The sequence below is a fragment of the Citrobacter sp. LST-B2 genome, from assembly GCF_057983045.1.
Genome location: NZ_CP192598.1, coordinates 2,474,959 through 2,532,629, shown reverse-complemented (window position 1 = coordinate 2,532,629; position 57,671 = coordinate 2,474,959). Strand labels below are relative to the sequence as shown.

The window sequence follows — 57,671 nt, the reverse complement described above, 5'->3', positions numbered from 1 at the left end:
ATTGGTCAACGTAAACCGCTGGTGACCACGCCGGGACCGCGTAGCCTGATCTTCCGCGGGGCGATCACCGGGGTGGATACCAGCAAAGAAGGGCTGCAGTTCTATGAAGTGGTGCCTGTGGCGTTGGTGGTTGCCGGTACCCAAATGGCAACCGGTCACCGCACGATGGACACCCATCTCTACTTTGAAGGCGAGTTAATTGATGCGGCGACCAATAAGCCGGTGATTAAAGTCGTGCGTCAGGGTGAAGGCAAAGATCTGAATAACCAGAATACGCCGATGGCATTTGAGACGCTGAAACAAGTGGTTGATGACATGGCGACGGATGCCACCATGTTTGATGTAAACCAGAAATAATCGTGACGCGCCATCGTTTGATGGCGCGTTTCTTTATGCTGTCCGGCGGCGCAACAGCGCCGGTGGACGGGCAAACATCACCAGGTTTCCCACCAGAATCAGAAGCAGTCCCGCTACCGCATTCACCTGCCAGCTATAACCTTCATAAACCGTAGAAAATGACAGCGCAACCAGCGGAAAGAGCAATGTGCTGTACGCGGCATTACTCGCGCCAATTCTTCCTACCAGCGTAAAGTAGGCACCGAAGGCGATGACCGATCCGAATACTGCCAGATACAGCAGGGCGCCGATGTAGCTGAAGGTCCATTGCGGAGTGAAGTTATCCCCGCGCAGAAGGGCAATCGTTGCAATCAGCAGCGTGCCGTACAGCATGGCCCAACTGTTAGTAGTCATCACTTCCAGACCTTTTTTCTGATGGCGCAGGCTGATCATATTTCCCAGAGAGAAACCAAATGTCCCCAGCGCGCTCAGACCAATCCCCAGCAGCAGCGATCCGCTAAATCCGCTGTTCATCAGATCCTGCCAGAAGAGGGTGACGATACCCGTCAGTCCCAGCGCGGCGGCGCAGTAAAACCGCAGCGGAGGTTTTTGCCCAAAGAAGAAGAAGCTATTCACCGCGTTAAACAGCACCGCCATGGAAAAGATAACTGATTCCAGTCCGGTATTGATCCAGGCGGCCGCCGTGTAAAAACACCAGAAGTTAAAGCAAAAAACGCAACTGCCTTGCAGCAGACAAAACAGATGGTCACGTAACGACAGCGTTCGTAACTTTCCACGAATCTGCATAATCAACATCATCAACGCCGTCGCCACCGCAAAACGCCAGAAAATCGAGACGGGTGCGGCAACCGGACCTTGCTGTAAATAAATGGCGATCCATGTGGTACCCCAGATCACCACGACCAGACAATATAATAGTGCGTTCATTATTTTCTCCCTTCATACCTAATAATTCACTGTCGCAGATTGCACGGGCGACGCGCTTTCATCGGCTTGCGGGATACTTGCAAAATCTTGCGCTTTTTTCCGTCGGACGGGTGGTAACCGCAATGACCTGCGATAGACTGAATGCCTGAATAACAGTGTTTATGTGGTGGTATGACCCGGTCCTACGATGCCTTTGAAAAGTTGAGTCAGCACAATGCCGTGTTACACGAGTCGGTCGAGCTGCGCTCGGGCGTTCAGTTAGCTGCATGGTCGAATAAGCGCGATACCATCACGCAGTATTGCGATCATCACACGCTCAGTCTGTATGTGGCAGATGGCTACGAGAGCTATCAAAAAACGGCCTCAGGCTGGAAAAATGGGGGCGGCCCGGACCGGTTTTGCCTGTTGCCAAAAGAGAGTGAATCTACCTGGGATATCCGCGACGACCTCTCGTTCGTGCATCTTTACTGCACTGACGCGCATTTGCGTGAAGTCGGGGAAAAAGTCTGGGATAAAAGCCCTTACCGTTTTACGCTGGATGAACGGACGTTTGGCAACGATCCAGGGATTACAGCGGTTTACCGCCAGTTTTTACTGGGCAACGACTGGCACCAGCCTGCGAATCACCTGACGCTCAGCGCCGCGTCGTCATTGCTGATGACCCATCTTATTCAGCACTACAGCAACGTGCAGTGGCGATTGCCGACGGTAACGGGTGGACTCGCGCCGGTGACGCTGCGTAATGTGCTGGCTTATATCGACGCCCATCTGGCAGAACCACTGACGCTAGCCGATCTGGCGCATGAAGCTGCGCTGAGCGAATTTCATTTCGCCAGAATGTTCCGCCAGTCGATGAAAATGGCACCGCATCAGTACGTGATGCAGCGCCGGATGGCAGTGGCAAAGCAACTGGTCTGTCACTCACAGCGTCCGTTAACGGAGATTGCGCTGGCCTGCGGATTCAGTTCGCCAAGTCACTTCAGTAACCGTTTCAAGCAGGTGACCGGGAAGACGCCATCGCAGCTACGCGCGTCGCGCCAGCCTTAAGACGGTGTAACAGATCCCGCCCGCGATCAGCCCCCAGAACGCCGAACCAATTCCGTACAGCGTCAGCCCGCTGGCGGTGACCAGAAACGTCACCACGGCGGCATCACGTTCGTTTTCATGACTCAACGCCTGATACAGGCTACCCGAAATCGTCCCCAGCAGTGCCAGTCCTGCCAGCATCTGAATACCGCTCGTCGGCAGCGCCGCCATCACCCCGGTAATCGAACTGCCGAAAATACCGGCCAACAGATAGAACACGCCGGCGGCAGCGGCGGCCAGCCAGCGTTTTGCTGCATCTGGATGGGCCTCCGGACTCTGGCAAATCGCCGCGGTGATAGCGGCAATGCAGATGGAATAAACGCCGAAAGGAGATAACAGCAGCGCCAGTAATCCGGTGACAATGATCAGGGGCGAGACGGGGACATCGTAACCCGCAGCTTTCATGGTCGCCACACCGGGCGCATTCTGCGACGCCATCGTCACCAGAAAGAGCGGTACGGCAATCCCCAGACTGTGGGCCAGCGAAAACTGAGGGGCAATAAATGTGGGCAACACCGGGGTCATCGCTAACGAAGAGGTGGCAATGTCACCTTCAAATAACGCAATGGCCGCACCTGCAATCAGCGCCGCAATCACCGCATAGCGCGGTGTAATACGCTTCAGAATCAACCACGCCAACAACATGCCGCCACAAAGCAGAAACTGATCATTGAGACTGGCAAATGCCTGCAGGCCAAAGCGGAGCAAAATCCCGGCCAGCATGGCTGCCGCCAGCGAATGGGGGATGACCTGCATCAGGCGGGCGAATAATCCGGTCACGCCGCACAACACGATCAGCGCGTTGGCGATGATGAACACGCCAATCGCCTCCGGCAGCGTCAGTCCCTGGAGTCCAGTCACCAACAGCGCCGCACCGGGTGTTGACCATGCCGTCAATACAGGCGCACGATACCAGAGCGTCAGGATCAACGTACTGATCCCCATCGCGAGGCCCAGAGCGCTCATCCAGCCGGCAATTTGCGCGGTACTGGCACCCGCCGCCACGGCGGCCTGCCAGATGATGGCCGCTGAACTGGCATAGCCGACCAGTACGGCGACAAAGCCAGAAAGCAGCGTGGGTAAGGGGAGGGAAAATGAACGCATAGGCATTCCTTGTGCGTTATAACGGTCATTTAATCTAGCATCTGGGCGTTATAACGTACAAGTGGTAAGCTGATGTTTTGGGAGGATATCAATGGACAACCTGACACACTATCTGGCGAACACCTTGAAAACATTGCGCAAACAGCGTGAGTGGAGTTTATCGCGCCTGGCCGAGGCCACCGGTGTGTCAAAAGCGATGCTCGGGCAAATTGAGCGCAACGAGTCCAGTCCCACGGTGGCGACGTTATGGAAGATTGCTACCGGGCTGAATGTCCCGTTCTCTACTTTTATTTCGCCGCCGGAATCTGAGCCGTTGCCGACGTTTGATCCGCAAGAGCAGGCGATGGTCGTGACGCCGTTGTTCCCGTGGGATCCGGTGCTGTGTTTTGATCACTTTTCAATTTTGCTGGCACCCGGTGCGCTCAGCGAATCCACGCCGCACGAAGCGGGCGTGATTGAACATGTGGTGGTAATCGCAGGCGATCTGGAGATGTGCATTGACCAGCAATGGCGCGTCATCAGGGCCGGAGAAGGCATTCGTTTTGCCGGCGATAGCGCCCATGCTTATCGCAACAGCAGCGAACAGACCGTGCACTTTCATTCGCTCATCCATTACCCGCGCAGTTAAGCGGGAAAACTATTTCGCAAAGCGGCGCTTCTGACTACAATAGCCGCCATTTTGCTGCTACTGGATAAAAACAACGCTATGCGCCCGTCTCCACATCGCCTTGAATTGTTAAGCCCGGCACGTGATACCGCCATCGCCCGCGAAGCCATTTTACATGGTGCGGACGCCGTCTATATCGGTGGTCCCGGTTTTGGGGCGCGTCATAATGCCAGCAATAGCCTGCAAGATATCGCGGAGCTGGTGCCGTTCGCCCATCGCTATGGCGCAAAAATCTTTGTCACGCTGAACACGATCCTTCACGACGATGAACTGGAACCCGCACAGCGACTGATTACCGATCTCTACCAGACCGGCGTGGATGCGTTGATTGTGCAGGACATGGGGATTCTGGAACTCGACATTCCGCCGATCGAACTGCATGCCAGTACCCAATGCGATATTCGCAGCGTGGAGAAAGCCAAATTTCTCGCTGACGTGGGGTTCACGCAGATCGTGCTGGCGCGTGAACTGAGCCTTGAGCAGATTCAGGCCATTCATCAGGCGACCGATGCCACCATCGAATTTTTTGTCCACGGGGCGCTGTGCGTGGCGTATTCCGGGCAATGTTATATCTCGCATGCGCAAACGGGGCGTAGCGCCAACCGTGGCGACTGCTCACAGGCGTGCCGTCTGCCATATACCCTGAAGGACGATCAGGGGCGGGTGGTGTCGTATGAAAAACACCTGCTGTCGATGAAAGATAACGATCAGACCGCTAACCTTGGCGCGCTGATCGACGCCGGTGTGCGTTCCTTCAAGATTGAAGGGCGTTACAAAGACATGAGCTACGTGAAGAACATTACCGCGCACTATCGGCAGATGCTGGATGCCATCATTGAGGATCGCGGTGACCTGGCGCGGGCTTCAGCCGGACGCACGGAACATTTCTTTACCCCATCAACGGACAAAACCTTTCATCGCGGCAGCACCGACTACTTTGTGAATGCGCGCAAAGGGGATATCGGCGCCTTTGATTCGCCAAAGTTTATCGGCCTGCCGGTCGGTGAAGTGCTCAACGTGGCGAAAGATCACCTCGACGTTGAGGTCAGCGAGCCGCTGGCGAACGGCGATGGCCTTAATGTCCTGATCAAACGCGATGTTGTCGGCTTTCGTGCCAATACGGTGGAAAAAACCGGACAAAATCGCTATCGCGTCTGGCCGAACGAAATGCCTGCCGAACTGCATAAATTGCGTCCACACCATCCGCTGAACCGCAATCTTGACCATAACTGGCAGCAGGCGTTAACCAAAACCTCGAGCGAGCGTCGGGTGGCGGTGGATATTGAGTTGGGCGGTTGGCGGGAACAACTGATCCTGAAGCTGACCAGCGAAGAGGGCGTCAGTATCACCCATACGCTGGATGGACAGTTTGATGAGGCCAACAACGCGGAAAAAGCGCTGAACGGACTGAAGGACGGACTGGCAAAACTGGGGCAGACAATCTATTACGCCCGCGATATCGCAGTGAATTTGCCCGGCGCGCTGTTTGTGCCGAACAGCCTGCTTAATGCGTTCCGCCGGGAAGCGATAGAGATGCTGGATGCCGCGCGCCTTGCGAGCTACCAGCGCGGCGTTCGCAAGCCGGTGTCCGAGCCTGCGCCGGTTTATCCGCAATCACACCTGAGTTTTCTGGCCAACGTATACAACCATAAGGCGCGGGCGTTTTACCATCGTTATGGCGTGCAGTTGATTGATGCGGCCTATGAAGCGCATGAAGAAAAGGGCGAGGTGCCGGTGATGATCACCAAACACTGCCTGCGCTTTGCCTTTAATCTGTGTCCGAAGCAGGCGAAAGGCAATATCAAAAGCTGGAAGGCGACGCCGATGCAACTGGTGAACGGCGATGAGGTGCTAACGCTTAAATTTGACTGCCGTCCGTGCGAAATGCATGTGATTGGTAAAATCAAAAATCACATTCTGAAGATGCCGCTGCCTGGCAGCGTGGTGGCTTCCGTCAGCCCGGAAGAGCTGATGAAAACGCTGCCGAAGCGTAAAGGCTAACAAAGCTGCCGGATACGCATAGCGCTATCCGGCGCCCCATTAATGTGATTTAAATCCTGCCGCCGTCATGATCAGGCGAAAGAACATCCCTACGGCGGCCAGCGCCAGCACGCTGCCGCCCCACAAAATGACCAGCCACATCAGGCGTTTCCAGACAGAGTGTTGCATCAGTGATACCCCTCGCCATGTTGAACTTTGCCGCGAAACACGTAATAACTCCAGAAGGTGTAAACCAGAATAACAGGGATGATCAGTAACGCACCGACCAGCATGAAACCCTGACTCTGCGCGGGTGCGGCTGCCTGCCAGAGCGTAATGGATGGCGGAATGATATGCGGCCAGATGCTGATCCCGAGTCCGCTAAAGCCGAGGAAAATCAGCCCGAGAGTCAACACAAAGGGCAGCGCGTGGCGGTGCGGTTGATGAAGCGTTCGCCATAGCCAGATGCTAATCACCGCAACCAGTAGCGGAACCGGCAGCAGGAACCACAGATTCGGCAGGCCAAACCAGCGTTCCGCTATCACCGGGTGTGCCATCGGCGTCCACAGGCTGATCATCGCAATCACCAGCAGCATCAACAGCAGTAACTTTTTCGCCACGGCTCGCATTTTATCCTGCAACGGATTTTCACTTTTCATTACCAGCCAGGTGGCGCCCAACAGGGCGTAAGTGACCACCAGTCCCGCGCCGCAGAACAGGGTGAAAGGGGTGAGCCAGTCAAACGGCCCGCCGCTGAAACGACGCCCGGTGACGGCAAAACCATTGATCACCGCACCCACCACCACGCCCTGAGTGAACGTCGCGAGAATCGAACCGCAGAGAAAAGCTTTATCCCAGAACGGGCGATGCGCTGGCGTGGCTTTGAAGCGAAATTCAAAGGCGACACCGCGAAAAATCAGCCCGATAAGCATCAGCGTCAGCGGGATCGTCAGGGCGTCAATAATCACCGCATAGGCCAGCGGAAACGCGCCAAATAATCCCGCTCCGCCGAGGACCAGCCAGGTTTCATTACCGTCCCAGACCGGAGCGACGCTGTTAACCATCACATCGCGATCGTCAGCGTCGCGAATGGCAGGAAACAAAATGCCAATACCCAAATCGAATCCATCCATCACGATGTACATCAGCGTGGCGAAAACGATGATAACGAACCAGATTACCGATAAATCAATACCCATTAGCGGTGTGCCTCATGTTGAGAATCGAGGACGGCAGCAGACAGTGGTCTGGCAGGCGTGCCGGTAGGCGGCGTCGGGGAAATCGTGTCCAGCGGTCCTTTGCGGATGAGGCGGATCATGTAGCTGTAGCCCACGCCGAAGACGGCGCTATAGACGACAAAGAACGCCAGCAGAGAAATACTCATGTGCAGGTCGCCGTGAGCGGAGACCGCATCCGCCGTGCGTTGTAACCCGTAGACGACCCACGGCTGGCGGCCCACCTCCGTCGTGACCCAGCCGGCCAGAATGGCTATCAATCCTGACGGTCCCATCCATAAAGCAAAGCGCAGGAACGCTCGCGAGGTATAAAGACGCTGCCGGTAGCGTAACCACAGAGCGCAAACACCTAGCAGGATCATGAGCATACCCAGCCCCGCCATAATACGAAACGACCAGAAGACCATCGTCGAATTGGGGCGATCCTCTTTCGCAAACTCTTTAAGCGCCGGGACCTGTTTATCCAGGCTGTGAGTCAGGATCAGGCTACCCAGCGCCGGGATCGCCAGACCATAGCGGGTTCGTTCCTGTTCCATATCCGGCCAGCCGAACAGCAGCAGCGGCGTCGATTCTCCTGGCGGATTTTCCCAGTGGCCTTCAATGGCGGCAATTTTGGCTGGCTGGTGTTTGAGGGTATTCAGACCGTGCATGTCGCCAATGAGCGCCTGTAACGGTGCGACAATCAGCGTCATCCACAGCGCCATCGAAAACATGGCGCGAATAGCGGGCGTCGCGTTGCCACGCAGTAAATGCCAGGCCGCAGAGGCCCCAATAAATAACGCGCTACTGAGAAACGCCGCCACCGACATATGCAATAAGCGATAAGGGAACGACGGGTTGAAAATGACGGCGAACCAATCCACCGGCACGACCTGGCCGTTGACAATCTCATAGCCCTGCGGCGTCTGCATCCAGCTGTTGGAGGCGAGGATCCAGAAGGTGGAAATAATCGTGCCCAGAGCGACCATACAGGTGGAGAAAAAGTGTAATCCGGGGCCAACCTTGTTCCAGCCAAACAGCATCACACCGAGGAACCCGGCTTCGAGGAAGAAGGCGGTGAGCACCTCATAGGTCAGTAATGGCCCAGTGATACTGCCAGCGAACTCGGAAAACCCGCTCCAGTTGGTGCCAAACTGATAGGCCATCACCAGGCCAGACACCACGCCCATGCCAAAGTTAACGGCGAAAATTTTTGACCAGAACTGATATAGCGAGCGCCAGACAGGATTTTTGCTTTTCAGCCAAAGACCTTCCAGCACCGCAAGATAGCTGGCAAGACCAATAGTGATCGCCGGAAAAATAATGTGGAAGGAAACCGTAAAGGCGAACTGGATCCTTGCCAGATGAAACGCATCAAGACCAGACATGCATTGCTCCGCACTAAAAATTGATTCAGCGCAATTCTAGGCCGGTAAGGGTTTCAGTGGCAGAAACAGAACGGTTCTATTTAACCATAACAGTTGCGTGAATGTTACAAATTGCATCTGTTGATATAAATTTTGGAATCTGCCTTCCCGAATTGATATGAGCGGCTCTACACGACGGGCATTTTTCTGTATTTCCCTTTTATCAGGCGAGAAAAGTAAGCATAAATGTTTACTTTCCCGTTCGTCTCGTTCCTGCGCCAGAAGGTGGCTATGTGGTTTCGTTTCCGGATATTCCGGAAGCGCTCAATCAGGGTGAGACCCGCCAGCAATCCCTTGATACCGCTCTGGAAGCGTTAGTCACCGCTTTTGAATTCTATTTCGAAGATAGCCAGTCGGTCCCGTTACCTTCGCCGGTGAAGGAAGGTGACGACTTTGTTGAGGTCCCGCTCAGCGTCGCGTCAAAAGTCCTTTTGCTCAACGCTTTCCTGGCGTCAAAAATCAGCCAGCAGGAGCTGGCGAAACGCATTGGCAGACCGAAACAGGAAATTACCCGCCTGTTCGACTTACGACACGCAACAAAAATTGATGCGGTGCAGACGGCGGCGCGCGCGCTCGGCAAAGAACTGTCGCTTACGCTGTCGTAAACCATAACAGTTCTTAGGATGTTGAGTATTTAATTCACTGATATACACTGCAAGGATCACCTGCCACGGATCCACGAGTGAATAACAATGAAAAAGTACCAGCGTCTGGCTGAACAACTCTGCGAACAGATTGCCTCTGGCGTCTGGCAACCTGGCGATCGCCTGCCGTCGCTGCGTGAACAGGTGGTCAGCAGCGGGATGAGCTTTATGACCGTCGGGCATGCCTATCAACTGCTGGAAAGTCAGGGGCGGATCATTGCGCGCCCGCAGTCTGGCTATTATGTCGCGCCGCGCCCGGTTCACCAGCCAACGGTGCAACCGGCCCAGGTGATGCGCGACGAAGCGGTGGATATCAACACTTATATTTTCGAGATGCTACAGGCCAGCCGGGATGCGTCGGTGATGCCGTTTGCTTCTGCATTTCCCGATCCGCGTTTATTTCCCCTCCAGCAACTGAACCGTTCTCTGGCACAGGTGAGCAGAACCGCAACCGCGATGAGCGTAATTGAGAATCTGCCGCCGGGTAACGCGGAACTACGCCACGCCATTGCCCGTCGCTACGCCTTACAGGGCATTACCGTCTCGCCGGATGAAATCGTCATCACCGCCGGGGCGCTGGAGGCGCTCAACCTGAGCCTGCAAGCGGTGACTAAACCCGGTGACTGGGTGATTGTCGAAAACCCCTGTTTTTATGGCGCGTTACAGGCGCTGGAACGACTGCGTCTTAAAGCGCTGTCGGTTGCCACTGACGTGAAGGAGGGGATCGATCTCGCGGCGCTGGAGCAGGCGTTGCAGGCGTATCCGGTTAAAGCATGCTGGCTGATGACCAACAGCCAGAACCCGCTTGGCTTTACTCTCAGTCCGGAGAAAAAAGCGCGTCTGGTTGAGATACTCGATCGTCATAATGTGATGTTGATTGAAGATGACGTTTACAGCGAACTCTATTTTGGCCGGGAGAAACCGCTACCGGCCAAAGCGTGGGATCGGGCCGACAAGGTGCTGCATTGTTCGTCATTCTCCAAGTGTCTGGTACCGGGTTTTCGCATCGGTTGGGTCGCCGCAGGCAAACACGCCCGCCAAATCCAGCGTTTACAACTGATGAGCACACTTTCCACCAGTTCGCCGATGCAACTGGCGCTGGTCGATTATCTCTCAACGCGCCGTTATGACGCCCATTTGCGCCGCCTGCGTCGTCAACTGGCAGAACGTAAACAGCAGGCCTGGCAAACGCTGCTGCGCCATCTCCCTGCCGAAGTGAAAATACATCACAACAACAGCGGCTATTTTCTCTGGCTGGAACTGCCGGAATCACAGGATGCGGGCGAACTGACCGCACAGGCGTTGGCCCACCACATCAGCATCGCGCCGGGAAAAATGTTCTCGACCTCAGACACCTGGAAACGCTTTTTCCGCTTCAATACCGCATGGGGTTGGGGGGAACGTGAAGAAGCCGCGGTAAAACAACTGGGGCAACTCATTCGCGCGCAGATGAAATAAAACGTGCGCGCGATTCAATATAAAAGAATGGCGCGTTCTTATTTAGAAAATATCAGCAAAAACCGTACGACGTTATTTCCCGTAGACCATCATAGGAAATATCAATAGCTTTTGTTTTTCCTCCTCGTCAGCTAACCCCTTGTCTATACTCCAGAAGATAGCCACACAACGCCGCAGTCCGGGGCGTAATGCGCGTTATGTCACAACCTGATTAAATTTCCTCATGCCGGGAGGTGCGCTGACGGCGCGCCGACTATTTTTAGGAAAGGACATATATTTACGGCAAGGCTGCCGCTCAATATTTTGCGACAGGAGTAAGATCTTATGAGCAAGAAATTTGCCCGCAGCAGCCTGTGCGCGCTCAGTATGACGCTGATGACCGCGCACGCCGCCGAACCCCCCACCACGTTAGGTCAGACTGAAGGCCGCCTGGATATTATCGCCTGGCCGGGTTACATCGAACGCGGTCAGACCGATAAACAGTACGACTGGGTAACACAATTCGAAAAAGAGACCGGCTGTGCGGTTAACGTCAAAACGGCGGCGACATCGGATGAGATGGTCAGCCTGATGGCGAAAGGGGGCTACGATCTGGTCACGGCCTCAGGAGATGCCTCGCTGCGTCTGATCATGGGGAAACGCGTGCAGCCAATCAATACGGCGCTCATCCCGAACTGGAAAAACGTCGATCCTCGCGTGGTCAAAGGCGACTGGTTTAACGTGGCGGGCAAAGTCTACGGTACGCCGTATCAGTGGGGGCCGAACCTGCTGATGTACAACACGCAAACCTTCCCGACGCCACCAGATAGCTGGAGTGTGGTATTCGTCGAACAAAACCTTCCGGACGGAAAAACCAACAAAGGCCGCGTTCAGGCCTATGACGGACCGATTTACATTGCCGATGCGGCGCTGTTCGCGAAAGCCACCCAGCCACAACTGGGGATCTCGGACCCGTATCAACTCACCGAAGAACAGTACCAGGCGGTGCTGAAAGTGCTGCGCGCACAACAACCGTTGATTCACCGCTACTGGCACGACACCACGGTGCAAATGAGCGATTTCAAAAATGAGGGCGTCGTGGCCTCGAGCGCCTGGCCGTACCAAGCGAACGCGTTGAAAGGTGAAGGACAACACATTGGCACAGTGTTCCCGAAAGAGGGCGTCACCGGTTGGGCTGATACCACCATGTTGCACAGTGAAGCCAAACACCCGGTTTGCGCCTATAAGTGGATGAACTGGTCGCTGACGCCAAAAGTTCAGGGTGATGTAGCCGCCTGGTTTGGATCGCTGCCGGTGGTCACCGAAGGCTGTAAAGCCAGCACGTTGCTGGGCGATAAAGGCTGCGAAACCAATGGTTACCGCTATTTTGACAAAATCGCCTTCTGGAAAACGCCTGTTGCTGAAGGCGGTAAATTCGTGCCGTACAGTCGCTGGACGCAGGATTACATCGCCATCATGGGCGGTCGTTAACGTCACTGGGGTGATTTATGACGTACGCAGTGGAGTTTGACAACGTCACGCGCCTGTATGGTGACGTGCGGGCGGTCGATGGCGTCAGTATTGCGATTAAAGACGGGGAATTTTTCTCTATGCTGGGGCCATCTGGCTCCGGCAAAACCACCTGCCTGCGCCTGATTGCCGGTTTTGAGCAGCTTTCGGGCGGTTCGATTGCTATCTTTGGCAAGCCTGCCAGCGATTTGCCGCCCTGGGAGCGGGATGTGAACACCGTGTTCCAGGACTATGCGTTGTTTCCGCACATGTCGATTCTCGATAATGTCGCCTATGGGCTGATGGTCAAAGGCATTGATAAAAAACAGCGTCATGCCCAGGCTCGCGAGGCGCTGGAGAAGGTGGCGCTGGGGTTTGTCTTTGAGCGCAAGCCGTCACAGCTTTCCGGCGGTCAGCGTCAACGGGTGGCGATCGCCCGGGCGTTGGTCAACGAGCCGCGTGTGCTGTTGCTGGATGAACCGCTCGGTGCGCTGGATCTGAAACTGCGCGAGCAGATGCAACTGGAGCTGAAAAAACTCCAGCAGTCGCTGGGGATCACGTTTATCTTCGTCACGCACGATCAGGGCGAAGCGCTGTCGATGTCCGATCGTGTGGCGGTATTTAACAACGGACGCATTGAACAGGTGGATTCACCGCGTGAGTTATACATGCGACCACGCACGCCGTTTGTTGCGGGCTTCGTCGGGACAGCGAACGTTTTTGATCCGGCGATGGCCTCGAAGGTATGCGGGATGACGGGCAGCTTCTCGCTGCGCCCGGAGCATATCCGGCTCAATGTTCCTGGCGAGATCCAGGCGCAGGGGGTGATTCAGGCGGTGCAGTATCAGGGCGCCGCCACCCGTTTTGAGCTAAAGCTTACCGGCGGTGAAAAGCTGCTGGTCAGTCAGGCTAATCAGTCGGGAGAACCCTTTGCGACCACGCTTGCGCCCGGTCAGCCGGTGATGGTCTCCTGGCCGCGCGAGGTCATGGTACCGCTGGTCGAGGAGAGGTGAATGGCAATGAACGTGCTCTCCACGCCTTCACGGCCCGGCGGCTTGAGTAGACTCACCGGTTTTTTCTGGCGTTATCCCGGGTTGGGACTGTTTTTGCTGTTGCTTGGTCCGCTGATGTGGTTAGGTATTGTCTACTTCGGCTCGCTACTGACGCTGCTGTGGCAGGGGTTTTACACCTTTGACGACTTCACCATGTCGGTAACGCCGGACCTGACGCTTGCCAATCTTCGTGCGCTGTTTAATCCCGCCAATTACGACATCATTTTACGCACGCTGACGATGGCGATCGCGGTGACGATAGCCAGTGCGATTCTGGCGTTTCCGATGGCGTGGTACATGGCGCGCTACACCCGCGGCAAGATGAAAGCATTTTTCTATATCGCGGTCATGCTGCCGATGTGGGCGAGTTATATCGTCAAAGCCTATGCATGGACCCTGCTGCTGGCAAAAGATGGCGTGGCGCAATGGTTTCTGAACCATCTTGGTTTAGAACCTTTACTGACCAGTCTGCTGACGCTGCCAGCCGTGGGAGGAAACACGCTCTCAACGTCGGGATTAGGGCGCTTTATGGTGTTCGTCTACATCTGGCTGCCGTTCATGATCCTGCCGGTTCAGGCCGCGCTGGAGCGGTTGCCGCCGTCGCTGTTACAGGCGTCTGCCGATTTGGGCGCGCGTCCACGACAGACCTTCCGTTATGTGGTTCTGCCGCTGGCGATCCCCGGAATTGCCGCCGGTTCGATCTTCACCTTTTCCTTGACGCTGGGCGATTTCATCGTGCCGCAGTTGGTGGGACCGCCGGGGTATTTCATCGGCAACATGGTCTATTCGCAGCAGGGGGCGATTGGCAACATGCCAATGGCGGCGGCGTTTACGCTGGTACCGATCGTGCTGATAGCCCTTTATCTGGCGTTCGTGAAACGTCTGGGAGCGTTTGATGCACTCTGAGCGCGCACCGTTTTTCCTCAAACTGGCGGCCTGGGGCGGGGTTGTTTTCCTGCACTTTCCCATTCTGATCATCGCCGCCTATGCGTTTAATAGCGAGGACGCGGCCTTTAGCTTTCCCCCGCAAGGACTGACGCTGCGCTGGTTTAGCGTTGCGGCACAGCGGAGCGATATTCTGGATGCCGTGACGTTGTCACTAAAAATCGCCGCGTTATCGACGGCGATTGCGTTGGTGCTTGGCACACTGGCAGCGGCGGCGCTCTGGCGGCGTGATTTCTTCGGCAAAAACGCCATCTCGCTGTTGCTGCTGTTACCGATCGCCTTACCGGGGATTGTCACCGGTCTGGCGCTATTGACCGCGTTTAAGACGGTCAATCTCGATCCGGGTTTTTTCACCATTGTGGTCGGTCACGCGACGTTCTGCGTGGTGGTGGTGTTTAACAACGTGATAGCCCGCTTTCGTCGTACTTCATGGAGTCTGGTAGAGGCTTCTATGGATCTTGGCGCGAATGGCTGGCAAACCTTCCGCTATGTCGTGCTGCCGAATCTGGGTTCGGCGCTGCTGGCGGGGGGAATGCTGGCGTTCGCGCTGTCATTCGATGAAATCATCGTCACGACCTTTACTGCCGGTCATGAACGGACGCTGCCGCTGTGGTTGCTCAATCAGTTAGGGCGACCGCGTGACGTACCGGTGACAAACGTCGTGGCACTGCTGGTTATGCTGGTCACAACCATTCCGATTCTGGGGGCGTGGTGGCTCACGCGTGAAGGCGACAGCGTCGCCGGAAACGGTCAATAAACAACGATATGGGAAAATGCTATGCAACATCAATTACTGATTAACGGCGAGCTGGTCAAGGGTGAAGGTGAAAAGCAGCCCGTCTATAACCCTGCCACCGGCGAGGTGCTGCTGGAAATTGCAGAAGCGTCTCCCGCTCAGGTAGATGCGGCCGTCCTCGCCGCCGATCGTGCGTTTAGCGAATGGGGACAGACAACCCCGAAAGTGCGCAGTGAACTGCTGCTGAAGCTGGCGGATGTTATTGAGCAAAATGCGCATGAGTTTGCTGAACTGGAATCGCTCAACTGTGGTAAACCGCTGCATTGTGCGCTCAATGATGAGATCCCGGCGATTGTCGATGTGTTTCGCTTTTTCGCCGGTGCCGCCCGCTGTCTGAACGGTCTGGCGGCGGGGGAATATCTGGAGGGCCATACCTCGATGATTCGCCGCGACCCGGTTGGCGTGGTGGCCTCCATTGCGCCGTGGAACTATCCGCTGATGATGGCGGCATGGAAACTGGCCCCCGCGCTGGCTGCCGGTAATTGCGTGGTGATCAAACCTTCGGAAATCACGCCGCTGACCGCGCTGAAGCTGGCGGAATATGCCAAAGATATCTTCCCGCCGGGTGTGCTCAATGTGCTGTTTGGCAGAGGCAAAACGGTTGGCGATCCGCTGACCGGGCACAAGAAGGTGCGTATGGTCTCGTTAACCGGCTCCATCGCGACCGGTGAGCACATCATCAGCCATACTGCGCCGTCGATTAAGCGCACGCATATGGAACTGGGCGGTAAAGCGCCGGTGATTGTGTTTGATGATGCCGATGTGGATGCGGTGGTGGAAGGTGTGCGCACCTTCGGCTTTTACAATGCCGGTCAGGACTGTACCGCCGCCTGTCGCCTCTACGCGCAGAAGGGTATTTACGACGCGCTGGTGGAGAAACTGGGGGCCGCCGTAGCCAGCCTGAAAACCGGCGCACCGGAGGAGGAATCGACCGAACTGGGGCCGCTGAGTTCACTGGCGCATCTGGAGCGCGTCACTAAAGCCGTTGAAGAGGCCAAAGCGCTGGGACATATCAACGTGGTCACCGGTGGAAAAAAAGTAGAGGGGCCGGGCTATTACTTTGCCCCGACGCTTCTGGCAGGGGCTAAACAGGAAGATGCAATTGTCCAGCGAGAAGTGTTTGGTCCGGTGGTCAGTGTGACCGTCTTCGAGGATGAAGAGCAGGTGCTGGACTGGGCCAATGATTCGCAATATGGCCTCGCGTCGTCGGTCTGGACGCGCGACGTCGGACGCGCTCACCGGGTCAGCGCGCGTCTGCAGTACGGTTGTACGTGGGTTAACACCCATTTCATGCTGGTGAGCGAAATGCCGCACGGCGGGCAGAAACTGTCCGGTTATGGCAAAGATATGTCACTTTATGGGCTGGAGGATTACACCGTGATCCGCCACGTAATGGTTAAACATTAAGGGTAATTTACGCCCGAAAGGTGGCGTGGGAAGATGATCACTCGAAGGCAGAGAGAAATATTCTCTCTGCCTGTCTGCGCCGCAAGCTCTCAAAAATTACATAAACCAGCCAAATCTCAATGAGATAAGAGCAAAAAGCCCCACAGCAGCAAAGAGATTTATTAACACTACGGTTCTACTGGAAACATTCATATTTGCCACCTTGCGTTAGTGCCCCTTTGTGTATAGTCCGGCATCCTGTGATCCGCAATAGTACGAACCAGGGACTTAACGTAAGCGGTCATAAAAAATGGCAAATGGTTTGACCGAAGGGGATAAAACTTGATGTATGTCAAAAAATGGAGCATATTGCGCGCGATTTATTCTTCTGGCCGGATGCCCGTAAATGTCTTTGTACCAAAAAATGTTGATGTTCTATGCGGTGATGGCCGCGATTGCCTTTCTGATCACCTGGTTTCTCTCGCACGATAAAAAACGCATCCGCTTTCTGAGCGCCTTTCTGGTAGGGGCCACCTGGCCCATGAGTTTCCCGGTGGCACTGTTGTTTTCATTGTTTTGAGCAGACATCGCCGGCATCCATTCCGGCGGAACTCTCAAAGCGTTGCCAGCAGCGCGTTTAGCGCCTTTCGGTCGGCTTCAGTCACTTCCTGCGGATGTTGATATCCCTTGTTTTCCGTTGCCCGGGTATACAGCGCAACCAGCCAGTCATAAACATAGCGGCTGGCGGCGTGCACCGGTTGTTCTTCCAGATGCGTCAGACGCGCCATCGGCTGGCGTTTGACCGCGCTGAAAATTGCCGTTCCTTTAGCGATTCGGCTGGCGGGTCGCTCTGTTTCTGCCACTTCGGCATAGCCGAGCCAGGCAATAAAGTTGGCGATGCAGGCGTGCAACTGAGCGCCGCAAACCTCTTCACGCTGCAATATTTGTTGCAGTTGCTGCGGCAGTTGCAGGCGATAGCTGGTGATCGCCAGGATGTCGACGACCTGACGCAGCGTAGCGGGCGTCAACCCTAAACGCTGCGCCTGACTGTCATCGCGACTCCACTGGCGAATATGGTTGAGCCACAGGCGGTGCGCCTGATAGCCCGTCTCCTTGTTCTCTGACGGCTGCGGCGTATCACGGACTTCGGCGAAAAGGTCAATGGTCTCATTGAATAAACCGCTGACCTGTTCTTCACGCGGTTGCTGAATGCGGAGCAGGGTTTCAAACTGTTGAACCGCTGGTAACAAACCATCAAGCAGGTCGCCGTGATGTGCCGCCTGTTGCTGTAGCTGGCGAACCACTGCTTCCGCACTGAGCGCTTCGACAGGTTGCGCAAACATCAGTTCACGAACACGCTGCTGATGCTGTTCGCTCAGCGCCTCCAGGCGTGCCTGACGCTGCGGGGCTGAAGTGGCTTGCGACAGCCACTCGATCAGGCGCAGCAGACTGTGTTTGTCCAGCGCCTGTAGGGTGCCCCAGTGTTGGCCTGGTTTTCCCATCAGATGCTGGACCGCTTCGTCCAGATTCTGTTGTGTCGTAAAGCGTGCATCTTGCGGCGTAATGGCCCACACCACGCCGGGCAACGCGGTCTCGCGCGTCGGCTGTGTATCGTGCACCCAGTTGAGCAGTGTTCTGGCCGTAGACGGCGTTTGTGTGCGGGTGGCGGTGGCGTTACAGACGACCAGCACATCGGGCTGTAACTGCTGGCGGTAATGCTCCAACAACCAGCCGAGTTTGGCCTGCCAGAGCGGCTGCGGGTGACTGAGCGGCGCAAGCGGAATATCCAGCAGATCGACGTTATCGAGTACGCACTCTTCGACGCTCAGTACCATTTCGCGGGTCAGCATAGCCAGCGATGCCTGAGCCAGGCTGACGGCATTAAGTAATTTCTCATCCACGATCGGATGGACAACCACATCGCTTTGCGCCTCCTGCGAGGCCAGAAATTCCTGGGTGATAAAATTTTCAGACGGTAAGCCAAACTGATCGACCAACAGGCTCAGCGGCGCGGCGACTTCGCCGGCATGACCCGTCTGCTGGAGGACCTGCGCCAGTTGCAGCCACTGCTGCGTCAGCTCTGGCTGTTCACCCCACAGCAACGACCAGGCGCTGGCACGGGTTGAGAGATCGACCGTCGGCAGCAGCAGGGCAAACTGGTGCCACAGCGCGTCATCAATTTGCTGTTGTGAGGCGGGGATACAGCGCTGCCAGAAGCGGGCAATGGTCGCGACTTCCTGCGCCGTCACGCCCTGAACCGGGTGCAACTGACGCAGCGACTGCCACTTTTCAATACGCGATTCGATAATCGCTTTTTCCACCTGCCGGTACGCTGACTGCGCGCAGGCCTGGGTGATGAAGATCTGCACCAGTTCTGCTTCCGTAACCAACCGCAAGCGTAACGGCCACTCGTCATCCGGCAGATTTTTTTGCCGTGTAAAGCGCAGCGCCATATTAGTTGGCGCGTGTCCGGGGTTGAGATGACTGAAATAGTCAAAGCTGCGGTCCGGGGTTATGACATTGACCTTACCGTTGCCGCTGCTGCACAGCGCGGTAAGGAGATGGGCTTTCGCCGCCTGCGAGTAGCCGTAAAGTCCAATGCTGGCGCGATCGTGTCGGGCGGCATTGAGCGCGGATTCGGTGGCGGCTGCGCGGTTGAGTTGGGCCAGTAGCGCATCCGCTTCGTCATCCAGCGTGACGGCATGCTGTCGGGTACGGTTAACCCACGCGATCGCGGCCTGAGTGGTATTCAACATCTTGCTCATTTCAGGTACACGCTCCCGCTGTCAATCCAGTAATGGCTGCCGCTGTGTCGGCGGTCAGCCAGGGTATTCAGTTTTAAAGTCAGGGCATTCGCCGCCACCGGTGTGCCGTCCTGTAACCACGCATCGCTCAGCACAAACGACTCGGGGCCGGTCTCTTTGTTGCCGCCGCGCAGTTGCAAACGCACGTTTAACACGCCGTCACCGGCGATATTCTTTGCCAGATCGGCGGCGTTAATGCTCAGCGTATACAGCGGCGTCGCGGGCCAACGACTGTTCGCCAGTTGACGAAAACCGAGCGTAACGTTACCGCGGAGCGGGAAGTGCACGCGGGTGTCGAGCTTCGCCCCGGGTTTATCAAGATCGATATCCTGATACCAGACGTTTTCCTCACGCAACGTATTCACCGTATTGTCGAGGACGCCGAGGTAACGCACGGTCGAGTAGGCGCCAATATCAGCGGCTTTAAAGTTAAAGCGCGGCAGTCGCAGATCCAGCGCCAGGCTGCACAGCATCGCGCCGACTGCGGCGGTGGATTTCGGATTGCCGATGCGTCCCTGTTGGCTGAACGGATACCATTCATGGACGCGGTAGTTATCCATCCACACCATGCGGTTGACCGGAACCGGCTGCAGATGGCGGATCAGCGCCTGAACCGCCGGGATACAGGTCGGTCTGCCGGTGACCAGCAGAACATCACAACAGTAATGTGAAATGGCTTCGCAGACCGCATGCAGTGGGGACGTCAGGGTAAACTGACCTGCCAGCATCGCCTCCTGTAACTGGCTGAACTGCACCTGTAACGGGACGCTGAAGAGATCAAACGTCGGCGAGCCCGACGGCAGCGCGTGATCAATCGCCTGCTGAATGTAATTGAGCACGTTGCGGGTCGGACGATGGTTCAGCAGATTGCCAAAGGTAGCGTGCAGTCCGGCCAGCGGATCGTTAATGTCGCTCTTCTCCCACGCAGAAAGGACCGCGTGACCGAGCGGCATAAAGAGCTGAAGCGCCGTTTGTTGTCGCAAAACGGCCTGGGTGTCGATGCGTCCGGAATCGCCAAACAGCGTGGCGAGCAGGGCAGCGGCATCCGTCACTCCCGCCTGCTGTAGCCGGGTTTGCAAGGCCGGTAAAATGCATTTCTGGATCACATCCAGCAGCATGTCGTCGCCCGCGACCTTAAAACCTTCGCGGAACAGCAGATGCGGCGTGATTTTCACATTGGCGCCGACGCCGTCGTCCAGTTGATAGTGAACAATCGCCATATCGGTGGTGCCGCCGCCGATATCAATCGAGGCCACGCGCAGCGCTCGGCCTTTCGTTTCGCCAGGTTCAGGCAGGCGATCCGGGCGGGCAAGGGTGTTGAAGAATGCTTCGCTGCGTCCGGCGTAATGGGAAATGGCTTCGTTATACAGCCAGACCAGTTGACCACAGCTGGCCTCGTCCCACTCCATCTGAATTTCTGGCACCGGAACCACGCTTTTTTCCTGCTGCTTGCGGGTGCTGAAATCTTCATCCTGCGGGTGCCAGCCCATCGCTTTCCAGACAATCGCTATCGCTTCAAACATGCGCAGACGGAAGATCTCACGCTCCTGTTTCGGCATCGCCGAAGGGAGTGTGAGGATCAATGAGCGTAACTGACGTGGGGACGCCGGGAAACCCAGACGCAGTCGGGTTGCGACACTGTTAATTTGTCCCAGCGCCTGGGCGAGGATCTCACACAGCATGTGGGTCATCAGCGTACTGCGGCTGTACTGAGGCGAAAACACCGGCAGACGGTCATCCTGCGGCAGCGAGTAGAGCGGCTGTCCATCGTCGTTCATCAGGTTCATCAGCGGAAAGGCGGTGGCAAGCGGTTCGCGCTGTGTTTTGCTGTTCATCTGGCTGAAGCGCCAGTCATGCAGTACCGGCGTTTCATCCCACAGATAGCGGCGCGGACTGGAAATGCCGCTGTTACCGTCCGTCCCCGTACGCTGCATCGCCAGCTTGCGCGCTTCGTCACCGACCCGCACAATCGACGGCCAGATGAACGCATCCTCACGGCCGCTTTCGACCGAGAAATGCTGTTTACCAAAGCGGGCTTCTGAAAATTCAAGACGACTGGTGAACAGCGGATCGTTGAGATACTGCGGTTCGCTGAGCGAACGGACCTGCAGTTCCGCCGTCTGGCGCAGCCCGTCATTGGCGTCGCCGTGATCTTCAATCAAGACGCCGCAGGTATGGGTGTTACCGACATCCAGAATCAAATCAACCGGGATCGCCGGGGTACTGAGAGTGTGGGTCACCAGTTTGACTTCCGGTACGGCGAGCTGTTCACCCAGTAGCGTCAGCAGGTTCAGCCAGTGCGCCTGATACTCAAAGTTACGCAGCGCCAGGCTGATGGCCTGCTCAGTCCGGTTTTCCTGCTGGCTGACGTGGTTGAGGAACGCCTCGCGTAGCCAGCCGTCAATCCAGGTCTGATCGAGAAAATCGGCGATCTCATCATCGCGCCAGGCGAGGGCAAAACGGGTGCCGTTCAGCAGATCGTTTTCGCCGGGCGCAAGCGAGGCGGGGGCATTCTCGCTCAACTGGCTATCGAGCGCGAGCGTCACACGATGGGTGTTGCCCGCGCTGTCGGGTTCGGCAAGCTTACGTACCTGAACGCGCGCCCAGTTGTCTGGCCCTTCAACGAAGGTGCGCGGCGGATTAAAACGCAGGAACGGCAGCGGCAGCCAGATGCCGTCGAGAACCTCCAGGGAATAATGCAGCGTTTGCGTACTTTCCGGTTTTACCACTTCCGGCTGCGAGCCCGGTCGCGCAGGCAGGGTATAGCGACCATTCGCCAGGTCGTAATCCAGACGCAGCAGGGGACCGTTGGCCGTTTTACGCACGAAGCGACCATGATGCGCGGATTCCTGCGGCGTCAGCCCGAAATCGAGAAACTGCACGCCGCTGTTTGCGATGAGCGTGACGCTCTGTTTGTAATCACACAAATTCACCAGCATAAAATCAGGCCCCTGTCTTCTTGAACGTCAACGGGATCGCGGCTTTCGCATCGAAGCGGGCGGTACAAACGGCGACATCATGAGTCCCGGCTTTGCAGGTGATTTCCGGCATTGGATAGCGTGAACCGTCGGTGCAGCGCGCATTGCCGCGACTCTTAATCATTAATTCCCCGCTCTGATGCAGCCCTGAGAAGAGCTCCGCGCGGCAGACGATGTTATCGCTGTGAACCACGCGCGCCGTGCCTTTATTGTTCTGGATCTGGTAACGCAGAGACGGCGCTTTACCGGTGACGGGATCTTTCACGTCCACCATGACGCGCCAGTTACCGTTGAGAAAGCGCGTAGTACCAGCCTTCATCTGATTCGCATCCATCACCAGCGCGTCTTTCGGGATCGCGGCAATCACCACCGGCTCATCGGCAGGTTTCTCTTTTTTCACTGGTGCAATGACCTCTGCCTGGTGCAGCGGTAGCGCGACGGTGAGCGTTGGCAGCGGCGCTATTTCCGGTTGCGGCGCATTGACCATTTCCGTCGCAATGGCGGGGGCCTGCGCTTTCCACAGCAGCGGGGCGGCAATGGCGGCAACGATCACTGCGGCGACGGGCAGACTCCAGAGCGGTAGGCGTCGTGACGGTTTAACCGCAACAGGCATCACCTTTTCTTCCGCGATCGCGGGAACCGGCTGCGGTGCAATCACGGGGTCAGGCTCGCTGACCGGCACGATCGGCGTAGTGAGCAGCGGTTCATCCGCCTGGGCAAATGTCACTTCAGGCGCGGGCTCTTCGACAGGTTCTGGTTCAATGTGAATTTCCGGTTCGGGTTCTTCCTGGATACGCAGGCATTCCAGTATCTCCTCACGGATGTTCTCATTGAGATTGATAAATCCCCAAAAGGTGATGACCGGCTTGCCATCTACCAGAAAAACGTGATTCTCACCAGGAAACTGGACGGCCTTTTCCAGCAGCGAACCAAACAGTTGCAGTGACGTCTTCCCGGACTGCAGGCTTTTGCGGCTCAGCGATGCAGCGCTTTCCAGCGTCGCGGAAAGGTAGCGCAGGGCGCGAAGGCGAGCCTCTTCATCGGCGGCTTTCCACGCGACGGCTACGCCTTCAAGGGGGGAATACCAGTCAACCCGATCGCCGCTGTCGTTGACTTGTGGAATGGCAAGACAATCTACCATCGCCTGCTGTTTACGCAGACGGAGCGTTTCACGAATTTGTAGTGCTGAATCAAAGACGGCCTGGCCGCCACCGCCGACGGCCTGATAATCATCCAGATTGCCGCTGCGCAAGAGTGTTTTTGCCACGATAAGGTCCCTAAGACTTTTTCACGCATCTACTTTACGGATTCGTGGCTCAGGCAAACGGTGGAAGAGAGGCAAAAAGGGGTGAATTTTCTGGGCATAGAGGCGTTGACGTTTTCGAAAAGCCTTAACGGAAATTCTGTGGCGAAAGATCCAACAAAAATGCGCGGATTCGCATAACCTGAGACGGATTTGTTATTTTTCAGTTTTCTTAATCTATGCTCCTATAACCCCCTCAATAATAACGATGAAGGTTCATATCATGTCCACAGGGAAAACGCTGCTCGCACTGGCGCTCAGTGCGGTGCTACCGACCGGAGCCGCGTTTGCGGCAAATAACGACACGATTGTTTATTGCTCGGAAGCCTCGCCAGAATCCTTTAATCCGCAAATTGCCAGCTCTGGCCCGTCGTTTGTCGCCAGTTCGCAGGTGCTCTACAACCGGCTGATCAATTTTGACCCGGTAAAAAACACGCCGGTACCGTCGCTGGCCACGGACTGGACCATTTCTGAGGATGGCAAAACCTACACCTTTACGCTGCGTCAGGGCGTGAAGTTCAACAGCAACAAGTTCTTCAAGCCGACCCGCGACTTCAACGCCGATGACGTCATTTTCTCAGTATTACGCCAGAAAGAGGCCACGCATCCGTACCACAATGTGTCGCAGGGCAGCTATGAGTATTTCAACGACGTCGGTTTCGATAAGCTGATTAAAGAGGTGAAAAAGGTCGATGATTACCATGTACAGTTTGTGCTGAGCGAGCCAAATGCGGCGTTTCTTGCCGACTGGGGCATGGATTTTGCCTCGATCCTCTCGGCGGAATACGCCGACGCGATGCTGAAAAAAGGGACACCGGAAAACGTCGATAACTGGCCGATTGGTACCGGGCCGTACGTGCTCCAGCAGTACAAGCAGGATTCGCAAATTCGCTATCTGGCAAATCCGAATTACTGGGACGGAGAGGTGCCGACAAAGCATCTGATCTTCTCCATCACGCCAAACGTGCAGACGCGAATGGCGAAACTGCAAACCAACGAATGTCAGATTATCCCGGCGCCATCGCCGGTACAGTTCGACGAAATCAAAAAGAATAAAGACCTGACGCTGCATGCTGTTGAAGCCCTCAACGTCGGTTATCTGGCCTTCAACACCGAGAAAAAGCCGTTTGATAACGTGCTGGTGCGTCAGGCGCTGAACTACGCCACCGATAAACAGGCGATTGTGAAAGCCGTTTTCCTCGATTCGGCGAAAGTGGCAAAATCCCCGATCCCGCCGAACATGATGGGTTTTAACCCGGAACTGAAGGATTACGCATACGATCCGGAAAAAGCGAAAGAACTGCTGAAACAGGCCGGGCAGGAAAATGGGTTTGAAGTCACCCTCTGGTCGATGCCGGTGCAGCGACCGTATAACCCCAACTCGCGACGCATTGCCGAGATGATTCAAAGCGACTGGGCAAAAGTGGGCGTGAAGGCGAAGATTGTCTCTTACGAGTGGGGCGAATACCTTTCCGGGATGCGTAAAGGCGAACATGACAGCGCGCTGTTTGGCTGGATGTCGGATAACGGCGACCCGGACAACTTTGCCGATGTGTTGCTGGGTTGCAACAGCATCAAAACCGGATCGAATGCCGCACGTTGGTGTGATAAGGAGTATGATTCACTGGTCCTGAAAGCGAAGCGGGTCAGCAAGCCGGAAGAGCGTGTGAAACTCTACCAGCAGGCGCAAGAGATCTATTATCAGCAGGCGCCGTGGATTGCGCTGGCAAATGGCAAAACGTTCTACGCCACGCGCAGCAATGTGACCGGTTATAGCGTCAGCCTGATGGGCAGTGATTTTTCGAAAGCAAAACTGAATTAAGGAGTTTTTATGTCGCACCTGGATGAGGTCAGCGCCCGTGTCGATGCCGCTATTGATGAGGGCGTCATTACCCATATGAATGAACTGCTGATAGCCCTGAGCGATGATGCGCAGTTAAGCCGTGACGATCGCTACACGCAGCAGCAGCGGCTAAGAACCGCAATTGCGCATCACGGTCGTCAGCATAAGGAAGATATGGAAGCGCGTCGCGAACAACTCACGAAAGGCGGCACGATCCTTTGATTGAGTCTCTGTAGTGCCGGATGACGCTGCGCTGACTTGGCCTATGGCGATGGATATGTGTAGGCCTGATAAGCGTAGCGCCATCAGGCATTAAAACTGGCGTCTCGCCACCAGCCAGGCGCCGACCACCAGCATCACTGCGCCGCAGACCGGGCCGATCAAGGCTCTTAGCGGGACGCCGTGACTGCGCAAAATATCCAGTACGAGACCGCCAATGAGCTGGCTGGCGACCAGCACCGCAATCGTGGTCGCAGCCCCCACATGCTGATAGCCGCTAATGCTGGCGAAAACGAAAAACGAGCCCAGCAGACCCGGAATCAGCGTCCACCAGCGCACGCTGGCGGCCAGTTCACCAAATCCCGCCATTCCCTGTTTGAACCACAGAATGCTGACAAACAGCACAATTCCGACCAGCGAGTTCAGCAACATGGCGATCAGGATGGTCGATGAGGTCTGCGTAATCCGCACCATCAGAGTGTTTTGCACCACCAGGCCGATGCCAGCGGCGATCAGAAAGGTGAGGGTGAGCGACTGGTTCATCCGTGCGCGTCCGGTTCGTGGCGATCGTCAAGCTGCAACTGCATAAAGGTCAGATCCAGCCAGCGACCAAATTTGGTGCCTACCTGCGGCATCTGCGCTGTGGTGTTAAACCCGAGCGTTTCATGTAAATGCAATGAGGCGTGGTTTTGCGATTCGATACCGGCAACCATCACATGTTTACCGCAGCGGCGAGCTTCCTCGATTAACCGGCTCAGTAACTGGCGTCCCAGCCCTTTTCCCTGATGATCCGGATGGACATAAACCGAATGTTCGACGGTATGGCGGAAGCCATCAAAGTTACGCCAGTCCCCAAAGGAGGCATATCCCGTGACAACGTCACCTTCCACGCTCACCAGTACCGGATAACCCAGCGCCTGTCGTGCCTCATACCAAGCGATGCGGTTATCGGTATCGACCGTCTGGTCGTTCCAGATGGCCGCCGTGTGCAGCACCGCATGGTTATAGATCTCTGCGATGGCGGCGCAGTCCTCTTTGCTGGCGAATCGAATAGACATGTTGAACCTCAGGGGTTGTACACTATAGTATTACGATATGAATACTATTGAAGACAGCATAAATCAACGGATCAGCGCAAGAATTCGCCTTGAACGTGAATCCCGCAGCTGGTCGCTCACCGATCTGGCTGAACGGGCGGGTGTGTCGCGTGCGATGATCCACAAAATTGAACGCGGTGAAAGCAGTCCAACGGCGACGCTGCTTGGCAGGCTCTCCGGGGCGTTTGGCATCAGTATGTCCACGCTGATTGCCCGTGCTGAAATGCAGGAGGGCAAACTGTCCCGTTTCGCCGATCAGCCCGTCTGGCGCGACCCGCAAAGCCACTATCTGCGCCGCCATGTGTCGCCGCGCAGCGATTTGCCGATCGATCTGGTGCAAATTGAATTGCCGGCGGGCAGCGATATCCCGATGCCTGCCTCATCGTATGTTCAGGCCCGGCAACTGATCTGGCTGCAGCAGGGCGAACTGGTGTTTATGGAAGGTGACACGCGCCACGAGATGAAGGCGGGTGACTGCCTGGAACTGGGGCCGCCGAATGACTGTCGTTTTATCAATGAGACGACGCAACCTTGTGTTTACCTCGTTGTGCGCTTAAACCAGGCCGGGAGTGAATGACCGCCGCGGCCTGCTACTATTGATGGATTCATGCTAAAAGCAGAGGAGAACATCATGGCTCAACAAACACACCGTAATCGTCGCTGGGTATTAGCATCCCGACCCCATGGCGCACCGGTGGCAGAGAATTTCCGTCTGGAAGAGGACGATGTCGCCACCCCTGGTGAAGGCCAGGTTTTACTGCGCACCATTTATCTGTCGCTCGATCCGTATATGCGTGGGCGCATGAGCGATGAGCCGTCATACTCGCCGCCGGTAGAGATTGGCGGAGTGATGGTGGGCGGCACCGTCAGTCGTGTGGTGGCGTCAAATCACCCCGATTATAAACCGGGTGAATGGGTGCTGAGTTACAGCGGCTGGCAGGATTACGATATTTCCGACGGCACGGGGCTGGTGAAGCTTGGAGACAATCCTGAAAATCCGTCGTGGGCGCTCGGCGTGCTGGGGATGCCTGGATTCACCGCCTATATGGGATTACTGGACATCGGCCAGCCAAAAGCGGGCGAGACGCTGGTCGTAGCGGCCGCCACGGGGCCTGTCGGCGCCACGGTTGGACAAATCGGTAAGCTGAAGGGTTGTCGTGTGGTGGGCGTGGCTGGCGGAGCGGAAAAATGCCGTCATGCTACCGAGGTGTTGGGCTTCGATCTCTGTCTGGATCATCATGCCAGCGATTTTGCTGAACAACTGGCGAAAGCCTGCCCGCAAGGCATTGATGTCTACTACGAAAACGTGGGCGGGAAAGTGTTTGATGCCGTGCTGCCGTTACTGAACACCTCGGCGCGAATTCCTCTTTGTGGTCTGGTCAGCGGTTATAACGCGACAAACTTACCGGCTGGGCCTGACAGACTGCCGCTGCTGATGGCGACCCTGCTGAAAAAACGGATCCGTATGCAGGGCTTTATCATCGGTCAGGATTACGGACATCGTCTTCACGAATTCCAGCAGGAGATGGGACGCTGGGTGAAAGAGGGGAAAATCCATTATCGTGAGCAGGTTACCGACGGACTGGAGAACGCGCCGCAAACCTTTATCGGCCTGTTGACCGGTAAAAACTTTGGTAAAGTAGTGATACGCCTCGCCGACGACGCGTAAACCATACCTGGCGGCGAGAGCCGCCATAAAAAAATGGGCAAATTTTTAAATTCCAGCTTTAATTATTTAGGGTATATATCACCGCGTAACCGACGAATAATCTGTCGGCGCTGTTAATAAAACGCGGGTAAATTGCTATTCATTACGTTTCACATTTTTTAAACCAGGCGATATTTATATCAATTAGGCGATTTAGCTTAATTGCGATTGGCTATGTTATGAGGTGAAGAAAAAGAATGCCTGGTATGGAAAAAACGCAACATATAAGTTTGACCACGCAAGTTGAAAGAGGGCTAAAAGACAAATTAAGCATTGGCGCATTACGTCCTGGCACCAGGCTAATCACTAAAAATATCGCGCAGGAGCTGGGGATCAGTATCACCCCGGTTCGGGAAGCGCTATTACGCCTGGTCTCCGCAAACGCATTGGCTATCGCGCCTGCACAAGCCTTTATGGTTCCGGATATTACAATGACGCGGTTTAGCGAAATCATACACATCCGCTGCGAGCTTGAAGGCATGGCGGTAATGACGGCGACGAGCCAGGTTACGGCGGAGCGGATGGAGATTCTGCAAGCGCTTCTGGCGGACTATCAGCAGGCCCACGAGAGCGGTACGGTCGAGGATCGCCTGCTGGCAAACCGGGCGCTGCGCTTCAAAATCTATCAGTTTGCGAATATGCCTACCCTGGTCGAAATGATCGAACAGCTTTGGGTACGCATGGGGCCGAGTCTGCATTTTCTCTATGACAGGGCGAAGCATGACGCTTATCAACACAACGTCGGGCATTATCAGGAATTACTGAATGCGATGGCGGCGGGAAATAAAGACGCCAGCCGCCATTGTTTAATTGACCTTATCAATAAAAATGTAGCGATAATTAAACAACAGTACCATCATTAAGCCTGGCTTAAATATAGCGGGGAATATCCCCGCTAGTACGTTATGAATAATCGATTTTACTCAAAACGCCAGGCCAGATTGACACCTACACCGTAGTTTCGTCCTGGCGCCGGTTCGTAGTAACGGCCATTCGATTCATTCACGATAACTGAGCCGACATACTCTTTGTCGAACAGATTATCGACACGACCGAACACGTCCACCGTCAGGCTGCTGACGGTGAATTTATAGCCGGTATTCAGGCCGACAACAGTATAAGACGGGGCTTTGGCGGTGTTCTCATCGTCAGCCATGATATCGCCCATATAGCGCGCTTCGGCTCCTGCGTACCAACCTTCATCAGGCACGTAGCCCAGCGAAGCAAACCCCATGTTCCGCGCGATGCCGGGCATTCGGTTGCCATTGCAGTTCTGGTCGCGACACACGTTACTGCGATAAGTGGCATCCAGCCAGGTCCAGGAAGCGTTGAACCGCCAGTTTCCGGCAAAGCGTTGATCCCAGGCGAGCTCCGCACCCTGGCGGCGCGTCTTCCCGGCATTCTTATAGGTCGTGCGTCCGCCGCTACTGGAATCAACCACCAGTTCATCGTCGGTATCGGTCTGGAAAAGCGCCGCCGTCAGCAATCCATCGCCGATCCGGGTTTTGCTGCCGATTTCCACCGTATCGTTGGTTGAGGGTTTGAGACCAAAATTCATCCCGCTTTGCCCGTCTGCACGGTAAGAAAGCTCGTTGATGGTCGGCGTTTCGAAGCCCCGGCCCGCAGCGAGATAGACGTTCCAGGCGTCGGTTAAGGCGTATTTCAGCGAACCGGCAGGTAACCACTGATGGTAACTGGCGTCACCGCTGTCATCGCCATTGCCTGGCGTGACGTAATGATCGTTGGAATCGAACCACACCGAACTGTAGCGCACGCCAGCATCCAGCGAGAGTTTGTCGGTCAGTTGCCACTGGGTTTGCAGATAGGGATCCACGTTCCACATCAGGTTACGTTCATCGCGGCGCAGATCGCCTTTCTGACCGTACTCCGGTACGCCATTATTCAGTCGATAGTTGTTATAGCCTTTGCGGTTTTCGCTCATGTTTTCGTAGTTCAAACCGGTGGTGAGGGTTACGGGGACGCCCAGTTCACCGCGATGCGTCCAGCGACTGTCGATACCCTGGTAATGGCGCTGCAAAGCGATCACGCCGCCCGCATGAGAGGGGCGACGCTGTGGCGCCATAGGTATCGACTGATACTGCGTGGTTTCGCGCTCTCCGGCGTACATCATGATGCTCATGTCATCCTGCGCGCTGAGTTGGCGTTCATAACGCAATCCGGCCTGGGTCTGCTTGATGGTTTTGCGCGTGTTGTATTGTTCAGCGCGGGGGGATTGTTGGGGATCCGCCCGCCATTCCGCTTCAGTCAGACCACCCGGATCGTCGGCTTTAATATCGACGCTATTGAAAATCAGACTCAGCTTGCTGGCGTCATCGATACGTACGCCCAGTTTTGCGTTGGCCAGATTTTTTTGCGCGCCGCTGCGATCGCGATAGCCGTGGGTGGTGAAACGGGTAGTGGAGACCGAGTAATCCACGTCGCCCGCCTGAGTACCATCACCCATCGCGCCCGTGGCTTTCAGCCCATAACGCCAGCTCCCGAAACTACCGTAATAGCTGCTCGCTTCTATCGTCGGCGGCTGTTGACCGGTTTGGGTCGTGACATTCATCACGCCGCCGGAAGCATTACCGTATAGCGCAGAGAAGGGACCACGCAGCACTTCAACGTTCTGTACGCTGCTGAGGTCGATGTTCGATGTCTGCCCCTGACCGTCCGGCATCGTCGCCGGAATGCCGTCCACATACAGACGGATGCCGCGGATCCCATAGGTGGATCGGGAGCCGAACCCACGCATCGAGATCTGCAAATCCTGCGCATAGTTTTGCCGGTTTTGCACCTGAAGTCCCGGCACGCGGGTCAGTGATTCCGACAGGTTGATGCGCGGCGCGGCCAGACGCATATCTTCACCGTCAACGACGCTGACGGCTGCAGGGGTATCCAGTTCTGATATCGCCTGGGGTGAAGCGCTGACGATCATAGTCTGGTCATCGCCAGCCTCATCTGCCATAACCGACGATGAGAACACAAGCGGGAGAAAAAGTGCGGGTACTGCGATATGTCGTGTGGAAATAATATTCATGAAAAAGGCCAGTTAAATTGAACGTACCCAGAGGTATGTAAGTTCTATGTTAATGGATTTGTAAATATTTGAAAATTTTAACGGCACGATGCGTTAAAAATTAATGGGGAAATTAAGAAGATTGTAGCCAGAATGCGAATAAATGCTCCACATTCACATGAATAATGATTACCATTCCCATCTATAAACAAGAGCAATACCAGGATGTTGCTCGTTGAAGCGATGTGAAGCAGCAAAATAGCTATTTATCAAAGGGAGTCGTCATGCATTTTCGTCATCTGTTCTCGCCGCGTCTGCGGGGTTCGTTGCTGTTAGGTTCACTGCTGGTTGCTTCTTCATTCAGCGCTCAGGCTGCAGAAGACCTGCTGCGTAAAGGTGTGGGCAAAGGCGCCTACGAAATGGCCTTCAGCCAGCAGGAAAACGCCCTTTGGCTGGCGACCTCGCAAAGCCGCAAACTGGACAAGGGCGGTATCGTCTATCGTCTTGATCCGGTGACGCTGGACGTCACGCAGGTTATCCACAACGATCTCAAACCGTTTGGTGCCACCATCAATAATGCGACCCAGACGCTGTGGTTTGGCAACACGGTCAACAGTGCGGTGACGGCCATTGATGCGAAAACGAGTGAAGTGAAAGGGCGACTGGTTCTCGACGCCCGTAAGCGCTCAGAAGAGGTACGTCCGCTGCAGCCGCGTGAGCTGGTTGTCGATGAAGCGACCAATACGGTCTATATCAGCGGTCTCGGTAAAGAGAGCGTGATTTGGGTGGTGGATGGCGAAAAAATTGCGCTGAAAGAGACGATCCAGAATACCGGTAAAATGGGCGCGGGCCTGGCGATCGACAGCCAGGCGAAACGTCTGTACACCACCAATGCCGATGGCGAATTCATTACTATCGATACTGCCACCAACAAGATCCTCAGCCGTAAAAAACTGTTGGAGGATGGCAAAGAGCACTTCTTCATCAACCTGAGCCTTGATACAGCAGGTCATCGCGCATTTGTGACCGACTCAAAAGCGGCTGAAGTGGTGGTTGTCGATACCCGCAACGGCAACGTGCTGGCGAAAGTCGCGGCGCCGGAGTCGCTGGCCATTCTGTTCAACCCAACGCGTAACGAAGTGTACGTCACGCACCGTCAGGCGGGTAAAGTGAGCGTGATTGACGCGAAGAGTTACAACGTGGTGAAAACGTTTGATACGCCAACCTTCCCGAACAGCCTGGCGCTGTCCGCCGATGGCAAAACGCTGTACGTAAGCGTGAAGCAGAAATCTACGCGTGAGAAAGAAGCCACTGAGCCGGATGATGTGATTCGCATCGCCCTGTAAAGTAAAAGGCCTGCACCGTGTGCAGGCCTTGTTGTTTATGGCGCGCTGCGGTGTATTTCCGCCACTCGCTTACGCACGCCGTACCAACCGGCGACCAGCAGGATGGCAATCAGCGGCAGGGAAGCAATGGTCCATGTCCCGTTCGGATAATCGAAGGCCATCAGGACCAGCACGCTCAACAGGAACAGCAGCGTTAACCACGAGGTAAACGGCGCGCCAGGCAGTTTGAAGCTGACATCGGCGGCTTTTCCTTCTTTGATTGCCTGACGCAGACGCAGCTGGCAGACCACAATAAAGCCCCATGAAGCGATGATCCCCAGTGACGCAAAGTTCAGCACGATTTCGAAGACCTGCGATGGCACCAGATAGTTGAGAAAAACTCCAACAACGTACACCGCCAGCGTCGCCAGAATTCCCGCGTAGGGCACATGCTGACGACTCATCTTACTCATGAATTTTGGCGCAGATCCGCCCATCGCCATCGAACGCAAAATGCGCCCGGTGCAATAGAGGCCGGAGTTCAGGCTGGAGAGGGCGGCAGTCAGCACGACGATGTTCATAATGCTGCCAATGTAAGGCACGCCGAGCTTCGAGAAGAAAGTCACAAACGGGCTTTGTCCCGCCTGATAGGCGTTCCATGGCAACAGCAGCACCAGCAGTACCACAGAACCGACGTAGAACAGGCCGATACGCCAGATCACGCTGTTGATGGCTTTAGGCACCATCGTCTGCGGATCTTTACACTCGCCAGCGGCGGTTCCCACCAGTTCGATAGACGCAAAGGCAAAGACCACCCCTTGTACCAGCACCAGCGCCGGCAACAGGCCGTGGGGGAAGAATCCGCCGTTATCGGTAATCAGATGAAAACCGGTGGCGTTACCGTCCAGCGGTTTACCCGAGCCGAGGAAAATCGTCCCGACCACCAGAAAGAGCACAATGGCCAGCACTTTGACCAGTGCAAACCAGAACTCCATCTCCGCAAACCACTTCACGCCAATCATGTTCATGGTGCCGACGATCGCCAGCGCGCCAAGGGCGAAAACCCACTGCGGAACATCACCAAACGCCCCCCAGTAATGCATATACAGCGCGACGGCGGTGATATCGACGATACCCGTCATTGCCCAGTTGATGAAGTACATCCATCCCGCGACGTAGGCGGCTTTCTCACCAAGAAATTCACGGGCATACGACACGAAACTGCCGCTGGAAGGGCGGTGTAAAACCAGTTCGCCCAATGCGCGCAAAATAAAGAATGAAAAGATCCCGCAGACCAGATAGACCAGCGCCAGCGCGGGGCCTGCCATTTGCAGGCGCGCACCGGCGCCCAAAAATAACCCGGTCCCAATGGCGCCGCCGATGGCGATCATCTGGACCTGACGGTTGCCCATCGCTTTGTGATACCCCTCTTCATGGGCATTCAACCAGCGTCGTTTCGCCGCGTGCTGCTCCGACACCGTTGTTTCTTGTGTATTCATTACGTTACCTGTTTACCTGTCTGATAAATCGAACCTTTTGCCGCAACTCCCCGGCGCGACGCCGGTGATGCTTCCCGTCATTCTGGGTAGGGATAACACCACCGGCGGAGCATCCTACCTGCAAATAATAAACGGTGCAAAATAGTCCATTTAAAATGATCAGATTGCGTAATAATCAACCAAAACTGAAGTGGAATCCCGCTCTGAACAGGCAGAGCGGGAGGGGGATTAGGCGGAGGTGCCGAAGACGCTCACCGCCTGTTGCAGGCGTGAGGAGCGCCTGGAAAGACTGCCGGCGGCATCCCTGACGCTTTCCACCATCGCGGCGTTGTTATCGGTCATGGTGCCGATGCGGGAGATCGAATCGTTGATCAGTTCCAGCGCCTGGGTTTGCTCACGCGTCGCAAGGCCAATTTCTCTGATCATGGTCGACATCTGGAACACGTCCTCGATCATCGCGGTCAGATGGGTTTCCGTCTGCTCAACCATGCTCACGCCGGCATTGACGTTGGCGACGTTCTTCTCAATCAGCGAGGTAATCTCTTTGGCTGCTGACGCGGAGTGTTGCGCCAGATTCCGCACCTCAGCGGCAACGACCGCAAACCCACGTCCGGACTCACCGGCGCGCGCGGCTTCGACCGCTGCGTTAAGCGCGAGGATATTGGTCTGGAAAGCAATACTGTCGATCACGCCAATGATGTCGACGATCTGCCCGTTATCACGGGAAATCGACTGCATCATGCCGATCGTCTGCTTCATAAAATCGCCCCCTTCGCTGGCGTTAGCGCTGGTTCTGTCCGCCATCGTCATGGTTTGTGCGGCGGTATCCGCCGTTTGCTGTACTGCGCTGCCAATCTCTTCAATGGCTGCCGCGGTTTGTTGTAGATTGGCCGAGGTCTCTTCGGAACGCTTATGCAACGCCGTGCCTTCCTGACTGACGCGCTTGCTGATTTCCTGAATCCCGGCAATTTGCGTACTCACATCATCCACCAGTGAATTCAGATTTAATCCGGCCTGATTAACCAGACGCATCATCATCCCCAGTTCATCGACACGATTTAAATGAATGCTGTCGGGCTTTCGCCCGGCGACCACTTTCTGCATCTGGGCCAGGATCTGTTTAACCGGATGACAAATTTGATACTTAAGGTAAATAGCCAGCAGCAAAAATAAGAGGGTAAATGCGCCTGCCTGAATAAGCGGGTTAATGGCTAAGAAAATAATACCCAAGGCGAGAAACAGACTGATACCGATAGCATAATTGACACGTTGACGGATGGACAACCATTTAAATGCCGACAAACAAGCCAGTACGCCACGACGGATAATAATTCCCTTAAATAAACGATGCCCCTTGAAATTGTTATTATTTATCTTGTGATAAAGCTGCTCGCTTTGCTCAATTTCCTGTCGCGCGGGAACGGTGCGTACCGAGATGTATCCGGTTAATTGTTCGTTATGCCAGACGGGGGTGACGTTGGCGCGAACCCAGTAATGATCGCCGTTATGACGGCGGTTCTTGACCATGCCGGTCCAGCTGTCGCCCTGTTGCAGGGTAAACCACATATCGGCAAATGCAGCAGGCGGCATATCCGGGTGACGGATGATATTGTGCGGCTCGCCCATCAGTTGATTTTCGCCAAATCCGCTGGCGTCGATAAACGCTGAATTCGCATAGGTAATATGGCTTTGCGTATTCGTTGTCGATAACAGCGTCGTTTTCTCGTTAAGTAAATACTCTTTCTGTGTAACAGGGATGTTACTTCTCATGAAAGACTCCTGGTGATGCTGTGCGGAATAAACACAAAAGTCCGTCAGCCTGGGCTGACGGATAATAAAGATTGATGTATTTAGAATGCTGCATTCTCTACTAAACATAAGAATGGCGAAAGTATTTAAAATGAAATTTACAGGCTTTAATTAAACTGTGATGTCATTAAAATGAAAAATAAATACATCTGCGTAACCTGTGAAGGTAGGTGTGCTCCCTTAAGTAAAACCTGACCGATAAAAAAATGACAAAAAGACAATATGATTGTGCAATTACGGTTAACATCATAAGTTTTACAGACCTATTAATTTTCGTAGGGGGCAGACGGGAAGAACGGTGAGAAAGCCATGCCAGAAATGCAGGTTACTCTACACTTAGAGTTTTAACCTGCAGGAGGCAGTATGATAAAGGTTTATGGCGCGCCTGGGTGGGGTTCAGCGATCAGCGAATTAATGCTTACCCTGGCGGATATTCCGTATCGTTTTGTCGATGTCAGTGGCTTTGACAGTGAAGGGCCACAGCGAGATCTGTTGCAAAAAATCAATCCGCTGTGTCAGGTACCGACGCTGACGCTTGAAAATGGTGAAGTAATGACTGAAACAGCCGCCATCACGCTGATGGTCCTCGATCGTCGCCCCGATCTGGCACCGCCCATCGGACGCAGCGAGCGTCAGCAGTTTCAGCGTCTGTTGATCTGGCTGGTGGCCAATATCTATCCGACATTTACGTATGCCGACTACCCGGAACGCTGGGCGCCTGATGCGCCCGCAGAGTTGAAAAAGAACTGTATTGAATACCGTAAATCACTCTATCTCTGGCTCAACGATCGGCTCAGCGCAGAACCGTATGCCTTCGGCGAACAGTTAACGCTGCTCGACTGTTATCTGTGCGTGATGCGCACCTGGGGGCCGGGGCATGACTGGTTTCAGGATAATACGCCGAATATCAGCGCAATAGCGGACGCCGTGTGTCAGCGGGCAGAATTACGTCAGGTGTTGAAAAACAATGGGATCCTCTGAAAGCAACGGGAGTGGCGGGTAACCGCACACTAAACTCTTCAGCGAAGGGGAATTTGACGTGATTGTCTGCAGTTCCGATACCCTGGCGGAGGGGGCAATGATGGAAGCGGAAAGCCGTGGATGACGTATTCCGCAGGATTTGGCTGTCATCGGTTTTGGCGACCTCGATTTTGCCGCCAGCAATCGCCCGTCGCTGACCACCGACAGCGTCGACCGCCGCGCCATTGGTCAGCGCGCCGCCACGCTGCTGGCGAATCGCATTGAACAAGCGGCAGTGGAAGAGGCCATTATTGATATCGGTTTTCACCTGATCGAGCGTGAATCCGCATAAACCGACACATGCATGTTGTCGAGTGTGCTAGCGTTAACGTCACACTGACAATAAGGAACCTGCTATGCCACACGTTGATATTAAATGTTTTCCGCGCGACCTGAATGATGAACAAAAAGCGGCGCTGGCCGATGATATAACTGAGGTGATCATCCGTCATCTGAAAAGCAAGGAGCGCTCAGTGAGCGTGGCGCTGACTGAAGTTTCGGAGGATCAGTGGCAGGGCGTCTGGGAGCGCGAGATTGAACCGCAAATGGACGTGCTGATTAAAAAGCCAGGCTACAGCATGTAATACAAAAGCCCGGTCACGAAGGTTGACCGGGCCGCATCGGGTTATCGCGTGACGACATTGAATCAGAACTCAAATTTATCCCTTTCTCCAGGCGGCTCGCTCCTTTTTACCTGTTGTCTACCTTTCATCCGTTCTGTGGAATGTCATTGACTGAGGTATAAATTGTCAGTCCATGCTGGCGGGCGACCTCGATATCCATGTCGGCACCTTTAGATGCCCCTGCAATCCGGTAAATCGCGTCACAGCGGGTAATGAGTCGGTGGGCGACCGGGTAGAGCATCGCTTCGCTGATCTCATCATCTAACGACATGGAACCTGCCGCCTTTGCCAGCGGCAACGCGAGCCATTCGCCAATCAGCGGAATGTGTCCGCGTTGGTATACCTCCAGTGCAGCGGCTTCGAGACGATGAAGGTTGGCGTCGATCAGTGCCTGGTTTCCGTCGGTACCGCTGCGATAAGGGCCGGCGATTAAAATGAGTTGTGCTGTCATGATATCCTCACTCTTTGTTGTCGTAGGCAGAAATGCACATTTCTGCACGTTTTAGTTGCCTGAAGGCCGTTGTATTTGTAGAGTACGTATCATAAACAGCAAATTCGTGTACGATCAAGATCAATCGTGCACATTCAGGAATAACCCTATGCTTACCGATCAGCGAAAGAAATTGATCCTTGAACTGCTGGCCGCCGAAGGTCAGGTGTTATCGAAGGCGCTCAGTAACCGGTTCGCGGTTTCCGAAGACACGATCCGCCGCGATTTACGTGAACTTGCCGCGGAAGGATTTCTGCAGCGTGTACACGGCGGGGCGCTGCCATCGTCTGGTGCGACGGCGCCTTTTCTTGAACGAAAGTCATTGAAAACCGACGCCAAAAAGCGCGTGGCGCAAAAAGGGGCTACGCTGATTTCCCCCGGTCAGGTGGTAATCATTGATGGTGGGACGACAACAACAGAACTGATCGCCTGTCTGCCGGATGATTTAAACATTACCGTGGTGACCCACAGTCCGGGCATCGCATTAGGGCTGGTCAATCATCCGCTTATCGAGATCATCCTCATCGGTGGTCGCGTGTATAAGCACTCCATTGTCACGGTAGGCGCGGCGACGGTTGAAGGAATGCGTAACATTCAGGCCGATCTTTTTTTCATGGGCGTGACGGGGGTTCACCCGGAAGCGGGGTTAACCACGGGAGATTACGAAGAAGCGTGCATCAAACGTGCATTTTCCGCCAGAGCCGCAGAAACTATCGTCCTGGCGTCACCGGAGAAGATCAGCACCGCGTCTCCCTTTGCCATTGGCGACGTATCGCTGATTAATACGGTCGTCGTGGAAGAGAATACCGACGAAAGCTGGATCCGCGCGATGAACGCGAAGGGGATCACGGTGGTGAGGGCGTAGTTAGCCCGCCGTCACGCGTTTGCCGCTAGTGACAAATGTACCGGCGCCAAGATGATGCAGGGTGTTGAGTTTGTCGTCATCGAACTGCCAGCGGCCTTCGACAAACACCCGTTCATCGGCGGCGGCAGAAACCACTTCACCGAATAAGGTATCGTATTTCTCCTGCGCAGCGGTGGCGGGGAGGAGGCGGCATTCCATCCATGCCAGACATTTTTCTTCGACGACCGGCAGTCCCAGTACGGGGCCTTTGACCACCGGAATGCCGTAACAGTTGAATTTGTCTTCATCGCGCCCGGAAACGCTGCCAACGGCGTATGTCCAGTTAGTGGCGGCAACACCGGGAATGACAATACCGAACAGGCCGCTGCGCTCAATTAATTCCCGCGACCAGGCCGTTTTATCGACCACAATGGCGAGACGAGGCGGATCAAACTCAACGGGCATCGACCATGCGGCGGCCATGATATTGCGCCGGTTGCTGACCTCATCGCGGCTGGTGATCAGTACCGTGGGACCATGATTGAGCAGACGACTGGCGTGGCGTAATTCGACAGGACGAAATCGACTCATAGAATTGTCTCGCAAAGGGTTTTTCTCAGTATTATTGAAAACTGACGTTGCGCCAAGCGCCGAATAACACCCGCCTCACTCTTTGGCACATCGTTTATACTCGGATAACGATTTAAGGCCCACAACAGGAAATCTGATGACGCCTATCCTGAATGCTTATTTTGCTCGTCTGAACTGGTCAGGGCGTGCCGAAGTCAATATTGAGACGCTTCGGGCGCTACATTTGCAGCATAACTGTACTATCCCGTTTGAAAATCTCGACGTGCTGTTACCGCGAGAAATGCACCTTGATGACAGGTCGCTGGAAGAGAAACTGATTACCGCACGTCGCGGCGGCTATTGCTTTGAGCAAAATGGCGTATTTGAGCGCGTACTGCGCGAACTGGGGTTTACCGTGCGTAGTTTGTTGGGACGCGTGGTGCTGGCTAATCCTCCGAGCCTGCCACCGCGAACTCACCGTCTGCTGCTGGTTGAACTGGATGGCGAATCGTGGATCGCCGATGTGGGATTTGGTGGTCAGACGCTTACTGCCCCCATTCGTCTGCAAGCGGACATTATCCAGAAGACGCCACATGGAGAATACCGTTTGCAGCAGGAGGGGGACGACTGGATCCTGCAGTTTTGTCATCACGATCGCTGGCAATCGATGTACCGTTTTGATCGGGTGGTGCAGCAGCAAAGTGATTATGTGATGGGCAACTTTTGGTCTGCGCACTGGCCGCAATCGCATTTTCGTCATCATCTGCTGATGTGCCGTCATTTGCCGGACGGGGGAAAATTGACCCTCACTAACTTCCATTTCACGCATTACGAAGGTGACAGAGTGGCAGAACAGCGCAATTTACCGGATGTCGCCTCATTGTACGCGCTACTACAGGAACGTTTTGGTCTGGGAGTGACAGACGCGAAGCATGGTTTTACGGAAACTGAGCTTGCCAGGGTGATGGCGGCGTTTGATACGCATCCCGAAGCGGGAAAATAATGAAAACCCGGTAGGCGCAGGCGCTTACCGGGCATAATTTTAAAAATCTATCGCCCATTCAGCGTGAAACAGAATCACCGCGTTACCCGTGATGGTGACTTTTTCCGGCTGGTTATTCTGAATCGTCACGTTAATTTCAACGGTGCCATCGCGACCCAATGCCCGTCCCTGATGTCCTTTTACCTGCAGCGATTTCCCGTCGTGTTCCAGTAAACCGTGATGCACCAGCCAGGCACCCATCGGGCCATTGGCATTGCCGGTCACCGGATCTTCAACAATACCAATTGCCGGTGAGAACATGCGCCCGTCAGTCTCATTTTTGCCCGGACGGATCTGGAATGGGAAAAAGCCATTGCAGCCAATTTGCTGACTGATGGTACAAAGCGCAGAAAGATCGGGCGCGAGAGCATCAATATCGACTTCAGGCTTAAGCGGAATCATCACTTTAGAATGGCCTGTCGACGCCACCTGAATCGGCAAGCCCGGCAGCATATCGCTTTCATTCAGGTGCAGCGCACGAAGAATAGCCGCGCGGATGTCACCTTCAATCGGCGCTTCAAAGGTTGGCGTGCCTTGTTCCAGCGAAATACGGTAATCACCGTCATCATGACGGATCGCCACCCGGTGTCGACCCGCCAGCGAGGTTTGCCAGACTGTGGTGTTGCCCAGTCCCAGCACCGTTGCGCGGACATAATGCGCCGCAACGGTGGCGTGCCCGCAAATCGGCACTTCTACGGTTGGCGTAAAGTAGCGAATGCGGACATCGCTGTCATCGCTTCGCAGCAGGAATGCGGTTTCGGAGTGGCGTAGTTCGCGGGCAATCAGTTGCATCTGTGTTTCGCTGAGGCCATCAGCATTCAGGACGACACCTGCGGAATTGCCGCGAAAGGGGGTTCTGGTGAAAGCATCAACGTGGTAAACCTGTGGTTTCATTAGCGTTCTCCCTGAGTGAGGGAAGCATCATAACGTGGAAAAGGCCGGATAGCGATGCATCTGTCAATCCGGCGTGTGAAAGAATAAAACCCGGCAGGCATTTACATGAGCCGGGTGTTTTATTATCAGAAGGAGGCTTTAATCCCCACCATTGCAGAGGTATCGCTGTAGCCGTTGTTACCAACCTGCTGAGCGACGTTGCCCCACAGGGCGACGTTCTTCGTCAACTGGCCTTCAACCCCGGCTTTCAGTTCGCCGATATTGCGGGCGCCTTTCAGATTCACATTTTCACCGTTCATTGCGACGCCAAAGTCTTTGCTGTTGTGGATCCAGTTGGCTTCGACAAACGGCTGGAAGGTGTGGTCTTTGCCGTCGTCCAGTGTGTTGTGGCCCTTGCCGAACAGACGGACGCCGACGCGTGTCTGGATGTTGCCATCGCCGTTACCTTCAACGCGGGTACCGTTAACTTCTTTGTGCTCATCTGCCTTCACGCCCATCCAGGTGATCTGGGCTTTTGGCTGAATATACAGCGCGTTACGCTCGCTGAGTTCGGCCAGTTTCCAGGTGTAGCCGGATTCAACAGAGGCGGTGAAGCCCTTAGAATCATACTCTTCAGATTCGACGTCACGACCAGAAACGGTGTTATCAAACCAGCTGTACTGCGCCCAGGTATCGACATACGCGCCTTCATGCGTCGCGTTGTCCTGCAGCCAGGTGCCGTACAAACCAACGCTGTAACCACTGATGCGGCTGTCGGCCCGGTTACCGTTACGCTGGTTTTCGGCACGCGCTTTCTGGTTCGCATAACCGGCCATCAGACCCAGATGGTAGCGGTCAGTGTTGTTCGAAGACCACTGCGCAATATCGCCGCCCAGTTGCATGACATAACGGTTGGCCTGCATATCCAGTTGACTACTGCTGTCTTTCTGACGGGTATGACCGCCCACGTTACGCAGCCACATACTGGTGACGGCTTCTTTGCCGGTCAGCGCGTCCACGTAATGCGTTTCGCCCAGACGATCCTGCAAACGGGTATTGAACAGCGTGTTCGCCGCCTGCAGGTTCATGCCGTACAGACCGGCTTCCGGACGCACCGCGTGTTCGCGCGGCGTCGGAGTTGGCGGCTGTGGATCGGTAGGATTCAGAGGATCCAGCGGAGTAACCGGAGACAGGGCGCTGCTCAGATACCAGTTTTTATTATTCTCGCCTTCACCGCGATGCAGGGTGTAGTCATACGCACCGGCCACGATACGGCCATTTTGTGTAAACACACCGTCAGAATTGCCGCCAACGCTAATCAGTTCGATGCCCGACGTCGTCAGACCGCCCGCGCCCCCGGCGTTCAGTACTTTAACGTTCGTGCTGCCGGAGGTGTTGCCCGCAACGATCATCCGGTCAGTCGGTGAGTTGTCATCGCCCAGTTGGGTGTTCATCACGAGATTACCGTTAGTGCCTGTGTAATCACCGTCCACTGTCAGGGTTTTGAAGCTCGCGGTATCACGCGTCAGCATACGACGCTTTGTGGCGGCCGGCATAAAGGTCAGCGTGGAGTCATCCAGCGTCAGGTTGGTGAGCTGAGAACTTTTGGTCATGTTCCAGGCCGAGCCGTCGGCCAGCGACAGGTTATTCACTGCATTACCGCTGGTGACCATCCCGCCGACGAAACGCGACTGGTTAATCGCATTCACATCAACCACGGCGGAATCCAGGGCTTCAATCGTCCCGACAACGTCGATTTTCTGCGGGTTAATCGTCACGCGGGAGTCGGCGTTTTCCGCCAGAATGGCAGTGGCATCCGGGTCGTTGTAGTTAACCCCCAGTTGCACTTCACCGTTTAGCGTGATCTCGCCGCCTTTATTCGCCTGAACGTATTTCCAGCTCCCACTGCGGGTGGTATCGATAACATCAATGTTCAGACGACCATTAATGTCGATTTTACCCGCCGTGAGCGCATCTTCTTTACTGGCCATAATACCGGAACCGGTCGTCTGTTGATGCCCTTGAGTATCCAGGGTAATGGTCAGGTTACTACCGGTATATTGCGAGGAGCCCATTGAATCGACGCCTTCAAGAACCGTCTGATCCGCGCCTGATTTTAACAATACTGACGTCGTTCCATGAGTGGTGATGTACGAATCCAAATCGATGTCATCAATACCATCAGATAACCAGATACCTGTAGCAACCGCCCCAACGCGATTGGCAGTGATATCGACCGCGGTATCCCCAAAGGCTTCAATATAACCCGCGTTAGCATTAATGCCGTCTGCAAACTCATCAGCAACGGATTTCACGGTGGCATTCTGATAACGAATAAGCGAGCGGTGAGTGGAATTTGTCGATTCTGAAACGATCCCCACGGAGTATTCCGTACTCTTGTTATTAACAATCAGGTTTTCAGCGTTGATGAGGGTTCCTTCTTTCGCATAAATGCCAAAAATGTGTCCCTTCGCTCCGGTGATGGTTGCATTCACCGTGGTGTCACCGGTCAGGGTAATCACGCCGTTATTCTTATCAGCGTAAATACCCATGATGTCCTTATTATCACGTTTGTGGCTGATGTTTATGGTTAAATCATCAGCAATAATCGCGCCTTTTTTCGCAAGATAGGCATCGCTTGATCCGCCGACATTGAGAATGCCAACCGCGAACATCGTGTGATAATCATTGTCCAGCGCCAGGTCAGGGCGTCCTTCAACCGTACCCGGAATGTAATCCCCGACAAGCTGATTAATGGTAGAACCTGACCCCAAATTGATTGTGCCGCTATTGGCAACAAAGACAGCGCCAGAGGCAAGTGAAAAATCGCCATCTTCAAACTCGCCCATGCCGCTAACAATCGGTGTTCCAGCCGGAGCCGTTACCGTAATCGCGCCATTGTTTTCCACGAAGAGGGTGTTGTCTTCCCCTGCGACGCTGATAATTTTATAGCTGCCACCTGCAACCAGGGCACCACTGCCGGTGATAATGCCATCATCTTCATCATAAATTTTTGCATTTACGTTATTTGTCATTAACAGGCTGCCGATCAACAGCGCCATAGTGGTTAATTTAAATTCTTTCATATCCCTATTCGCTTTTTTTAATAGACAAATACAGCACGGAATAAATTATATTTCTCAACGCTGCGTTTTGGTTTCCAGACAGAGCGAAAGCAATTTGAGTCAGACGATATCTGCCGAATTCCTTCCAGTAATTCATTCGTGCAACAGTGATTTATTTTTCATGTTGCTGAATGGATCACAAATGAATTGATCTTACGTAACTAAAGAAATCAGTTAAGTGTGAAGTGAAATAATGGATTACAGATGAAATGACGTTAATTTCGCAACAGGTATTGCATATAATAAAAGAGAGGGGTTGATGTCATCTTTATGATTTTTAAAGAGATAACATGTCTTAAATCCGATTTAAGATTTATTAAGATGTTTCATGGCGTAATTTAAACTCATCAGTATCATGACAGACAAATAAACCGCACGGGTAGGAATATTTCCTACCCGTGAATTTTTAAAAATCTATTACCCGCTGTGCGTGAAACAAGTTCGCCGCATTGACGAATATAGTCACTTTAAGCAGTTGGTTACCCTGAATGACTACTTCAATATCGACAATACCCTCGCGGACTAATACTCGCTCCTGATGTCTTTTCACCAGCAGCATTCTCCCTGAGGTGAAGAAGCGTCATAACGTGCAGCGTGTCGGATGGCATTACCATCCGACACCGAAATGCCTAACGACGGGAACGAACGATCTGGTAGCGTCGGGTAAAGTACTCAAACGGTGCGCTCCAGACGTGAACCAGACGGGTGAACGGGAAGAGCAGGAAGATAGTCATTCCCAGCACCAGATGCACGCGGAAGATAAACGCCACGCCGTCGAGGTGGGCAGAAGCTCCGCCACGGAAGGTGACAACCGACTGCGCCCATTCCACCAGTTTCAGCATTTCACTGCCGTCCGGGTGCTGGGCGGAGAACGGTATTGTGCTTAAGCCCAGAATGCACTGAATCAGCAGAATGCAGAGGATCAGGATATCTGCCGTGGACGAGGTGGCCCGGGCTCGAGAGTTGGTCAGACGACGCACCAGCAAGCCCGCGCCGCCAACCAGCGTCAGTACGCCGCAGATCCCGCCGGCAATCATCGCCATCTGTTGTTTCACCGCAACAGGCAGGAACCAGGCGTACATCCAGTGTGGGGTTAACATGCCGAACAGGTGACCAAAGAAGATCCCCAGAATACCGATGTGGAACAGATTCGACCACAGGACCATCCCGCGCTTGTCCAGCATCTGACTGGAAGACGCCCGCCAGGTGTACTGGCCGTAGTCATAGCGCAGCCAACTGCCAAGGATAAACACCGTCCCGCAGAGATAGGGGTAGATGTCGTAAAAAAAGACGTTCAGGAACTGTATCATTTCGGGCCTCCCGCGCTGACGTCGACGTACTGTGGCGCCACGTCCTGGCTAAAGCGTCGTTGATATTGCTGTAACGGCGAACTGTCACAGGCCGTGGCGTTATCTTCGATAAATTTCACCTGTTCCTCTTCCCAGACGGCATCCAGCGCCTGTCGGGTATCATCACGGTCCTCGGCGTTCACCTGTTTCGTGACACTGTCACTTGATAGTGGGCTGCCCGCCAGAAAAAGCAGGGCATCAAACAGTTGATACCACGGCGTGTCGCGCTGCTTTAAGCGCCCGCCCAGCAGGGCCAGAATTGGAGCGACGTTCTGCAAACCTTCGCGCGCTTCCGCTTCCGGCAGTACGCTCAGGTATTCCAGATACAGTGGCAGATGGTCCGGCAGCTCGCGACAATCAAGCTGTAGCCCGACTTTCTCGTACTGCGCCAGCAAATCGACCATCGCCTGACCGCGATCGCGCGATTCAGCATGCACATGCTCGAACAACAGCAGCGAAGTGGCGCGCCCTCGATCAAACACTTCGCACCATTCGGCCTGTTTATCGAGCAGCGGCGCGCTGAGCAGGGTTTCGGTGAAGTCGGTGAGCATCGGCGCATCGTGTCGCACCAGCGCCAGCGCATCGTCCTTACACTCCCACAGTTGCTCATCCGGATACTCCATCAGCAGGCCAATCACCTTGAGGATTTGCATCATTCCCCCTCCGCTTTGTCACGTACTTCGGTGATGTTGATCGCGTCAATACGGCTACTGTTGAACAGATTAAATTTGGTATCGGAGCCGTGGCATCCATCACCGAAAGAGAAGCCGCAACCGTTGCGCTCAGGGAAGGCATCACGCGCCATTTCACGGTGGCTGGTCGGGATGACAAAACGGTCTTCGTAGTTGGCAATCGCCAGGTAGCGATACATCTCTTCAATCTGTTCCACAGTCAACCCGACTTCGTCAATCGCACGGGTATCGGTGACGCCTTCCACGGTCTGCGAGCGCATATAATGACGCATCGCCATCATGCGCTTCAGCGCCCGCAGCACCGGGCCGGTGTCGCCAGCGCTCAGCATATTGGCGAGGTACTGCACCGGAATACGCAGGCTTTCGATCGCCGGTAGTACGCCGTCGCTTTTCGGCAGTCCACCCGCATCGGCATAAGACTGAATCGGCGACAGCGGCGGCACATACCAGACCATCGGCAGAGTGCGGTATTCCGGATGCAGCGGCAGCGCCAGCTTCCAGTCCATCGCCATTTTGTAAACTGGCGAACGCTGCGCCGCGTCGATCACGTTCTGTGGAATGCCCTGTTTAAGCGCTTCTTCTATCACCGCCGGGTCGTGCGGATTCAGAAACACGTCGCACTGACGCTCATAGAGATCGGTTTCATGCTCGGTGCTGGCCGCTTCTTCAATGCGGTCCGCATCGTAGAGCAGCACACCAAGATAACGGATGCGCCCGACGCAGGTTTCGGAACAGACCGTCGGCTGGCCCGATTCAATGCGCGGATAACAGAAAATGCATTTTTCGGATTTGCCGCTTTTCCAGTTGAAGTAGATTTTTTTGTATGGGCAGCCGCTGATACACAGACGCCAGCCGCGGCATTTATCCTGATCGATCAGCACAATGCCGTCTTCTTCACGCTTGTAGATAGCGCCGCTCGGACAAGTGGCGACACAGCTTGGGTTCAGGCAGTGTTCACACAGACGCGGCAGATACATCATGAAGGTGTTTTCGAACTGGCCGTACATCTCCTTCTGGATCTTGTCGAAGTTACGGTCTCGCGCGCGCTTTTCGAATTCGCCGCCGAGCAGCTCTTCCCAGTTCGGGCCCCAGATGATTTTGTCCATCCGCTTACCGTCAATCAACGAGCGGGGACGGGCGGTAGGTTGATGTTTGCCTTCCGGCGCGCTGTGCAAATGCTGATAGTCGTAGGTGAAGGGCTCGTAGTAATCATCGATTTGCGGAATGACCGGGTTAGCGAAGATTTTGGTGATGACGCCCATTTTGCCGCCCAGACGTGGTCGGATTTTACCGTTCACGTCGCGAACCCAGCCGCCTTGCCACTCTTCCTGGTCTTCCCAGTTTTTCGGGTAGCCAATGCCGGGTTTCGTCTCAACGTTGTTAAACCACGCGTACTCCATTCCTTCACGTCCGGTCCAGACGTTTTTACAGGTGACGGAGCAGGTGTGGCAGCCAATGCATTTATCGAGGTTCAGTACCATGCCAACCTGTGAGCGTATCTTCATTTTTTCGCCTCCTGTACCTGATCCCGACCTTCATCATCCAGCCAGTCAATGTTTTTCATTTTTCTAATCATGATGAACTCGTCGCGGTTGGAGCCGACGGTACCGTAATAGTTAAAGCCGTAAGCAAGCTGCGCATAGCCACCAATCATGTGCGTCGGTTTCGGGCACACGCGGGTGACGGAGTTGTGGATCCCGCCGCGCATCCCGGTGACTTCCGAACCGGGGATATTCAGGATGCGTTCCTGGGCGTGGTACATCATCGTCATGCCGGGCGGCACGCGCTGGCTCACCACCGCACGGGCGGTGAGGGCGCCGTTGGCGTTGAAGGCTTCGATCCAGTCGTTATCCTCAATGCCGAGCTCTTTCGCATCCGTTTCACTGATCCAGACAATCGGCCCGCCGCGCGACAGCGTCAGCATTAGCAGGTTTTCGCTGTAGGTGGAGTGAATGCCCCATTTCTGATGCGGTGTCAGGAAGTTAAGCGCTTTCTCCGGGAAGCCGTTCGGTGGGATCTCCCGCATTTCGCTGACGCTGCGGGTGTCAATCGGCGGACGATAAGCCACGAGGCTTTCGCCGAATGCCCGCATCCATTGATGGTCCTGATACAGCTGTTGACGACCGGAGAGGGTACGCCACGGGATCAGTTCATGGACATTGGTATAGCCCGCGTTATAGGAGACATGCTCGCTTTCCAGTCCGGACCAGGTCGGGCTGGAGATGATTTTGCGTGGCTGTGCCTGAATATCACGAAAGCGAATCTTCTCGTCTTCTTTGTTGAGCGCCAGATGCGTATGTTCGCGACCAGTCATCGCGCCGAGCGCTTCCCATGCTTTCACGGCGACCTGACCGTTGGTTTCCGGGGCCAGGGCGAGGATCACTTCCGACGCGTCCAGCGCGGTTTCAATCAGCGGACGACCTTTCGCCGGGCCATCACGCTTGGTGTAGTTGAGCTTGCCGAGGAAATCGACCTCCGTCTGGGTGTTCCACGAAATGCCCTTGCCGCCGTTACCTAACTTGTCCATCAAGGGGCCGAGCGAGGTGAAACGCTCGTACGTCGCGGGGTAATCGCGCTCCACCACGACAATGTTCGGCGCGGTTTTACCGGGGATTAACTCGCATTCCCCTTTACGCCAGTCCTGAATGTCGAACGGCTGCGAAAGTTCTGCCGGTGAATCGTGCTGCAACGGCTGCAACACCACGTCGGTTTCTTGTCCCAGATGGCCGACACAGACCTCAGAAAAGACGCTGGCGATGCCTTTGTAGATTTCCCAGTCGCTTTTTGATTCCCACGCCGGATCCACCGCCGCAGACAGCGGGTGAATAAACGGATGCATATCCGAGGTATTCATGTCGTCTTTTTCATACCAGGTGGCAGTGGGCAGAACGATATCTGAGAACAGGCAGGTGCTGGACATGCGGAAGTCGAGCGTCACCAGCAGATCGAGCTTGCCTTCAATGGCGGGGGATTCCCATTCAACCTCTTCAGGTTTAATGCCTTCGCGGGAACCCAGCGCTTCCCCCTGAATGCCGCTCTCTGTTCCCAGTAAATATTTGAGCATGTACTCGTGGCCTTTACCGGAAGAACCAAGGAGGTTAGAGCGCCAGACAAACAGGTTACGCGGATGGTTCTTGCCGCTGTCGGGTTGTTCGCAGGCAAAACGAATATCGCCGGATTTCAACGCCTGAACGGTGTATTCCACGGGAGACAAGCCGGCTTTTTCGGCGCTGGCCTTCACCGTCAGCGGGTTGAGGTTGAGCTGCGGCGCAGAAGGCAACCAGCCCATGCGCTCGGCACGCACGTTGAAATCGATCAGATGACCGGTGAATTTCGAGGCATCCGCCAGCGGTGAGAGCAGTTCCTGGGCGGTGAGTTTTTCATAGCGCCACTGACTGGCGTGATTATAGAAAAACGAAGTGCTGTTCATCTGGCGCGGCGGACGGTTCCAGTCCAGCGCAAACGCCAGCGGTAGCCAGCCGGTTTGCGGACGCAGTTTTTCCTGGCCGACATAGTGCGCCCAGCCGCCGCCGCTCTGTCCGACACAGCCGCAGAACACGAGGATGTTGATCATTCCCCGGTAGTTCATGTCCATGTGATACCAGTGGTTGACACCGGCACCAAGGATAATCATCGAGCGTCCGTGAGTTTTATGCGCGGTATCGGCAAACTCACGGGCGATGGTTTCAATCTGGAAACGCGGCACGCCGGTGATCTGCTCCGCCCACGCCGGGGTATAGGCCTTCACCTCGGCATAATCCTTCGCACCGTACATGTCATCCAGACCGCGATCGAGGCCGTAGTTGGCCAGCACCAGATCGTAAACGCTGACCACCGGACAACGGCGGCCATCGGCAAGCGTCAGTTGCTTCACTGGCAACTGGCGCACCAGTACCGGTTCCTGCTTCACGCTGCGAAAATGCGGGTTTTCGTTGCCGCCAAAATAGGGGAATGCGACGCCCAATACCTCATCATGCTGACCAAGCAATGACAGCGACAGCTCGGTTTCCGTACCCGCCGCCAGCGACTCAAGGTTCCATTTACCTTTTTCGCCCCAGCGGAAACCAATCGAGCCGTTAGGCACTACCAGTTCACCGGTGGTGTTGCAGGCGACCGTTTTCCACTCCGGGTTATTACTTTCGCCCAGACCGTCGACCAGATCCGAGGCGCGCATCATTCGTCCTGGCACATAGCTGCCGTCTTCACGGGCGTCCAGTAATACCAGCATCGGCATATCGGTATAGCGACGGCAGTAGTTAAGGAAGTAGTCGCTGGGATTGTCGAGGTGGAACTCTTTTAAGATCACGTGGCCCATTGCCATCGCCAGCGCGCTGTCGGTACCTTGTTTTGGTGCCAGCCACTGATCGCTGAGTTTGGCGACTTCGGAGAAGTCAGGGGTAATGGCGACCGTTTTCGTCCCTTTGTAACGGACTTCGGTAAAGAAGTGTGCATCCGGCGTACGCGTTTGCGGTACGTTGGAGCCCCAGGCGATGATATAGCTGGAGTTGTACCAGTCGGCCGATTCCGGCACGTCAGTCTGCTCGCCCCAGGTCATCGGTGACGCGGGCGGTAAGTCGCAGTACCAGTCGTAAAAACTCAGGCAGGTACCGCCGAGCAGGGAAAGGTAACGGGTCCCGGCGGCGTAGGAGACCATCGACATTGCCGGGATCGGCGAGAAACCGGCGACGCGGTCCGGTCCATAGGTTTTCACCGTCCAGACGTTGGCGGCGGCAATCAACTGGTTAAGCTCTTTCCAGCTAGAGCGGATGAATCCACCGCGTCCGCGTACCTGCTTGTAGCTCTGGCTCTTTAGCGGGTCGTTCATGATTGACTCCCACGCCAGCACCGGATCGGCATGGGTGGACAGCGCGTCACGCCACAGTTCGATCAGACGCTTACGCACCAGCGGGTATTTCAGGCGGTTGGCGCTGTACAGATACCAGGAGTAGCTGGCACCACGCGGGCAGCCGCGCGGTTCATGGTTAGGCAGATCCGGACGCGTCCGGGGATAGTCGGTCTGCTGGGTTTCCCAGGTCACCAGACCATTTTTGACGTAGATTTTCCAGCTACAGGAGCCGGTACAGTTCACCCCGTGGGTGGAACGGACAATCTTGTCAAACTGCCAGCGCTGACGATAGCTGTCTTCCCAGTCCCGGTTGGTATGCATCACCTGGCCGTGACCGTCAGCAAAGGTGTCACCCTTTTGTTTAAAGTAACGGAAGCGATCCAACAGTTTACTCATGACATTTCTCCTGCTCCATAGGGTCTTGTAGGCCGGATAAGTCCTGGAGACCTGATAAGACGCCGCAGCGTCGCTATCAGGCGTAAAATTCTTGCCGGATAGGCGCAAGCGCCTTATCCGACCTACAAAACATCGGTGAATATGTTGTTATTTTTGCTTCGGTTTACGGCGGCCATAGACCAGCCAGGTCACCAGCACGCAGACGATGTAAAACACCAGAAAGATTTTCATGGCGCCGACGGGAGAACCGGTCATCGCCAGCGAACTGCCGAAGGCCTTAGGAATGAAGAAGCCGCCGACGGCGCCAATAGCGGAAATAAAGCCCAGCGCGGCGGCGGTGTCGGTCACCGCTTCACGCTGTGCCTGTTCGTCACTGCCACCACGCAGTTTCACCCTGTAGATGGTGAGCTGGCGGAAGATGACGGCGATCATCTGGAAGGTAGAGCCGCTGCCCAGACCGGCGGTCAGGAACAGCCCCATAAAGACCAGATAGAAGGCAATAAAGCTGCCGGAACCGGAGCTGGGAAGCGTCAGGAAGAGCAGGGCCGAGAACAGCGCCATAAAGATGAAGTTAATCAGCGTCACCCGGACGCCGCCGAACTTATCAGAGATGACACCACCTGCAGAACGCGCCAGCGCGCCGATAAACGGGCCAAAAAACGCCAGATTGAGGATGTTCACGTCAGGGAACTGCGTCTTCGCCAGCATGGCAAAACCCGCGGAAAAGCCGATGAACGATCCGAATGTGGCCAGATAGAGCAGGCTCAACAGCCAGAGGTGAAAGCGCTTGAGCACCGGTAACTGAGACGCAATAGAGGCTTTGGAACTGGCAATATCATTGGTGCCAACCCAGGCGGCAATCGTGGCAATCGCCAGCAGCGGCACCCAGATCCAGGCGGCGTTTGCCAGTGAGAGCAGTGACCCATCGGGTTGCGGTACGCCCTGAACGCCGAGGAAGGCGAAGATCGGCAGAAAGATCACCAGCGGCGCGACGAGTTGCATCACGCTGACGCCGAGATTACCCAGTCCACCGTTCACTCCCAGCGCGCTGCCTTGTTTCGATTTTGGGAAAAAGAAGCTGATGTTGCCCATGCTGGAAGCAAAATTTGCGCCAGCAAAACCGCATAGCAGCGCGATAATGATAAATACCTCGAAAGGGGTGGTGGTATTTTGCACCGCAAAGCCGAGCCAGACGCAAGGAATAATCAGGATTGCGGTACTAAACACCGTCCAACGGCGTCCGCCAAATATAGGCACCATAAAGGAGTAGGGAACACGTAATATTGCACCAGAAAGAGAAGGTAATGCGGTCAATAAAAAGAGTTGATCGGTGGTGAAATTAAAACCAATTTTATTAAGATTGACGGCAACGGCACTAAATAACATCCAGACGCAGAAGGCGAGTAAAAGGCAAGCGACTGAGATACAAAGGTTTCTTCGCGCTATGTGCTTTCCTTTATTCTCCCAAAATGCAGGATTTTCCGGCTTCCAGTCACTCAAAAGATAACGATTATTCTTCTCATTTTGTCGTGCCATATTACCCCTCACATGCACAGATCGTTCATAAAAAAATAAGAAATAGTCTGCGTAAAAGGGCGCTATACGCCCTTTTTAGAATTTATTAATGCTTTTAGGAATATTGATGAAAGGATAGATAAGAATGCGCAACGACGCGGAGCGAAGGGGGAATAACAGGTTGCTTAAGTGTTACCAAATGTAAATAAAAAGTATAAGTGATTAACCTTCATTCGTTCAGGAAAAAAGCTCCAGCTCAATCATGCGATCAAGATGGCGATCAAACGCCGGATCGGCCATCTCCTGAATGCCGAGAACGTACATGCCATCAAGGCCACAGACCAGTGCAATCAGGCGCCAGGCGATGTCGGCAGGGTCGGAGGCGAGGGTGAACTCTCCGGCGGCGAGTCCGCTTTCGATAATCGCGACCGTTTCCTCGTGCCACATGCGCATGGTGAGGAGATAAGCGCTTTTGATTTCCGGGTCTTTATCCGCAAGGATCTGCGCTTCGCGCCAGAGCTTAATGTAGGGCTCGAATCCGCGATCATCACTGCCCAGCGCGGCGTGCAGACGCGTGCGCCAGGTGGCATCTTCCGCGACCAGTTCCGCATCCAGCAAGGTGCGAATCAGACGAACAAAAGCCTGTGATTTCAGTTCGCCAGCGGAGGTGAAATGGTGGTGGACTTGCCCGGTGGCCACTTTTGCTTCTGTGGCTATCCGTCGGACGGTCATGGCCGAAAAACCGTCTTCGAGCGCCACGCGCATGGCGGCCTGCAATATCACTTCGCGACGCTCATCTTTGTTCAGATAGCTCATATCCCCTCCATTCTTTGCGGAGAGGCAGTGTATCAACAAGCTGGACAACCGTTCAATTGTTACACGCTACAACTGAAGCGAGAGTTCCATCGCGGAACGACGCAGGGGGGCCAGCGCTTTTTCCTTCAACGCGGCGGCGCTCATTGATGACGCCGGCACCCCGACATTGAGGGCCGCCACCACGTTGCCACTGCGGGAAAGCAGCGGAACGGCCAGGGAACAGAGTCCAACTTCGATCTGTCGGTCAGCCAACGCGTAGCCCTGGATACGTACCCGTGCGATCTCTTCCCGCAGCGCCGTCAGGTCGCAAATCGTATGCGGGGTATAGCGGAGGAGCTGAGCGCGTGACAATGTCACCTCTAACTGTTCTTCGGGAAGCGCGCTAAGCAGCACGCGACCCATCGACGTGGCCCATGCGGGCAGACGGCTACCGCGTCCAATGTCGACGCTGAGCAGGTTATTCACCGCCGCGCGGGCGATATACAGTACGTTATCGCCATCAAGCGTGGCAGCAGAACAGGATTCGCCGAGTGATTTACCCAGATTATCCAGCGCGGCCTGCGCCACTTTTGCCAGCGGCGTACCGGCGAGATAGGCGTGACCCACGGCCAGTACGCGTGGCAGCAGTTCATAACTGCGGCCGTCGGGACTGTGCACCATACCCAGTGCCGCTAGGGTATAGAGACAGCGACGCACAGCCGCACGGGAAATCTGCGTTTTCTGGCTGAGTTGTGAAATCGTCAGGCGCTGACGTTGAGGAGTAAACGCATTCAGGACTTCCAGACCCCGCGCCAGGGACAGCATAAAATTAGGGTCAGACTTAGCCGGCGGGCTATTGATAACTATCTGATTTTTATCGCTCATTGAGTCCTTCTCCTGTGCAACGCAAATCTTAAACCGCATCAACTATACCGCGCGAATGAACGCGAGCCCGGGAATATCCCCATTTTCCCACCGGGATCACACTATTAACCTCAACGTAACAATCACGCCGATAATCGCACAACATTTCGATTATCGCCGTTGACCACCTCCATAGCACACACCTATTGTCAAAAGCATCGTCACCGTGGGTTATCACCGGTGGCACGAAAAGTAATGATATTTATGCTCAGGAAGAAACGAATGACTGCGACCGTTGAACATATTGAAAGCTGGGTGGTTGATGTCCCGACGATTCGGCCTCACAAACTTTCCATGACCACGATGGGGTGTCAGACGCTGGTGATTGTCCGGATCACACGTTCAGACGGGATCTGCGGCATTGGCGAAGCCACTACTATTGGTGGTCTGAGCTATGGGGTGGAAAGTCCGGAGGCGATTCAGTCCGCGATTACGCACTATTTCACACCTCTGTTGAAAGGCCAGCCTGCCGGGAATCTGAATGCGCTGACGTCGCGTATTCGCAGTGCAATCAAAGGCAACACCTTTGCCAAATCGGCTATTGAAACCGCGCTGCTGGATGCCCAGGGAAAAGCGTTAGGACTGCCGGTTTCCGCACTGCTGGGCGGCGCGCTGAATACCGTCCTGCCGGTCTTATGGACGCTCGCCAGCGGCAACACGGACAACGATATTGCCGAGGGACAGCGGCTGCTGAATGCCGGGCGGCATCGGGCATTTAAGCTGAAGATCGGCGCCCGGGAGCTGGAAACCGACCTGCGTCATACCCGTGCCATTGTGGAGGCGCTGGGGGATCGCGCCAGCATCCGTGTTGACGTCAACCAGGCGTGGGATGCCACTTCAGCGGCAAAAGGATGTCGGGAACTTGCGGCCATGGGCGTTGACCTGATTGAGCAACCGGTGAGCGCCGAAGACAACAATGCGCTGGTTCGCCTGAGTCATCGCAGTGACGCAGCGATCCTGGCGGATGAATCCGTTGCCAGCCATTTCGACGGTTATCGTCTGGCGCAGCAGGGGTTCAGCGGCGCCTATGCGCTGAAGATTGCCAAAGCCGGTGGACCGGCCAGCGTGCTGAAACTGGCGCACGTTGCACAGGCGGCAGGAATCGGACTGTACGGCGGCACGATGCTCGAAGGTACCGTGGGTACGGTGGCATCACTGCATGCATGGTCAACTCTGCCGTTGCAGTGGGGCACAGAGATGTTTGGCCCGCTGCTGTTAAAAGATGACATCGTCAGCTTTCCGCTCTCCTTCGCCGATGGTTGTGTCACGCTGCCGCAAGCACCGGGACTGGGAGTCGAACTGGATGAGGAAAAACTGCAGTTTTATGCCCGCAAGCGTCGGGAATAACAGGAGAGACAAATGTTATTTAAAGTGGATATGACCGTGAATATTCCTTACGGAATGCCGGCGAATGAAATTGAAGAGATTAAATCACGGGAAAAAGCCTATTCCCAACAGTTACAACGAGACGGTAAATGGCGACATATCTGGCGCGTTGCAGGGCAGTACGCCAATGTCAGTATCTTTGATGTCGATGATGCCGAAGAATTACACCGGATATTAATGGCACTGCCGTTATATCCATTCATGGATATTCGTATCGAAGCGCTGTGCCGCCATCCATCGTCTATTCAGAATAACGACCGATAATATCAGTACCGCATGCCGGAAATGATCCGGCATAACCCTACAGACAATAATAAGCGAGACGTATTATGAGCCATTCTTTTATCCAACAAGATGACGTACAGAAATTATTGCGTGAAGGTGCCGGATTAAATGGGCCGGAAGGGAATGAACGTTTTAAATCGATTATTCATCGCCTGCTCGGTGATATTTGTACCCTTATTGATGATTATAATGTCACGCAGGAAGAATTCTGGCATGCGGTGAATTATCTGCATGAACTGGGCGGACGTCAGGAAGCGGCCCTGCTTGCTGCCGGTCTGGGTCTGGAACACTTCCTCGATCTGCGCCAGGAAGCGATCGAATCCCGCCAGTCATCAGAGACCGGTACCCCGCGTACCATCGAAGGGCCATTGTATGTGGCTAACGCACCGCTGGCTGATGGCTATGCCCGGATGGATGACGGCAAAGATGCTGGCGAAGTGATGTGGTTGCACGGTCAGGTCAAGGACGTACACGGACAACCGGTGGCCGGGGCGATTGTCGATATCTGGCATGCCAACACGCTGGGCAATTACTCTTTCTTCGATCAGAGCCAGAGCGACTACAACCTGCGCCGTCGCATTCGTACCGACGCTGAAGGGCGCTACAGCGTGCGCAGTATTCTGCCTTCGGGTTACGGTTGCCCGCCGGACGGCCCGACGCAGAAATTGCTCAATCAACTGGGCCGCCACGGCAACCGCCCGGCGCACATCCACTTCTTTGTCTCTGCGCCGGGCTTTAAGCACCTGACCAGTCAGATCAAC

The 57,671-nt window shown here is 54.9% G+C and carries 50 protein-coding genes and 1 pseudogene (2 of these 51 only partly in view); 26 read left to right on the top strand and 25 right to left on the bottom strand.

Features of this window, described 5'->3' with window-relative positions; all coding sequences use genetic code 11:
* Positions 1-357, top strand: the 3' portion of a protein-coding gene (locus tag ACQ0PY_RS12120) for a DUF3313 domain-containing protein (RefSeq protein ID WP_043000637.1). 312 nt of this gene lie to the left of the window's left edge; 357 of the gene's 669 nt are visible here — the last part of the coding sequence; its start codon lies beyond the left edge, outside the window; it ends in the stop codon at positions 355-357.
* 33 nt (positions 358-390) lie between these two features.
* On the opposite strand, the gene ACQ0PY_RS12115 is transcribed toward ACQ0PY_RS12120, so the two are convergent.
* On the bottom strand, positions 391-1,284 hold the full coding sequence (locus tag ACQ0PY_RS12115; protein WP_044267098.1) for a DMT family transporter: 894 nt from the start codon (positions 1,282-1,284) through the stop codon (positions 391-393).
* Positions 1,285-1,455: 171 nt separating this feature from the next.
* On the opposite strand from ACQ0PY_RS12115, the gene ACQ0PY_RS12110 reads away from it, so the two are divergent.
* Positions 1,456-2,331: a helix-turn-helix domain-containing protein gene (locus ACQ0PY_RS12110; protein ID WP_043000639.1), complete on the top strand. Its 876-nt coding sequence runs from the start codon at positions 1,456-1,458 to the stop codon at positions 2,329-2,331.
* Here ACQ0PY_RS12110 and ACQ0PY_RS12105 read toward each other — a convergent pair.
* Positions 2,308-3,474, bottom strand: coding sequence for a benzoate/H(+) symporter BenE family transporter (locus ACQ0PY_RS12105; protein WP_109740255.1), 1,167 nt, complete (start codon positions 3,472-3,474; stop codon positions 2,308-2,310). The two genes, ACQ0PY_RS12110 and ACQ0PY_RS12105, sit on opposite strands and share 24 nt — an antisense overlap.
* Before the next feature lie 91 nt (positions 3,475-3,565).
* On the opposite strand from ACQ0PY_RS12105, the gene ACQ0PY_RS12100 reads away from it, so the two are divergent.
* On the top strand, positions 3,566-4,102 hold the full coding sequence (locus ACQ0PY_RS12100) for a helix-turn-helix domain-containing protein (protein WP_043000641.1): 537 nt from the start codon (positions 3,566-3,568) through the stop codon (positions 4,100-4,102).
* Positions 4,103-4,180: 78 nt separating this feature from the next.
* On the top strand, positions 4,181-6,142 hold the full coding sequence (locus ACQ0PY_RS12095; RefSeq protein ID WP_109740254.1) for a peptidase U32 family protein: 1,962 nt from the start codon (positions 4,181-4,183) through the stop codon (positions 6,140-6,142).
* A gap of 39 nt (positions 6,143-6,181) precedes the next feature.
* Here the strand turns inward: ACQ0PY_RS12095 and ACQ0PY_RS12090 are convergent, their stop codons facing one another.
* The 3 genes from ACQ0PY_RS12090 to ACQ0PY_RS12080 are packed head-to-tail and all read right to left on the bottom strand — an operon-like array spanning position 6,182 to position 8,723.
* Positions 6,182-6,310, bottom strand: coding sequence for a DUF2474 domain-containing protein (locus ACQ0PY_RS12090; RefSeq protein ID WP_071888398.1), 129 nt, complete (start codon positions 6,308-6,310; stop codon positions 6,182-6,184).
* Positions 6,310-7,320 carry a cytochrome d ubiquinol oxidase subunit II gene (cydB, locus tag ACQ0PY_RS12085; protein WP_109740253.1) on the bottom strand — a complete coding sequence of 337 codons (1,011 nt, stop codon included), beginning with the start codon at positions 7,318-7,320 and terminating at the stop codon, positions 6,310-6,312. The genes ACQ0PY_RS12090 and cydB overlap by 1 nt, the downstream gene beginning before the upstream one ends.
* A complete protein-coding gene (locus tag ACQ0PY_RS12080) occupies positions 7,320-8,723 on the bottom strand; it encodes a cytochrome ubiquinol oxidase subunit I (RefSeq protein WP_109740252.1) in 1,404 nt (467 codons plus the stop codon). Before ACQ0PY_RS12080 ends, cydB begins: the two co-directional genes overlap by 1 nt.
* A gap of 221 nt (positions 8,724-8,944) precedes the next feature.
* Here ACQ0PY_RS12080 and ACQ0PY_RS12075 point away from each other — a divergent pair, with 221 nt between their 5' ends.
* From ACQ0PY_RS12075 to patD, 7 genes are all read left to right on the top strand, one after another.
* Positions 8,945-9,367: a type II toxin-antitoxin system HicB family antitoxin gene (locus ACQ0PY_RS12075; protein WP_044267093.1), complete on the top strand. Its 423-nt coding sequence runs from the start codon at positions 8,945-8,947 to the stop codon at positions 9,365-9,367.
* Positions 9,368-9,454: 87 nt separating this feature from the next.
* Positions 9,455-10,864 carry an aminotransferase-like domain-containing protein gene (locus tag ACQ0PY_RS12070; protein WP_044267092.1) on the top strand — a complete coding sequence of 470 codons (1,410 nt, stop codon included), beginning with the start codon at positions 9,455-9,457 and terminating at the stop codon, positions 10,862-10,864.
* Positions 10,865-11,188: 324 nt separating this feature from the next.
* Complete coding sequence (ydcS, locus tag ACQ0PY_RS12065) at positions 11,189-12,334, top strand: putative ABC transporter substrate-binding protein YdcS (protein ID WP_044267089.1); 1,146 nt, start codon at positions 11,189-11,191, stop codon at positions 12,332-12,334.
* Between the two features lie 17 nt (positions 12,335-12,351).
* Complete coding sequence (locus tag ACQ0PY_RS12060; RefSeq protein WP_044267088.1) at positions 12,352-13,365, top strand: ABC transporter ATP-binding protein; 1,014 nt, start codon at positions 12,352-12,354, stop codon at positions 13,363-13,365.
* Complete coding sequence (locus tag ACQ0PY_RS12055; RefSeq protein WP_044267086.1) at positions 13,366-14,310, top strand: ABC transporter permease; 945 nt, start codon at positions 13,366-13,368, stop codon at positions 14,308-14,310.
* A complete protein-coding gene (locus tag ACQ0PY_RS12050) occupies positions 14,300-15,106 on the top strand; it encodes an ABC transporter permease (RefSeq protein WP_043000649.1) in 807 nt (268 codons plus the stop codon). The genes ACQ0PY_RS12055 and ACQ0PY_RS12050 overlap by 11 nt, the downstream gene beginning before the upstream one ends.
* 21 nt (positions 15,107-15,127) lie before the next feature.
* The gene (gene patD, locus ACQ0PY_RS12045) at positions 15,128-16,552 is read left to right on the top strand and encodes an aminobutyraldehyde dehydrogenase (RefSeq protein ID WP_044267084.1); all 1,425 of its coding nucleotides are present in this window, start codon (positions 15,128-15,130) and stop codon (positions 16,550-16,552) included.
* A 96-nt stretch (positions 16,553-16,648) separates the two neighbouring features.
* Here patD and yncL read toward each other — a convergent pair whose 3' ends face one another.
* Positions 16,649-16,744: a stress response membrane protein YncL gene (yncL, locus tag ACQ0PY_RS12040; protein ID WP_071887673.1), complete on the bottom strand. Its 96-nt coding sequence runs from the start codon at positions 16,742-16,744 to the stop codon at positions 16,649-16,651.
* Positions 16,745-16,937: 193 nt separating this feature from the next.
* Here yncL and ortT point away from each other — a divergent pair, with 193 nt between their 5' ends.
* Positions 16,938-17,111 carry an orphan toxin OrtT gene (gene ortT / locus ACQ0PY_RS12035; RefSeq protein WP_042318948.1) on the top strand — a complete coding sequence of 58 codons (174 nt, stop codon included), beginning with the start codon at positions 16,938-16,940 and terminating at the stop codon, positions 17,109-17,111.
* Between the two features lie 34 nt (positions 17,112-17,145).
* Here ortT and ACQ0PY_RS12030 read toward each other — a convergent pair whose 3' ends face one another.
* From ACQ0PY_RS12030 to ACQ0PY_RS12020, 3 genes are read right to left on the bottom strand one after another with little or no spacing between them, the layout of a single operon-like run.
* The gene (locus tag ACQ0PY_RS12030) at positions 17,146-19,296 is read right to left on the bottom strand and encodes a virulence factor SrfC family protein (RefSeq protein ID WP_044267082.1); all 2,151 of its coding nucleotides are present in this window, start codon (positions 19,294-19,296) and stop codon (positions 17,146-17,148) included.
* Entirely contained in the window at positions 19,293-22,274 is a 2,982-nt protein-coding gene (locus ACQ0PY_RS12025) for a virulence factor SrfB (protein ID WP_044267080.1), read from the bottom strand. The genes ACQ0PY_RS12030 and ACQ0PY_RS12025 overlap by 4 nt, the downstream gene beginning before the upstream one ends.
* A 4-nt stretch (positions 22,275-22,278) precedes the next feature.
* Positions 22,279-23,580 carry an SrfA family protein gene (locus ACQ0PY_RS12020; protein ID WP_109740251.1) on the bottom strand — a complete coding sequence of 434 codons (1,302 nt, stop codon included), beginning with the start codon at positions 23,578-23,580 and terminating at the stop codon, positions 22,279-22,281.
* 259 nt (positions 23,581-23,839) lie between these two features.
* Between ACQ0PY_RS12020 and ACQ0PY_RS12015 the strand changes: the two genes are divergently transcribed.
* Positions 23,840-25,438, top strand: coding sequence for an ABC transporter substrate-binding protein (locus tag ACQ0PY_RS12015; protein ID WP_109740250.1), 1,599 nt, complete (start codon positions 23,840-23,842; stop codon positions 25,436-25,438).
* 9 nt (positions 25,439-25,447) lie between these two features.
* Complete coding sequence (locus ACQ0PY_RS12010) at positions 25,448-25,681, top strand: YdcY family protein (protein WP_044267074.1); 234 nt, start codon at positions 25,448-25,450, stop codon at positions 25,679-25,681.
* A gap of 90 nt (positions 25,682-25,771) precedes the next feature.
* Here the strand turns inward: ACQ0PY_RS12010 and ACQ0PY_RS12005 are convergent, their stop codons facing one another.
* Together ACQ0PY_RS12005 and ACQ0PY_RS12000 are read right to left on the bottom strand one after the other, a co-directional pair.
* On the bottom strand, positions 25,772-26,221 hold the full coding sequence (locus ACQ0PY_RS12005) for a DMT family transporter (RefSeq protein WP_043000656.1): 450 nt from the start codon (positions 26,219-26,221) through the stop codon (positions 25,772-25,774).
* Positions 26,218-26,736, bottom strand: a complete 519-nt coding sequence (locus tag ACQ0PY_RS12000) for a GNAT family N-acetyltransferase (RefSeq protein WP_043000657.1) — start codon at positions 26,734-26,736, stop codon at positions 26,218-26,220. Before ACQ0PY_RS12000 ends, ACQ0PY_RS12005 begins: the two co-directional genes overlap by 4 nt.
* Positions 26,737-26,773: 37 nt before the next feature.
* On the opposite strand from ACQ0PY_RS12000, the gene ACQ0PY_RS11995 reads away from it, so the two are divergent.
* The 3 genes from ACQ0PY_RS11995 (at position 26,774) to ACQ0PY_RS11985 (ending at position 29,346) form a co-directional block, all read left to right on the top strand.
* Positions 26,774-27,352 carry a helix-turn-helix domain-containing protein gene (locus ACQ0PY_RS11995; RefSeq protein ID WP_109740249.1) on the top strand — a complete coding sequence of 193 codons (579 nt, stop codon included), beginning with the start codon at positions 26,774-26,776 and terminating at the stop codon, positions 27,350-27,352.
* Between the two features lie 54 nt (positions 27,353-27,406).
* A complete protein-coding gene (locus ACQ0PY_RS11990; RefSeq protein WP_044257903.1) occupies positions 27,407-28,444 on the top strand; it encodes an NADP-dependent oxidoreductase in 1,038 nt (345 codons plus the stop codon).
* 236 nt (positions 28,445-28,680) lie between these two features.
* The gene (locus tag ACQ0PY_RS11985; RefSeq protein ID WP_109740248.1) at positions 28,681-29,346 is read left to right on the top strand and encodes a GntR family transcriptional regulator; all 666 of its coding nucleotides are present in this window, start codon (positions 28,681-28,683) and stop codon (positions 29,344-29,346) included.
* Positions 29,347-29,402: 56 nt separating this feature from the next.
* Here ACQ0PY_RS11985 and pqqU read toward each other — a convergent pair whose 3' ends face one another.
* Positions 29,403-31,523 (bottom strand): TonB-dependent receptor PqqU, encoded by a 2,121-nt coding sequence (gene pqqU / locus ACQ0PY_RS11980; protein WP_109740247.1) that lies wholly within the window; start codon positions 31,521-31,523, stop codon positions 29,403-29,405.
* 263 nt (positions 31,524-31,786) lie between these two features.
* Between pqqU and yncE the strand changes: the two genes are divergently transcribed.
* Positions 31,787-32,848 carry a 7-bladed beta-propeller protein YncE gene (yncE, locus tag ACQ0PY_RS11975; RefSeq protein WP_044257908.1) on the top strand — a complete coding sequence of 354 codons (1,062 nt, stop codon included), beginning with the start codon at positions 31,787-31,789 and terminating at the stop codon, positions 32,846-32,848.
* A 35-nt stretch (positions 32,849-32,883) separates the two neighbouring features.
* On the opposite strand, the gene ansP is transcribed toward yncE, so the two are convergent.
* Positions 32,884-34,326 carry an L-asparagine permease gene (gene ansP / locus ACQ0PY_RS11970; RefSeq protein WP_044267069.1) on the bottom strand — a complete coding sequence of 481 codons (1,443 nt, stop codon included), beginning with the start codon at positions 34,324-34,326 and terminating at the stop codon, positions 32,884-32,886.
* Positions 34,327-34,554: 228 nt separating this feature from the next.
* Positions 34,555-36,096: a methyl-accepting chemotaxis protein gene (locus ACQ0PY_RS11965; protein WP_109740246.1), complete on the bottom strand. Its 1,542-nt coding sequence runs from the start codon at positions 36,094-36,096 to the stop codon at positions 34,555-34,557.
* 402 nt (positions 36,097-36,498) lie between these two features.
* On the opposite strand from ACQ0PY_RS11965, the gene ACQ0PY_RS11960 reads away from it, so the two are divergent.
* The 3 genes and pseudogenes from ACQ0PY_RS11960 to pptA all read left to right on the top strand — a co-directional run bounded on the left by ACQ0PY_RS11960 (position 36,499) and on the right by pptA (position 37,739).
* On the top strand, positions 36,499-37,116 hold the full coding sequence (locus ACQ0PY_RS11960) for a glutathione S-transferase family protein (RefSeq protein WP_099433018.1): 618 nt from the start codon (positions 36,499-36,501) through the stop codon (positions 37,114-37,116).
* Positions 37,117-37,144: 28 nt separating this feature from the next.
* Positions 37,145-37,447 (top strand): annotated as a pseudogene (locus ACQ0PY_RS11955) (substrate-binding domain-containing protein); the annotation flags it as partial.
* Positions 37,448-37,511: 64 nt separating this feature from the next.
* Positions 37,512-37,739: a tautomerase PptA gene (pptA, locus tag ACQ0PY_RS11950; protein WP_043000667.1), complete on the top strand. Its 228-nt coding sequence runs from the start codon at positions 37,512-37,514 to the stop codon at positions 37,737-37,739.
* Between the two features lie 124 nt (positions 37,740-37,863).
* Here pptA and ACQ0PY_RS11945 read toward each other — a convergent pair whose 3' ends face one another.
* A complete protein-coding gene (locus ACQ0PY_RS11945; RefSeq protein WP_043000668.1) occupies positions 37,864-38,229 on the bottom strand; it encodes a TIR domain-containing protein in 366 nt (121 codons plus the stop codon).
* A gap of 148 nt (positions 38,230-38,377) precedes the next feature.
* Between ACQ0PY_RS11945 and ACQ0PY_RS11940 the strand changes: the two genes are divergently transcribed.
* Positions 38,378-39,133 (top strand): DeoR/GlpR family DNA-binding transcription regulator, encoded by a 756-nt coding sequence (locus ACQ0PY_RS11940; protein ID WP_109740245.1) that lies wholly within the window; start codon positions 38,378-38,380, stop codon positions 39,131-39,133.
* On the opposite strand, the gene ACQ0PY_RS11935 is transcribed toward ACQ0PY_RS11940, so the two are convergent.
* Positions 39,134-39,703, bottom strand: coding sequence for a flavin reductase family protein (locus ACQ0PY_RS11935; RefSeq protein WP_043000670.1), 570 nt, complete (start codon positions 39,701-39,703; stop codon positions 39,134-39,136).
* Positions 39,704-39,839: 136 nt separating this feature from the next.
* Between ACQ0PY_RS11935 and nhoA the strand changes: the two genes are divergently transcribed.
* The gene (gene nhoA / locus ACQ0PY_RS11930; protein WP_043000671.1) at positions 39,840-40,685 is read left to right on the top strand and encodes an N-hydroxyarylamine O-acetyltransferase; all 846 of its coding nucleotides are present in this window, start codon (positions 39,840-39,842) and stop codon (positions 40,683-40,685) included.
* 39 nt (positions 40,686-40,724) lie between these two features.
* On the opposite strand, the gene ACQ0PY_RS11925 is transcribed toward nhoA, so the two are convergent.
* From ACQ0PY_RS11925 to ACQ0PY_RS11885, 9 genes are all read right to left on the bottom strand, one after another.
* Entirely contained in the window at positions 40,725-41,618 is an 894-nt protein-coding gene (locus ACQ0PY_RS11925) for a PhzF family isomerase (RefSeq protein ID WP_061070107.1), read from the bottom strand.
* A 125-nt stretch (positions 41,619-41,743) separates the two neighbouring features.
* Positions 41,744-44,683: an autotransporter outer membrane beta-barrel domain-containing protein gene (locus tag ACQ0PY_RS11920; RefSeq protein ID WP_166444211.1), complete on the bottom strand. Its 2,940-nt coding sequence runs from the start codon at positions 44,681-44,683 to the stop codon at positions 41,744-41,746.
* A 668-nt stretch (positions 44,684-45,351) separates the two neighbouring features.
* Positions 45,352-46,032, bottom strand: a complete 681-nt coding sequence (narI, locus tag ACQ0PY_RS11915) for a respiratory nitrate reductase subunit gamma (protein ID WP_162300696.1) — start codon at positions 46,030-46,032, stop codon at positions 45,352-45,354.
* Positions 46,029-46,724 carry a nitrate reductase molybdenum cofactor assembly chaperone gene (narW, locus tag ACQ0PY_RS11910; protein ID WP_044257968.1) on the bottom strand — a complete coding sequence of 232 codons (696 nt, stop codon included), beginning with the start codon at positions 46,722-46,724 and terminating at the stop codon, positions 46,029-46,031. The genes narI and narW overlap by 4 nt, the downstream gene beginning before the upstream one ends.
* Positions 46,724-48,268 (bottom strand): nitrate reductase subunit beta, encoded by a 1,545-nt coding sequence (gene narH, locus ACQ0PY_RS11905; protein ID WP_043000675.1) that lies wholly within the window; start codon positions 48,266-48,268, stop codon positions 46,724-46,726. Before narH ends, narW begins: the two co-directional genes overlap by 1 nt.
* Positions 48,265-52,005 carry a nitrate reductase subunit alpha gene (locus tag ACQ0PY_RS11900; RefSeq protein WP_044267587.1) on the bottom strand — a complete coding sequence of 1,247 codons (3,741 nt, stop codon included), beginning with the start codon at positions 52,003-52,005 and terminating at the stop codon, positions 48,265-48,267. The genes narH and ACQ0PY_RS11900 overlap by 4 nt, the downstream gene beginning before the upstream one ends.
* 147 nt (positions 52,006-52,152) lie before the next feature.
* Positions 52,153-53,541, bottom strand: a complete 1,389-nt coding sequence (locus tag ACQ0PY_RS11895; protein ID WP_044267589.1) for a NarK family nitrate/nitrite MFS transporter — start codon at positions 53,539-53,541, stop codon at positions 52,153-52,155.
* 216 nt (positions 53,542-53,757) lie between these two features.
* The gene (locus tag ACQ0PY_RS11890) at positions 53,758-54,336 is read right to left on the bottom strand and encodes a TetR family transcriptional regulator (protein ID WP_044257920.1); all 579 of its coding nucleotides are present in this window, start codon (positions 54,334-54,336) and stop codon (positions 53,758-53,760) included.
* Between the two features lie 66 nt (positions 54,337-54,402).
* Positions 54,403-55,239 carry an IclR family transcriptional regulator domain-containing protein gene (locus ACQ0PY_RS11885; RefSeq protein ID WP_161215637.1) on the bottom strand — a complete coding sequence of 279 codons (837 nt, stop codon included), beginning with the start codon at positions 55,237-55,239 and terminating at the stop codon, positions 54,403-54,405.
* Positions 55,240-55,434: 195 nt separating this feature from the next.
* Between ACQ0PY_RS11885 and ACQ0PY_RS11880 the strand changes: the two genes are divergently transcribed.
* The 3 genes from ACQ0PY_RS11880 to catA form a co-directional block, all read left to right on the top strand.
* On the top strand, positions 55,435-56,586 hold the full coding sequence (locus tag ACQ0PY_RS11880) for a muconate cycloisomerase family protein (protein ID WP_224788364.1): 1,152 nt from the start codon (positions 55,435-55,437) through the stop codon (positions 56,584-56,586).
* A gap of 12 nt (positions 56,587-56,598) precedes the next feature.
* Positions 56,599-56,889, top strand: a complete 291-nt coding sequence (gene catC / locus ACQ0PY_RS11875; RefSeq protein WP_099434155.1) for a muconolactone Delta-isomerase — start codon at positions 56,599-56,601, stop codon at positions 56,887-56,889.
* Positions 56,890-56,954: 65 nt separating this feature from the next.
* A protein-coding gene (gene catA, locus ACQ0PY_RS11870) for a catechol 1,2-dioxygenase (RefSeq protein ID WP_043000681.1) crosses the window boundary here: on the top strand, positions 56,955-57,671 show its 5' portion. The gene runs 210 nt beyond the window's last position; 717 of the gene's 927 nt are visible here — the first part of the coding sequence; the start codon lies at positions 56,955-56,957; the stop codon falls past the right edge of the window.

Coding starts and splice junctions, on each gene's coding strand:
- ACQ0PY_RS12110 (WP_043000639.1), top strand. CDS start 1,456: ATGACCCGGTCCTACGATGCCTTTGAAAAGTTGAGTCAGCACAATGCC.
- narH (WP_043000675.1), bottom strand. CDS start 48,268: ATGAAGATACGCTCACAGGTTGGCATGGTACTGAACCTCGATAAATGC.
- ACQ0PY_RS11890 (WP_044257920.1), bottom strand. CDS start 54,336: ATGAGCTATCTGAACAAAGATGAGCGTCGCGAAGTGATATTGCAGGCC.
- narI (WP_162300696.1), bottom strand. CDS start 46,032: ATGATACAGTTCCTGAACGTCTTTTTTTACGACATCTACCCCTATCTC.
- ACQ0PY_RS12050 (WP_043000649.1), top strand. CDS start 14,300: ATGCACTCTGAGCGCGCACCGTTTTTCCTCAAACTGGCGGCCTGGGGC.
- ACQ0PY_RS11900 (WP_044267587.1), bottom strand. CDS start 52,005: ATGAGTAAACTGTTGGATCGCTTCCGTTACTTTAAACAAAAGGGTGAC.
- ACQ0PY_RS12025 (WP_044267080.1), bottom strand. CDS start 22,274: ATGCTGGTGAATTTGTGTGATTACAAACAGAGCGTCACGCTCATCGCA.
- pqqU (WP_109740247.1), bottom strand. CDS start 31,523: ATGAATATTATTTCCACACGACATATCGCAGTACCCGCACTTTTTCTC.
- ACQ0PY_RS12030 (WP_044267082.1), bottom strand. CDS start 19,296: ATGAGCAAGATGTTGAATACCACTCAGGCCGCGATCGCGTGGGTTAAC.
- ortT (WP_042318948.1), top strand. CDS start 16,938: ATGTCTTTGTACCAAAAAATGTTGATGTTCTATGCGGTGATGGCCGCG.
- ACQ0PY_RS11895 (WP_044267589.1), bottom strand. CDS start 53,541: ATGGCACGACAAAATGAGAAGAATAATCGTTATCTTTTGAGTGACTGG.
- ACQ0PY_RS12095 (WP_109740254.1), top strand. CDS start 4,181: ATGCGCCCGTCTCCACATCGCCTTGAATTGTTAAGCCCGGCACGTGAT.
- ACQ0PY_RS11885 (WP_161215637.1), bottom strand. CDS start 55,239: ATGCGGTTTAAGATTTGCGTTGCACAGGAGAAGGACTCAATGAGCGAT.
- ACQ0PY_RS12100 (WP_043000641.1), top strand. CDS start 3,566: ATGGACAACCTGACACACTATCTGGCGAACACCTTGAAAACATTGCGC.
- narW (WP_044257968.1), bottom strand. CDS start 46,724: ATGCAAATCCTCAAGGTGATTGGCCTGCTGATGGAGTATCCGGATGAG.
- ACQ0PY_RS11920 (WP_166444211.1), bottom strand. CDS start 44,683: ATGAAAGAATTTAAATTAACCACTATGGCGCTGTTGATCGGCAGCCTG.
- ACQ0PY_RS12060 (WP_044267088.1), top strand. CDS start 12,352: ATGACGTACGCAGTGGAGTTTGACAACGTCACGCGCCTGTATGGTGAC.
- ACQ0PY_RS12005 (WP_043000656.1), bottom strand. CDS start 26,221: ATGAACCAGTCGCTCACCCTCACCTTTCTGATCGCCGCTGGCATCGGC.
- yncL (WP_071887673.1), bottom strand. CDS start 16,744: ATGAATGTTTCCAGTAGAACCGTAGTGTTAATAAATCTCTTTGCTGCT.
- ACQ0PY_RS11990 (WP_044257903.1), top strand. CDS start 27,407: ATGGCTCAACAAACACACCGTAATCGTCGCTGGGTATTAGCATCCCGA.
- ACQ0PY_RS12080 (WP_109740252.1), bottom strand. CDS start 8,723: ATGTCTGGTCTTGATGCGTTTCATCTGGCAAGGATCCAGTTCGCCTTT.
- ACQ0PY_RS11985 (WP_109740248.1), top strand. CDS start 28,681: ATGCCTGGTATGGAAAAAACGCAACATATAAGTTTGACCACGCAAGTT.
- ACQ0PY_RS12055 (WP_044267086.1), top strand. CDS start 13,366: ATGGCAATGAACGTGCTCTCCACGCCTTCACGGCCCGGCGGCTTGAGT.
- ACQ0PY_RS11940 (WP_109740245.1), top strand. CDS start 38,378: ATGCTTACCGATCAGCGAAAGAAATTGATCCTTGAACTGCTGGCCGCC.
- ACQ0PY_RS11965 (WP_109740246.1), bottom strand. CDS start 36,096: ATGAGAAGTAACATCCCTGTTACACAGAAAGAGTATTTACTTAACGAG.
- ACQ0PY_RS11945 (WP_043000668.1), bottom strand. CDS start 38,229: ATGACAGCACAACTCATTTTAATCGCCGGCCCTTATCGCAGCGGTACC.
- ACQ0PY_RS11935 (WP_043000670.1), bottom strand. CDS start 39,703: ATGAGTCGATTTCGTCCTGTCGAATTACGCCACGCCAGTCGTCTGCTC.
- ACQ0PY_RS12010 (WP_044267074.1), top strand. CDS start 25,448: ATGTCGCACCTGGATGAGGTCAGCGCCCGTGTCGATGCCGCTATTGAT.
- ACQ0PY_RS11995 (WP_109740249.1), top strand. CDS start 26,774: ATGAATACTATTGAAGACAGCATAAATCAACGGATCAGCGCAAGAATT.
- ACQ0PY_RS12115 (WP_044267098.1), bottom strand. CDS start 1,284: ATGAACGCACTATTATATTGTCTGGTCGTGGTGATCTGGGGTACCACA.
- nhoA (WP_043000671.1), top strand. CDS start 39,840: ATGACGCCTATCCTGAATGCTTATTTTGCTCGTCTGAACTGGTCAGGG.
- patD (WP_044267084.1), top strand. CDS start 15,128: ATGCAACATCAATTACTGATTAACGGCGAGCTGGTCAAGGGTGAAGGT.
- cydB (WP_109740253.1), bottom strand. CDS start 7,320: ATGGGTATTGATTTATCGGTAATCTGGTTCGTTATCATCGTTTTCGCC.
- ACQ0PY_RS12070 (WP_044267092.1), top strand. CDS start 9,455: ATGAAAAAGTACCAGCGTCTGGCTGAACAACTCTGCGAACAGATTGCC.
- catC (WP_099434155.1), top strand. CDS start 56,599: ATGTTATTTAAAGTGGATATGACCGTGAATATTCCTTACGGAATGCCG.
- ansP (WP_044267069.1), bottom strand. CDS start 34,326: ATGAATACACAAGAAACAACGGTGTCGGAGCAGCACGCGGCGAAACGA.
- ACQ0PY_RS12015 (WP_109740250.1), top strand. CDS start 23,840: ATGTCCACAGGGAAAACGCTGCTCGCACTGGCGCTCAGTGCGGTGCTA.
- ACQ0PY_RS12000 (WP_043000657.1), bottom strand. CDS start 26,736: ATGTCTATTCGATTCGCCAGCAAAGAGGACTGCGCCGCCATCGCAGAG.
- ACQ0PY_RS12105 (WP_109740255.1), bottom strand. CDS start 3,474: ATGCGTTCATTTTCCCTCCCCTTACCCACGCTGCTTTCTGGCTTTGTC.
- ACQ0PY_RS11925 (WP_061070107.1), bottom strand. CDS start 41,618: ATGAAACCACAGGTTTACCACGTTGATGCTTTCACCAGAACCCCCTTT.
- yncE (WP_044257908.1), top strand. CDS start 31,787: ATGCATTTTCGTCATCTGTTCTCGCCGCGTCTGCGGGGTTCGTTGCTG.
- ACQ0PY_RS12090 (WP_071888398.1), bottom strand. CDS start 6,310: ATGCAACACTCTGTCTGGAAACGCCTGATGTGGCTGGTCATTTTGTGG.
- pptA (WP_043000667.1), top strand. CDS start 37,512: ATGCCACACGTTGATATTAAATGTTTTCCGCGCGACCTGAATGATGAA.
- ACQ0PY_RS11960 (WP_099433018.1), top strand. CDS start 36,499: ATGATAAAGGTTTATGGCGCGCCTGGGTGGGGTTCAGCGATCAGCGAA.
- ACQ0PY_RS11880 (WP_224788364.1), top strand. CDS start 55,435: ATGATATTTATGCTCAGGAAGAAACGAATGACTGCGACCGTTGAACAT.
- ydcS (WP_044267089.1), top strand. CDS start 11,189: ATGAGCAAGAAATTTGCCCGCAGCAGCCTGTGCGCGCTCAGTATGACG.